Source organism: Xenorhabdus miraniensis, assembly GCF_002632615.1.
Genome location: NZ_NITZ01000002.1, coordinates 198196 through 243032, shown reverse-complemented (window position 1 = coordinate 243032; position 44837 = coordinate 198196). Strand labels below are relative to the sequence as shown.

At 48.3% G+C, this 44837-nt stretch carries 35 protein-coding genes (1 of these 35 running past the window's edge); 7 read left to right on the top strand and 28 right to left on the bottom strand.

The annotated features are described in order from the left end of the window. On the bottom strand, window positions 1-436 hold a 436-nt coding region (locus Xmir_RS02995; protein WP_244170840.1), incomplete at its 3' end, for a CHC2 zinc finger domain-containing protein. Between the two features lie 97 nt (window positions 437-533). Between Xmir_RS02995 and Xmir_RS02990 the strand changes: the two genes are divergently transcribed. Both Xmir_RS02990 and Xmir_RS02985 read left to right on the top strand, forming a co-directional pair. Then, window positions 534-932, top strand: a complete 399-nt coding sequence (locus Xmir_RS02990) for a helix-turn-helix domain-containing protein (protein WP_099112963.1) — start codon at window positions 534-536, stop codon at window positions 930-932. Between the two features lie 73 nt (window positions 933-1005). Beyond that, window positions 1006-1329, top strand: a complete 324-nt coding sequence (locus Xmir_RS02985; RefSeq protein WP_099112962.1) for a SymE family type I addiction module toxin — start codon at window positions 1006-1008, stop codon at window positions 1327-1329. Between the two features lie 98 nt (window positions 1330-1427). Here Xmir_RS02985 and Xmir_RS02980 read toward each other — a convergent pair whose 3' ends face one another. The 19 genes from Xmir_RS02980 to tssB form a co-directional block, all read right to left on the bottom strand. Next, window positions 1428-1808: an SMI1/KNR4 family protein gene (locus Xmir_RS02980; protein WP_086109710.1), complete on the bottom strand. Its 381-nt coding sequence runs from the start codon at window positions 1806-1808 to the stop codon at window positions 1428-1430. 21 nt (window positions 1809-1829) lie between these two features. Continuing rightward, complete coding sequence (locus Xmir_RS02975; RefSeq protein ID WP_099112961.1) at window positions 1830-6224, bottom strand: RHS repeat-associated core domain-containing protein; 4395 nt, start codon at window positions 6222-6224, stop codon at window positions 1830-1832. Window positions 6225-6236: 12 nt separating this feature from the next. Further along, entirely contained in the window at window positions 6237-6656 is a 420-nt protein-coding gene (locus Xmir_RS02970) for a DUF1795 domain-containing protein (RefSeq protein WP_099112960.1), read from the bottom strand. A 38-nt stretch (window positions 6657-6694) separates the two neighbouring features. Further along, window positions 6695-8779, bottom strand: coding sequence for a type VI secretion system Vgr family protein (locus Xmir_RS02965; protein ID WP_099112959.1), 2085 nt, complete (start codon window positions 8777-8779; stop codon window positions 6695-6697). Window positions 8780-8794: 15 nt separating this feature from the next. Beyond that, window positions 8795-10234: a VasL domain-containing protein gene (locus Xmir_RS02960; protein ID WP_099112958.1), complete on the bottom strand. Its 1440-nt coding sequence runs from the start codon at window positions 10232-10234 to the stop codon at window positions 8795-8797. Window positions 10235-10301: 67 nt separating this feature from the next. Beyond that, window positions 10302-13910, bottom strand: a complete 3609-nt coding sequence (tssM, locus tag Xmir_RS02955; protein ID WP_099112957.1) for a type VI secretion system membrane subunit TssM — start codon at window positions 13908-13910, stop codon at window positions 10302-10304. After that, window positions 13907-15352: a type VI secretion system protein TssA gene (gene tssA / locus Xmir_RS02950; RefSeq protein ID WP_099112956.1), complete on the bottom strand. Its 1446-nt coding sequence runs from the start codon at window positions 15350-15352 to the stop codon at window positions 13907-13909. Before tssA ends, tssM begins: the two co-directional genes overlap by 4 nt. Window positions 15353-15357: 5 nt before the next feature. After that, entirely contained in the window at window positions 15358-16026 is a 669-nt protein-coding gene (gene vasI, locus Xmir_RS02945) for a type VI secretion system-associated protein VasI (protein WP_099112955.1), read from the bottom strand. Continuing rightward, window positions 16023-16829: a Fis family transcriptional regulator gene (locus Xmir_RS02940; protein WP_099112954.1), complete on the bottom strand. Its 807-nt coding sequence runs from the start codon at window positions 16827-16829 to the stop codon at window positions 16023-16025. Before Xmir_RS02940 ends, vasI begins: the two co-directional genes overlap by 4 nt. Then, entirely contained in the window at window positions 16829-19567 is a 2739-nt protein-coding gene (tssH, locus tag Xmir_RS02935; RefSeq protein WP_099112953.1) for a type VI secretion system ATPase TssH, read from the bottom strand. The genes Xmir_RS02940 and tssH overlap by 1 nt, the downstream gene beginning before the upstream one ends. Window positions 19568-19576: 9 nt before the next feature. Then, window positions 19577-20344 carry a type IVB secretion system protein IcmH/DotU gene (gene icmH / locus Xmir_RS02930; RefSeq protein WP_047964019.1) on the bottom strand — a complete coding sequence of 256 codons (768 nt, stop codon included), beginning with the start codon at window positions 20342-20344 and terminating at the stop codon, window positions 19577-19579. Window positions 20345-20346: 2 nt separating this feature from the next. Next, window positions 20347-21699, bottom strand: coding sequence for a type VI secretion system baseplate subunit TssK (gene tssK / locus Xmir_RS02925; protein WP_099112952.1), 1353 nt, complete (start codon window positions 21697-21699; stop codon window positions 20347-20349). Between the two features lie 2 nt (window positions 21700-21701). Further along, window positions 21702-22256: a type VI secretion system lipoprotein TssJ gene (tssJ, locus tag Xmir_RS02920; protein WP_099112951.1), complete on the bottom strand. Its 555-nt coding sequence runs from the start codon at window positions 22254-22256 to the stop codon at window positions 21702-21704. Further along, window positions 22240-23535: a type VI secretion system-associated FHA domain protein TagH gene (tagH, locus tag Xmir_RS02915; protein WP_099112950.1), complete on the bottom strand. Its 1296-nt coding sequence runs from the start codon at window positions 23533-23535 to the stop codon at window positions 22240-22242. The genes tssJ and tagH overlap by 17 nt, the downstream gene beginning before the upstream one ends. A 5-nt stretch (window positions 23536-23540) precedes the next feature. Continuing rightward, entirely contained in the window at window positions 23541-24593 is a 1053-nt protein-coding gene (gene tssG / locus Xmir_RS02910) for a type VI secretion system baseplate subunit TssG (protein WP_099112949.1), read from the bottom strand. Then, on the bottom strand, window positions 24557-26389 hold the full coding sequence (gene tssF, locus Xmir_RS02905; RefSeq protein ID WP_099112948.1) for a type VI secretion system baseplate subunit TssF: 1833 nt from the start codon (window positions 26387-26389) through the stop codon (window positions 24557-24559). Before tssF ends, tssG begins: the two co-directional genes overlap by 37 nt. Then, window positions 26390-26830, bottom strand: a complete 441-nt coding sequence (tssE, locus tag Xmir_RS02900) for a type VI secretion system baseplate subunit TssE (protein ID WP_099112947.1) — start codon at window positions 26828-26830, stop codon at window positions 26390-26392. Window positions 26831-26832: 2 nt separating this feature from the next. Then, a complete protein-coding gene (gene tssC, locus Xmir_RS02895; protein ID WP_047964026.1) occupies window positions 26833-28311 on the bottom strand; it encodes a type VI secretion system contractile sheath large subunit in 1479 nt (492 codons plus the stop codon). Between the two features lie 20 nt (window positions 28312-28331). Then, entirely contained in the window at window positions 28332-28829 is a 498-nt protein-coding gene (gene tssB / locus Xmir_RS02890) for a type VI secretion system contractile sheath small subunit (protein ID WP_047964027.1), read from the bottom strand. 918 nt (window positions 28830-29747) lie between these two features. Here tssB and Xmir_RS02885 point away from each other — a divergent pair. The 3 genes from Xmir_RS02885 (at window position 29748) to Xmir_RS02875 (ending at window position 37140) form a co-directional block, all read left to right on the top strand. Further along, window positions 29748-30266 (top strand): Hcp family type VI secretion system effector, encoded by a 519-nt coding sequence (locus Xmir_RS02885; protein WP_092519770.1) that lies wholly within the window; start codon window positions 29748-29750, stop codon window positions 30264-30266. 621 nt (window positions 30267-30887) lie between these two features. Further along, window positions 30888-32579, top strand: a complete 1692-nt coding sequence (locus tag Xmir_RS02880) for a ShlB/FhaC/HecB family hemolysin secretion/activation protein (RefSeq protein ID WP_099112946.1) — start codon at window positions 30888-30890, stop codon at window positions 32577-32579. A 103-nt stretch (window positions 32580-32682) separates the two neighbouring features. Then, entirely contained in the window at window positions 32683-37140 is a 4458-nt protein-coding gene (locus tag Xmir_RS02875; protein WP_099112945.1) for a hemagglutinin repeat-containing protein, read from the top strand. Here Xmir_RS02875 and Xmir_RS24470 read toward each other — a convergent pair. Beyond that, entirely contained in the window at window positions 37118-37282 is a 165-nt protein-coding gene (locus Xmir_RS24470; RefSeq protein ID WP_167385928.1) for a hypothetical protein, read from the bottom strand. The genes Xmir_RS02875 and Xmir_RS24470 overlap by 23 nt on opposite strands. Window positions 37283-37376: 94 nt before the next feature. Between Xmir_RS24470 and yhjD the strand changes: the two genes are divergently transcribed. Continuing rightward, on the top strand, window positions 37377-38357 hold the full coding sequence (gene yhjD, locus Xmir_RS02870) for an inner membrane protein YhjD (protein ID WP_099112944.1): 981 nt from the start codon (window positions 37377-37379) through the stop codon (window positions 38355-38357). A 60-nt stretch (window positions 38358-38417) separates the two neighbouring features. After that, window positions 38418-38681, top strand: a complete 264-nt coding sequence (locus Xmir_RS02865; protein WP_099112943.1) for a 2-hydroxymuconate tautomerase family protein — start codon at window positions 38418-38420, stop codon at window positions 38679-38681. 370 nt (window positions 38682-39051) lie between these two features. Here the strand turns inward: Xmir_RS02865 and Xmir_RS02855 are convergent, their stop codons facing one another. From Xmir_RS02855 to dppD, 7 genes are all read right to left on the bottom strand, one after another. Beyond that, window positions 39052-39702: a hypothetical protein gene (locus tag Xmir_RS02855; protein WP_099112941.1), complete on the bottom strand. Its 651-nt coding sequence runs from the start codon at window positions 39700-39702 to the stop codon at window positions 39052-39054. Continuing rightward, a complete protein-coding gene (locus Xmir_RS02850) occupies window positions 39702-40181 on the bottom strand; it encodes an Hcp family type VI secretion system effector (protein WP_099112940.1) in 480 nt (159 codons plus the stop codon). Before Xmir_RS02850 ends, Xmir_RS02855 begins: the two co-directional genes overlap by 1 nt. A gap of 389 nt (window positions 40182-40570) precedes the next feature. Beyond that, window positions 40571-40816, bottom strand: coding sequence for a FitA-like ribbon-helix-helix domain-containing protein (locus Xmir_RS02845; protein WP_099112939.1), 246 nt, complete (start codon window positions 40814-40816; stop codon window positions 40571-40573). A gap of 113 nt (window positions 40817-40929) precedes the next feature. Then, a complete protein-coding gene (locus tag Xmir_RS02840) occupies window positions 40930-42369 on the bottom strand; it encodes a M16 family metallopeptidase (RefSeq protein ID WP_099112938.1) in 1440 nt (479 codons plus the stop codon). A gap of 106 nt (window positions 42370-42475) precedes the next feature. After that, entirely contained in the window at window positions 42476-43183 is a 708-nt protein-coding gene (locus tag Xmir_RS02835) for a HAMP domain-containing protein (RefSeq protein WP_099112937.1), read from the bottom strand. Between the two features lie 196 nt (window positions 43184-43379). Beyond that, on the bottom strand, window positions 43380-44456 hold the full coding sequence (gene dppF, locus Xmir_RS02830) for a dipeptide ABC transporter ATP-binding subunit DppF (protein ID WP_244170838.1): 1077 nt from the start codon (window positions 44454-44456) through the stop codon (window positions 43380-43382). Then, window positions 44453-44837: the final stretch of a dipeptide ABC transporter ATP-binding protein gene (dppD, locus tag Xmir_RS02825; protein ID WP_099112936.1), read on the bottom strand. 596 nt of this gene lie beyond the right edge of the window; 385 of the gene's 981 nt are visible here — the last part of the coding sequence; its start codon lies off the right edge, out of view — the gene reads right to left on this strand; the stop codon is at window positions 44453-44455. The genes dppF and dppD overlap by 4 nt, the downstream gene beginning before the upstream one ends.

Below are 44837 nucleotides of genomic sequence, written 5' to 3'. Positions count from 1 at the left end.
TAAGCCGCCGTTGGGTCAGATAGGCCTGCGCTTCCGGGGCATTGAGCAGCGTATGGTGATAGAACTCAACCCCCCGCGACAGCAGTGCCTGCTGCCCGGCGACATCGCTGATCAGTTCCGGCGATTCAATCAGCGGCTCCACCGCCGGATTGCTGCCCAGCATCGCCCGCAACCGCTCGCAGGCATGACGCAAGCTCAACCCTTCGGTTTTCATGACCCAGTCCAGCACCGATCCGCCGGCATCACAGCCAAAGCAGTGATAAAGATTTTTCGACGGGGTGATCACCATCGAGGGCGTTTTCTCCTGATGGAACGGGCACAGTACCAGCCGGTCTTTGCCGCGTTTAATCACCTGCCGCCCCTGCTGCTCAAGGACGGCGACTAAAGGAACTGCGGCTTTCAGGTGCTGCAACTCTGCGTCGGGAATGCGAGCCATGTCTTAATCCTTTAAAATGCGTCAAGGTCATTATTGACCTATATAATACAGGTCAATATAATACTTTCAAGCCCAGCAATCAAAAAGGACACTTATCATGATGAACAAACACATTAACTGGCTTTGTTCATTTATGACTGATTTTGGTAAACGCCTTGCCACACTGCGCAAGGCCAGACAGCTTACACAGATAGAACTGGCTAATCTGCTGGATATCCAGCCCCGCATGGTCGGGCGCTGGGAGCAGGGACAGGTGAAACCCCAGTTCGATTACATCATTAAACTGGCGCAGTTACTGGAAGTCAGTATTGACCATTTACTGCTGGGAGAAGAAGGCACAACCGCACCCGTTTTTGATATTAAAAATAAGCGGCTGAAAGAGCTGTGTAAGCAGGTTGACGGGTTAAAAACAGAAGATCAGGACGTAATTTGCCGCATTCTGGATATGGCAATCACGCAAGAGAAGATTAAGCAGGCAATTAATATTACACGCTAGGATTTAACGCATTCTGACCGTGTTGGAGCACGGCCAGAATGCTAACCACAAGCAACTAAAGAGGAGTTGAATGATGGCTAAGGCGCATTCTAAGCAAAACGCGGTGCAAAATAAAGCCGCCAAAACCGAACGTTATTACACCGTGGGATACGTCCCGCAAAATGGTAGGCCGAACCCCCGACCCGCGATAAATTTAACGGGTAGGTGGCTTAAACAGGCCGGATTTGAGATTGGTGGCACACTCACCGTCAAGATTATGGAGGGCTGCATTGTGCTCATTCCTGACAGCGACGACACCCGCAATATCAGGCAACAGTACCAGCGCCAGCAAGACCAGCTCAGTGAGATCAAGCTGCGAATGCGGGAGTTGCTTGGGGATTATAAGGTGGAATATTGAGTTACTTCTTGATACATATTCATCCACTAAGATTCATTTGATATAAACTATTCAGCCAAGATAGATTTAATTCATTATCTTGGCTGATGTCTAGATATTTATATTCCTAAATTATAAATATTATCGGCTTCCTTATCCCCATCTTCCTCCATATCGACGCTACCTAAAGCCCCCAAGTCTAGGCTATAAATAACATCACTTTCCTTACCTTTTTCTACATAAATAAAATAACCAAGATCACCATCTTGACCAATTAAAAAATAATTCCTCTCAACATCCTGAATAGTATATGTTTTATTCCTTTCAAGGACATAATCGAAATTATAAACATAGATATTCTCTTGTTCTTTCCCAGTTATCTCAATATAAGGCTTATCTTGAATTTCTTCGGACAAAAATTTCCTATAGTAATGGGGTAATTTAATATCCATTTCTTTTTCAATAAAATCTAATCTTTCTAAAACATCTTCTTTATTCATGGAATTTTCCTCTTGATAAACCTAAATATCAAAGAATGGATTGTTTTTATTAGCGCCCCTAAGCCCATCAAAATACTTATAAGCATCACCAAGAGACTTCCTTGCTTGAGCTTTCGGTACGCCAGCATCAATCATCTCTCTATAACTTATATTGAATTCTTCTTTTAGCGTTTTGTCCCATCCTCCAGATCCTGCTCGTCTTGTTCTTTGTGCCGCACTGATTTGAGCATGTGGCATTCCCGAAGATGAATGTAATAATGTGGCAGGCGCTGAATTCCTTTTATAACCTTTGATGCGTTTCTTAGCCCAATGATCCTGTATTGGATGGTGACTCTGTACAAGATCATCAGCTTTAGTATTACTGTGACCTGGTGCTCGATTTACGCCCGGAGACAAATTGCCATGTAAGTCTACATCCCCTGCTTTATATCCATTAGGGTTGTTACATGCTAATCCTAACGGATCTATCCAGCCAGTTGGATTTTGCACATAGGCATACAAGTTTTCTCCACCCATCAGCCCAATGGGATCAGGCGTCAGATACTGCCCCGCCACTGGCGAAAAATATCTGAACCGATTGTAGACCAGCCCGCTCTCCTCATCCAGCCACTGCCCGGCATATTTTAAGCCCGGATTCAGTTCGGCATTTTCCCCCGACACCCCCAGACGCAGCCCGTACAGGCTGTGTGGCGGCTGCCGCCAGACCCGGTGCCCGGCGGCATCAAACAGCGCCAGCGGCTCCCCCGTCGGGGCACAGACCGCATACTGCGTCTGGAGTTCGCCCGCAAGCAGTTCATGGCGGTTTTCCGGGTTCAGGGTGAAAAACTGCACCTGTTGCGCCAGCAATTGCCAGCCGTCAAACACCAGATGACGGAGGCTGTACAGCCGGTTGTGCCGGTATTCGCGGATTTCGGCCGGCACATCCCCGTCCCACAGGTAGGTGGTGCGCAGCCCCGCCCGTTCGCACACTTTCTCCGTGCGCCGCCCGACCGCATCGTAGCGATAGTCCCACTGCTGGCCGCCCGGGGTCTGCACCCCAATAAGTTGATTCTGGCTGTTCCAGCGGAACTTGGTGAGCTGGGCACGGTGGCCTTCCTGCCACAACTGCATCGCGGTCATCCGCCCGGCCTCATCATACTCGAACAGGTGCTGACCCAGTTGCCGTAACCGGTGGCCTTTCTGGTAAATACGTTCCCCGTCTATCTCGTTGAGGCCGTCAAAACGTCGGGCAGGATAGCCTGATACATCGTATTGATAATGCTCACGCAACCGTTCGCCGTCACTGACCGAGGTCACCTGTCCATTGCCGTTCACCACATAACGCAGCCACTGCCGCTCATCATTGGCCGCCACCAGATTGAGCGCTGCATCGTAGCGATACTCCCTGTCCAGTCCGGCCAGCGTGGGTTGCGGAATATCGGCTACTTCATGGGCCTGAAAGATTTCGGTATTACGCCCGGCACGTTGTGCCGTCAGCTGTCCCATCAGGGAATGTTCCTGCCGCAGGATAAAGCCTTTATCTGACTGGCGGTGCCATTCATGGCCATCGTCATCCCGTTCAATATTGAGCGAGTGTTCACCGTTGAGGCTGAACCGACGCAGTTCGCCCACCTTATTGGCTTCGGATTTTACCTGCCAGCATTGGCCCTCCAGTGTGTGCAGTGTTCTTGCCACGCTTGCGCTGTCCGGGTAATCACGTTGGATGTCGCCGTGTGCCTGCGTTTCTTTCACAATGCGGTCTTGATCATCGTATTCAAACGTAAGTGGCGTGTTTTCGGGGGCAATCACTTCCAGTAGCCGCCCCAGAATATCGTAACGGTAGGTGGTCGTACCTTCCGGTGTGTGCATCGCAGTCATACGGCTGGCAGCATCGTACTCAAAATGCGTGATATTGCCCAACGCATCCCGTTTTTCAATGCAGTTGCCATTACCATCATACGCATAGCGCCACTGCGTGCCGGCATAGTCGGTTTCGGTAACCACCCGTCCGTCCGCATCCAGCGTATAGCGGTAGCTTTCGCCCTGCGGGTTAATGACTGCCAGCAGTTGCAGGCTGTCGGGGTCATAACGATATTGCCAGCGATGGCCTTCCCCATCGATACGCGCGACTGGCAGGTCAAACGGCCCGTATTCGATATGCCATTGCACGCCACGCGCATCGGTCCACTCGGTCAGGTTACCGTGGCGGTCATGGCGAAAACGCTCCAGACTGTTGTTCGGGCGATCGCTTAAAGATACGCGATGATGGCGGTCATATTCCCACAGCCACAGCGCGCCGCCACCCGAGGCCAGCCGCTGCAAGCGGTCATGGCTGTCGTAGCCCAGCCGCAGGCTGCGGTTCTCTTCATCAAACAGTCTGGTCAGCCGTTTCTGGGGATCATATTCCCACGACCGTTTACACCCTTCGTTATCTTCAGCGGCGATAACCAGCCCAAATTCATTGCGCGTCAGCGTGGTTTTGCTGCCATCCGGGGCAATAAAGCACTCCGCATTGCCATTATCGTCATATTGCTGCCACCAGACCCGCCCCAGCGGATCGGTCATGCTGATAAGCCGGTCTAAATCATCGTAGTGATACTGCCATGCCGCACCGATGGCATCGGTGAATGTGGTTACCAGCCCGGTATCCGCCAGATAATCTAACGTCAGGGGTTGCCCTTCCGGTAAAATCTGGTGACGCAGGTTGCCCCATTCATCATACGCATAACGCGTGACATGACCGCACGGGGTTTCGACCTGCGTCACCTGTTGTTGGTCATTGTAATGCCAGCTTGTGGTGTGCCCTTGGGGCGTTGTTGAACGGGTGATCCCCGGTTCATAGGTGAGTTGCACCGGGTAGAACCCGCCACTGCCGACACTGTGGATACAACGGCCTTGTGCATCATAGGTATAATCAACCGCCGTCTGATCACCATCCGCCCAGCGGCTAATCAACCCCTGCTCGTTATAGTCATAGAACAGGTGAAATTGCTGGGTACTGTCCGCTTCTGCCAGTAAGCCATCGTCATGATAGGCATAGCGTACCATCACGTCATTCAGCCCATTGTCAGTGCGTCGGATCGCTTCCAGCAGCCCCTCTTCCCGGTAGAACAGCCTCAGTTCCGGGCCATCGCTGTGGGTCACTTTTTCCAGTTGATGTGTGTCGTTATAGTGAAAACACACGGCATTGCCATTACGGTCACGGTGTTCGGTGAGTAACCAGCGCTGTATCGTCTCCTCCGCGGTGGACACTAACCGGGTGAAGTATTTGCGTACCGGGTTATTCCGTTCTGTCAGCACAAAGCCGGATTTTTTCCGGCTTAAAGTAAAGTCGGGATGTTCCGGGTTAATGCTGTGGTTAACGCTTTGTGGCAGGGCAAAATGCAGGGAGGCGCCTTCGGTGGTCAGGATTTCTATCCTGTCCCCGGTGACAATGGCACATTCAGAGAAATTATCGAACCAGCTCTCGCCCAGCCATCCCCGCAACCCCGGCGACCAGCTACGGGTAAATAGCAGCGGTAGCGTCTGTCCCAGCTCAATATCAGTACGTTGATCAAACACTGCCCCGGTGGTGACGTCAATCGGATCACCGGTAAAGAATTTTTTCGTACTGGCCCAGTAACGTTTTAATCCTTTGGTTTCTTTAAAAGCGGCTTTGGCGCACTTGAGTGTTTTGCCCCGGGCAATCTCCCCGACTTTTTTCGCACCTTTAAATGCACCCCTGACAACCGCTTTCTGTCCTGCTTTGGTAAAGAGCTTTCCTATCCCTTTTGCCAGCCCGCGTGAGGGGGGAACGATAAATTCGACAGCAATCAGTAACGCCCGTTGCCAGCCGGAAAATTCTTCCTCAATTTCCAGATAGGTGCCTTGACCGGAGCCGATAAAAACCTTGCTCGCGCCGCTCTTGATGGTAGAGCCGCACACCAGCTTGTCATTCATCCGCGCGGCGGGTTCACCATTGATAAACACCGATTCGCTGCCCTGCGCGATCAGCGGCGGCGGATGTTTACTGCATGTGGCTAAATCGACTGTCGCCCGGGCAGCCGGCTTGCCCTCAATCAGGACATTCGGTGATCCTTTGCTTATTGCGCCATCCGGTGGCCCGAGGCTGTCCACCATGTTGGCCACCGCCGAACTGGCATCACTGATAACCCCTCCCAGTGCTGCTGTCCCCAACGTACCTAATGCCAATACCGCCGCTGTAGCTAACCCACCCGTGCCGACGATCACGGCTGAGGCCACAGCAAACACGGCGGCCCCGATCAATGCCCCGACAACAGCGCCGGCCAGTGCACCCAAAAAACTCGAATGCTGGATAATATCGCCCTCACGTGCCGCTGCCGGGCCGCGGGGCTGTGAGGGGGGCATGACTCTACCCACCGCATGGGTTGCTCCCACACGGGCAATCCGTGTTACGATTTCGTCACCCAGTCCCATGATGGCCTCCTGTCACACGGCCTGAAAACTGGTGATCACCGCCAGTAACGCGTTGCGTTGCCCTTCTTCAAAGGGTTGCGGCGACGTCAGATTAAAGGCCAGTAACTGGCTGCCCCGGATTTGCAATACCACTGTCTGGTGCATCTCTCCTTCCGGGCTTTGCCAATGATAATCCAGCCGCCACGCGCCTTCGCCACTGAGTGTCATTGGTAAACGTTGATGCTCCTGATAGCCCGGCAGGTGGGTCGCAAATTGCGCCAGCGTTTGCTCGTAATACACTGCTGCATCGGTTCCCAGCGGTACAGGTGTCCGGTTAATCACCAGATTGACGCCACTGTCATCCGGCAGGACAAAAACCTGCATGGTTTCATCGCGCCAGTTGGCAGGGAGAGTCAGGGTGCCTTCATTCATCTGGTAAGGTTGTGCGCTCATCGTGCTTCCTTTTTCATTTTTTAACAGGGTTAATGGGATCAGTTCAGGGTGATGACTTTCTGGCCGTTGATAATCACCGTTTCGCCCGTAATGTGGATGTTGCCATCCTTATCGATTGAAATACTGCCTTTGGTATTGCCGATATAAATACCGTCTTCGACGGACTGGATGGTGATGGCACCTTTCACACTGAGCACACTGGTTTTCTCCACCGTCACCTGCCGTGTCCCGATGCTGCTGACTTCCGTGCCAATGATTTCTTTGTGGCGATCTTTACGCACCGTAATGGCTTGATTGTTACCGACACTTTCGGTGTGGTCATGCACCACACGGGTTGACCGGTCATTGAGGACTTCCGTACTCATATCCTTCTGCGCATGTAAGGCCAGCTTCTCACTGCCTTTCGCATCCTCAAACAGCAGCTCGTTATACCCTTCCCCTTTGTGGGTTTTGGAGCGGAAGGCCATCTGGGTTTTACTGCCCGGCAGCCCGCCCGGCGGGATGTTGCTGGCGTGATAGGTACGCCCGGTGACGATCGGCTGATCCGGGTCGCCGTGAAGAAAATCCACCACCACTTCCTGACCGATGCGGGGGATGGCGAGCATGCCCCAGCCTTGACCGGCCCACGGCTGGGTGACGCGTATCCAGCAGGAACTTTGATCATCGCTCTTGCCGTAGCGATCCCACGGGAACTGAAGGCGGATGCGGCCGTACTGGTCACAGAAGATTTCTTCGCCCGCGGGTCCCACGACTTTGGCGATTTGCGGGCCGTCAATCACGGGTTTTGGCAGTGGCGCAGGGCGCCAGTGCTGATTATGGCGGATAAAGTGGAAGTGGCTGTGCAGGGTCGTGCCCGTGCCGCTATTGGCGGTTTCCAGCGCCTGCGGCTGGCTGCCGGTATGGCTCGCGCTCACCACTTGCCACGGCTGGTTCAGGTCTGCGCGCGGGTGGTTGCTCAGGGTGAATAATTTACCTGGCTGGATGGCAATGGCATTGCCGCTGCCTTGTCCGGTCATGGCATTGTTGCGCAGGGCTTCCAGACGGTAGCGGGTAAAATCCTTACCGTGCGCTTCATCTTTAAAACGCCCCGGGTAGTCGTAATGCTCGTAGTACATCTCTTGCAGGGTCTCTTCCTTCATCTGTGCGCGAAACTCTGCCGGCCAGGCCGGGTTTTTGAAGGTGTAGTCTTTGAGTTCGACCTGAGCCGGACGCACCTGCGCACTGCATGTCAGGCTGCCCACCGAAGGCTCGCCCAGTGTGCTGTCTTCGCCGGGCTGATAAGGGATGACGATGCCCGGCGGCACTGAGCCGGCATCATCGGCAAACACCAGCGTGTTACGTCCGTTACCACATTCAAAGAAGTAGAAGATCCCCTCTTCCGCGGTCAGCCGTTGCAGGAAAGCGAAGTCACTTTCCTGATATTGCACGCAGAATTCCCGCTCTGGGTGCGGATGGCGCAGGCTGAACACCACGTCGCGGATACCGTGCTCTTTCAGGATGGTGGTGACGATGGTGGCAATGTCCTGTTGCTGGAAGATGCGTGAGTTCTGGCGCAGGGTGGTACGCCACAGATCCGGGCGAATGCTCATTTGGTAGGTGGTCTGGTGCAACCCGGTATTACCTTGTTCAAAGCTGGCGACGATACCCGTGATACTGCGGCTTTCTACGCCATCCTGTGTGATCGTCAGGGTGGCGGAGCGGTCGAGTACGGCCGGAAAGTCGATAGCCGGATCGGCACTCGCCAGCCCGACTTCCAACTGGAACGGCTGGGAAAAGTGTTCACTCAGGGTAAAATCAGTGACGACAAAGGTCTGCGGCGGCAAGCCCCCCGCCGTCAGGGTAAATTGCAGTCCGCTGGGGGCGCTGCCCCCGCCGCCGCCCAACATTGCGCCGGCGTTTTGCAGGGCCTTGGTTGCTGCGTGCTGACCGCTGGCAGCCCGTGCCACCAAGCCCTGACCGCCGCCAGCCCCTTGAGCGGCGCTGACAAAGCCGCCGGGGCTTCCTGGAACGCCCCCTCCCGCACTGCCGCCACTTAAGCCCCCCAACATCCCCGCGGCCTGCTGTCCCTGCCGGACAAGTGCCTGCCCTTTTTGAAGTTTCGCAATGCGCTTTTTCATCGACATATTCTGTCTCCCTGATTAATGCCCGCCGTCAGTGGTGACGGCTTGCTCATGACGTTTGGTCTTTTTCTCGGTATTGTTTTTGATATTGTTTTCGGTACTGTTTTCGGTATCGTTTTCGGTATGGCTTACCTGTTGTTCTGTCGCCTGACGCAGCCGGTCATAGCGGCCGAGCAGGGCGTTAAAGCGTTCATCAATGCCTTTCAGCAACACCGGCGGCGCGCTGTCCCCTTTCGCCGCGTAGACACTCAACTGACGCAGCAGCTCTTCCAGCGGGATGTCACTGCCGTGGCTGCGCTGGATGTCATAGACAGCGGTTTTCAGGTAGGAAAGCGTGAAGCTGCCACGGGTACGCTCCTGCAACAGGATTTTGTCCGCCAGTTGCTGAAGCTGGTCGCGGGTAGTATTCCAGCTTCCTTTCAGGGGCACGCTGTCAATACGCGCAGCCATCTCCTGTTCCCACTGGCGGGTGATGAGCCGCTGGCTCGGCGACATTGGCCAGTGTTGTTCAGCCGTGCCTTTCAGGATGCGGGCGGCTTCCCACGTTGCCAGCGGTGGTGTTTCAGCTAACCGGTCCAACTGGTTCTGATAATGTTCCAGTTTGGGCTGGTACAGCCATGCCAGCCGGGCACCGGCGGGTTGGGCGGTGATGGCGTTGAATTGTTGTTGCAGCGGTTTGTAAAACAGCAGCCAGCTACCCACCAACACCAGCAACCCCAACAAAGCACCGAGGCCAAACCCTTGCCACGCACTTAAACCTTTCGGCGGGGGTTCAGGAAATTGCACCCGCACCCGCGGCGGGAGATCGGCCGCGGGTGGGCTGTCAGTGCGCGGTGGCGGCGGCGCTGTTTCCGGTTCCGCTTCCGATTGTTGGGACAGATAGACTAAAGGCGGCATCTGTACGGGTTGTGACGCCGGTTTGACGGCCTGCCGGGGTTTTTCCAGCTTTTTCGCCGCGTTCTGGAAGAACCACAACAGGTTCTCGACACGCGGCAGGCGTTTCAGGTCAGATTGCTGTAACCGGTCGATAATCAGCTGGAGTGCCCGTTCGGCACGGTAAATCATCCGCAGGTCACCGGCGGCAAAATCCATCTGGCGTAACACACTACCCGTACGGGTGTGGAACCACTCCAGTAAGTCAGTACGGACTTGCGGCTGAGGGGGCCACAGGGTGTCCCACTCACTGACGATAACCCCGGCCAGCAGTTCACAGCCTTCGGTGAAGCCCGCCAGTCCATTCAGCTGCATCCGTGCCAGGGTGTAATAAATCGCCGTCTGCAAATCGACGCCGTTGGTTTTGAATATCGTCAGGGACAGGGATTCCACCAGCGGCCAGTTGACTTCCGGTTGGGCCGGATGGCTGGTTTTGTTGATTTCATCGCGAATAACGGCGAATTCCGGCAGGTTCAGCGGACTGCCGCCCGCCCGGATGATGAGATTTTCAGGGTGTCCGCTCATATTCTCGCTTTTCTCCTTAAAAAAATCCCTGCCCGGAGGCAGGGGAGAGGTACAGAAGGTCTTCACCTCAATAGAGGGTGTCCGGCAGTTTGAACTGGCTGAATAGTCCGCCCGCAAAGGGGTTGTCCGATTCGTCTACGTAGATGCGGTAGGTCATTTCGCCCCCGTCCACATTGAAACGCACGTCAAAGAAGCCCGGCTGAACGTTGGTCAGTTTGCCGCTATTGATCAGTCTTAACTGTGCCCACGGACCTGTGAAGCTGATGGCGCGCGGTGCCTGATTGCTTCTGTCCGGCATCAGGGTCAGCTTGCTTTCTGTCCCTGCCCGCATGGAGTTCGGCCAGACCAGATGCGCCACATTACTGCGGCCGTGGGAGTAATCCACCAGCTGGCCGTCGAGGTTCAGCAAGGCACGCCGTTTGTTGCCGGTCAGACTGACCGGTTCGATGGCAAACTGGGTACCGAGGCCGTTTTGTGGGGTAAAGAAGGTGGTACGGATACGGTTCGCCGTTTCCAGCTGTTTCATCACATCCGGCCGGATCAGTATCTTGCCGTCAGTGCCCATGGTCAGGCCATTATCCACAAACGGTTTCAGGCTCTGCTGGTAGAAGGCATCCAATGTGCCGCCCGGGCGGAAGAAGCGCTCAAACTCACTCAATGGCACTTCTTCACGGGCGTCAGGGTTGAACGGATAGCGGCCCGCCAGATAGGTCTTGTACTGCTTGACCACGGAGTCGTTCCATTCCACTTCCAGCGAACGTATCGCTTCCATCATCACGACACGCCACGCCTGTTCAGCCAGCTCACCCACCCAACGGTTCAGCGGCTCCGGCAAGGTTTTCGCCATCTGCTGCACTTCAAAAATGGCATCACTGTTGTTCTTGTCCAGACGCATCTGAACCGCTTGCAGGGCTGCTTTACCCGGGACCGGCGAGTTCTGGATCGCCAGCAGGTAACGGTGCAATGCCGTCAGTTTCTGGTAGACACTTTGCAGCGTACTGCCCTTATCACCGCGTTCAACCAGCACCCCCGTTTCCGGGGCAAAGTCATGGCTGATACGGTTTAACAGCTGATAATCCGACTGCGCCAGTAAAGCCTCTTTTTCCTTTTGACTCAGCGAATGACCTATCACCGGCGGGTTGGTGTTATCACTCAGGATTTGCAGTGCCCGCTTGACAGGCTGCTCACCACTGATCACCTGTTCGATGGCACTGATGGCCTGTGGCAGATCATCAAAGTCACGTATTTCGAGGTTATTCATCGCCGCCCGCCAGGTGGCGGTGTACTCAGCCAAATACAGTTCATTGATCTCGTTCTGGATCCGCTCCTGATCTTTTTCACTGTACTGGTCATGATGCAGCGACAACCCGGCCTCATTGGATTTCTCCTGATTATTCTTCGTGATGTTCAACACCCAGCTATCCATCTCGGTCAGTTTCGTCAGTTCGTCCTTCTGCCGGACGAAATAATCCATCAGGCCGTGACGGGTCAGTAACTGCGGGATCACCAACCGTTTTTCGTTGCTGGCAATAAACACATCATCAAAGCTCGGGCCAATCTGGTCACGCAGGTTGATCGGCGCTGACAGGACATCCTGTGCCCTGATACGCAGGTTCTGGTAAACCCGCTGTTTGACGGAGAGGGCTTTCAGCTCCTGCTGGGCCTGCCGCATCGGCTGAACAAACGGGGCGAAGCGATCGATGGCGCCCTGTTCGCCTTTATCCCGCTTCTCTTTCCAGTCGGTAGTATCCAGGGCGTAGTCCAGATGCGTCAGCAACGCTTCCTGTACATCACGCCGGCCGTGGAACGCTTTACTCCAACGCTCACGCATGTACTGCTCTACCAGCCCATTATTACGTTTGCTTTTATCTTCCATCATGCGCATCACCCGCAGGATTTCGAGTTTTTCCTCACTGCCTGCCGGTGCGTTATTCAGATCATCCAGCAGCCCTTTCATCAGGGATGGCAGGAAACGCTGTTCCAGCAGTTCCACGTAAGTGCTTTCCACCCGTTGCCCAACGCTACTGCCCTGATACAACGCCATGTCAGTCAGGAAGGATTTGTTTTCACGGTGGTTGCCGTAAGCCAGAGTCGCGTCACGGATCGGATTCAGTTGTGACAACTGGAGGTTGCCGTAGCGGTCATCGCCTTGCGGCGGGGGAATGGACAGGAAGTTTTTCGCTTGTGTCAAGACTTCCTCACCCGCCCGGTAGTTTTTCTGGTAGAAATAATGCCAGCCGCCCCACATCGCCATAATGACCAGTGCGCTCACGGTAGAGAAGGTATACAACTGGCGGCGGTTACGGCTCAGCCAGATACGGTTTTCAGCCGCCAGATTCGGCTCTGCCAATAAAACATCTTCAAACAAGGAGTGGGTAAAGTACGGCAGGGTGTCGCCCGCCGGCCAGGTAGGGAATGCCTGCGACCCCAGATGATACTGAGCCGAAGCGGATTGGGTGAACAGGTCATCCATCTGTCCTACCTGATGCGCCGAGGTCAGATAAACCCCGCGCAGGGTCGGGCGGTGGTGTTCGTCGTTATACAAAATGTCATCCAGCATCTGGACGATATAGCTGTACAAGCCCTGAATCTGACGGGTGAAACTGAACAGGGCGCTGCGCTGGTTGGCATCCACATTGTTCAGCATCATGTCTGGCATGGCCGTGTTCAGGTTGTTCATCCACTGCTTCCAGAACTGTTCCAGCTCACTGCGCCACGCTTTTTCATCACGGTTATTCAGGCTGAATGTCACCCCGAGAATCTCGTCCCGTAGTTTGCGATCCAGTGACTGGTACATCGCTTCAAAGCCGTACAGCAGGTCAATTTTGGTCATGACCAGATAGAGCGGCAACTGGCTGTGGAAGGTCAGGCGAATGTCTTGTAAACGCTGGTGAATTTCCCGCACGTAACGTTCACGCTGCTCGCGGCTATCCGTCAGCAGGCGCAGGGTATCGACGGTCAGAATAATTCCGTTGAGTGGCTGGCGCTGACGGTTTTCGGTCAGCCAGTTCAGCAGCGATTCCCACAGGCGGCTGTTGATTTGTGGCTTGTCGCTGTTAAGCGGGACGGGCTGGTCAATCAACTGGCCTTTCGGATCGATGATGACCGCTTTTTCTCCCAACCAGCAGCGCAGCATCAGAGGAATGTCTCCATCCTGACGCAGATATTCCGGCGCCGCGATTTCGGATAGCTTATAGCCTTCCTTAATCAGTGAAGTTTTACCGCTCTTCTGGCTACCGATCACCATGTACCACGGACGTTCGTACAAGTAATTGTACGAATCCAGATGGCGTTGCAATTGGGATTTCCAGTGGTCGAGGTAGCGATCTTGATGTTCAATATCGACCCGAACCGGATCTACCACTTTCAGTTCAACGTCAAGATTGAGTTTTTCCAGTGTCCGCAAGCGACGCCACGCTTTCATGCCAATCCAGAACAGCACCATCATGATGATGATGGCGGTTGCCAGCCAGCGGGCCGCGAGGCTTTCCAGCGGATAGTCATTACGGATTTGCCAGTCAGGCCCCCACCACCAAACTGCTATCAGGAGCAGGCAGGGGATAAGCGCCAGAATCAGTGCCATCGTAGCCTTGAGACGTGGCAACGACTTAAACTTCGACAGCGCCGGTAAGGCCGATTTCAAAGGTGCCAAAGATGACAAAGAGGGCCATTTCATGGGTTAACGCTCCTGTTTGAAGCCGTATCCTTAGAGGAGGAAGGAAGTTTTTCAGCCAGTAAAGTCAGTAGGCCGGGTTCCCATTGAGTGAGTAACATGTGTTGTCCAGTGTGTAACAAGTTCCGGTAATGCTGTTGAGCCAGCGCCGTCATGCCTGCTTCTTCAAGCAATTGGGCATTGAGCAATTGGCCGTAGAATTGATCCCGTGGCTCGGTAAGCTGTTGCTGGTGTTCTTCCAACATTTTCAGGGCCGCTTCTAATCCCTGTTGCTGGAAACACTGCCAGATAGCTTCCTGATCAGCAGAAACGGAACCGTTGCCCGTTGCCGCTGGTTCAGGTGTGAGCCAGTTGAGGGTTTCTGGCGAAATAAACGGGCTCATGTCGGAAAAACTTAAGGTTTTCAACACAGGTAACCGTTCCAGAAAAACGTTCAGTTCGTCACGAATGGCCAGCGCGACGTTCACATAACCCAATTGTGCTGCGGCCTGTGCGGCAATGACATGCCCATCCAGCCAATAAGGTGCCAGCGTCAGGCTTTGCTCAATTTGCCGGAGCAATTTGTTGTCCGCCATCGGCAATCGCGCCAGATAATCGGCTGTGCGATCCGCAGAGGCCGGTGCCAACGGGGTTTTGCCTGTCGCATTCGCCATGGGTGCCGTGGTAATGGTGTGCCAAACAGCATGACGACGCAGGGAGTAACCAATGGGCGATTCGGGATGCCGTTCACACAGTAAGTCGGCTACCGTCATCAGGGTCTGCTTCCACGCTTTTTCGCTTGAGCTATTGACGTCCACTTCTGGCATCGGCGCAGCTTCGTAAGTCTGGGACGTGGGTTCCCCAGATTCCACCGTGGATGCCGATGTAGTCGCTACCGGAGCCGATTTGGGCGCGGTAGGTACGGTTTCCGGCTGACGGTTATAACGAATACGCAGTTGATCAACTTCTTTGGCAAGTTCCGGTTCATTGGCATGCCAGCATTGAGCCAAGTGTGCAAACGCACCTTGTGCATCATCCCGTTCACTTTTGCCCGCCTGTTCAATGAAACTGCCCTGCGCGGACTCAAAACGCTTGAGTACCTGCTGCGCCAACCGACGCTTTATCAGCGGCTTGGCTGGCCACGCCTTTTCCCAGTAGTTTTTGACATATTCGGTCAATAACTCGAGGGCGAGGATCAACTCAGCAGCATTGCCAGCATGTTGCAAAGTACGCAACAGATGCACCATCAACCGGAAATCCTTGCAATTTCCGCTCAGCAATTGCAATGCCTGCCGCTGGATCTCTTCAATATCCAACGAACTATGCGACAACGAGCCAAATTTGATCATTTCGCCGTCAATGTATTCCCATGAAGGTTCACCATCTCCCAGCGCCTTGCCAATCTGTTCATCGGACAAAGGCGCCAACAGGGAGCCGAACCAGTCAAATTGTGTTCTGATGTCCATGTCGATTACCAACGGCAAGCAGCACGCAATGGCTTCGCTGCTTGCTCCAACTGAGAAATGTTAAAGGTGATCTGGTGACCATTACTGCCCGTAATGGTCATCCGTTCGCTGTTCATCAGGCGCTTTATTTCCTCAATGCCCGGTAAGCCACGGCTGGATTCCCATAAGTAACCGTGTTCGCGTACAAACCATTCAGTTCGGTACTCGGTTTTATCGGTTGTCACCGTGACAACACCAGATTCCGCGGCTTTAGGCAGTGCCACCTGCAAACGGGTGATACTGTCAATACAGCTCAGCATTAATACGGGACGTGGAGGTGCTACCCCAATCGCGGGCGTGGTCAGGATAATCGGTGCTGCACCGTTCTCTCCCTGCTTCACAATGAAATCAGTGGAGTAATCGGTGCGTTTCATCTCCTGTTCCATCGCCTGCCGCCATAAAAACCCCATGTTTTCGATAGGAATTTGTACTGTTTTGAACTTGAGGTTATTCAACGCACTGTCATAACATGCCAGCCGAATAAGGGGGGACGGCTCAAAACGGCAGTTATACAGTTCATCTAAATTTTGTTCTTCCTTTACCGCGACGGCTTCCTTTGGTTCTACCACCGCCGCAAGCTTAGGGTTCCCTGCCAATGACGCGAGTAATGAACTGATAATTAAAACAATATTCATAATCTACACCCGTATTTAGCCAGTTTGTAAACCAACGTCCGCTGGGCAATGCCCAAGCTTTGCGCAATCAATCGGGTGTCGTTACCAAACTGACGCTGACGTTGAACCAACACGGCGCTTTCAAATTCTTCTATGGCCTTTGGCAGATTATCGATATGACTGTAATCCACGGAGATACTGCTGACTGCCGCTGGGTTTTTCGATTCACTCAGGGAAGCAAGCAGTTCATCCAATTGTTTTTCTTTCTGGCGTTGAACCTGAAATACCTGACGGATTTGGCGTAACTGTCCACGCAGTTGTTCGAGTTCCTGCAATTTTTTCAGGCGATGCTGCATAACATGGCAATAAATGCCGAACATGTTTTCATTGTTGGTGAAATGGTTGACATTTTCGGCAAATATGGCGATTACACCGCAAGCCTGCCCGTTGCAGTCAAACAGGGGAATGCCGTACAACCCACAGTTATGCGGTAACTCTGCAATAAACGTACGGAAGTAAGGATCATCAATACGTGCCCCGTGATTAAGGGAATCCCAGATTGTTGGGGTTCCCTTACGTAATACTTGTATCAACGGATTATTGACGTCATCGATAGCCACATGCAGCCGTCGTGAATTGGTCTGCTGAGGTTCCGGCAGGTTGTAGCTTTCCAGCCTGTTTTCAGTGATGTTAAGCAGGAAAACCAACAGGGCATCAAAACGCGAGCTATGGCTGACCTGCAAAACCTGCAAGAAATGGTCAACCAGTTGTTCTATAGTGTCATATTCCAATAACGCTAACGCGCTTTTCAGCCGCTGTTTCATTATTCTGCCTCCTCAACCTCTGCCTGAAACTCGTGCTCTGCTACGGTTAAGCGAATCGCGCTGATTTGTGCACCCGCAGCCATTTTCTGTAACAGCAGCAATGAAACCGGCGGTAACAATGCGCCATCAATGATGGACTCCAACATACGGGCGCCATTTTCTGCACGGGTAGCACGTTGCAGGATCTCTTCTGATACGTCATCACTGATAGTGACTTCGGCGTTGAAACGTTGAGTCAGCAGCGTATCCAGTCGGGCCAGTTTGCTCTGAATGATGGTTTTCAGTGTTTCATGGCCCAACGGCAGGTAAGGGATCACTTCCATACGTGCCAACAGTGCCGGCTTGAAGAATGCCGCTAATTCCGGATAAAGCAGGTCGTTGAGCTGATCAGGCTGCTCAGCATGGTCTACGATGGTTTGGTAGCCCAGATTAGAAGTCAGGAAGAACACGACGTTTTTACAGTCGATGATGCGCCCTTCTCCATCAGCCAGTTCCCCTTTGTCGAACGCCTGATAGAACAGGTTCAGTACATCCGGGTGCGCTTTTTCCACTTCATCCAGCAAGACAACGGAATACGGTTTCTGGCGGATAGCTTCAGTGAGCACGCCACCTTCTCCATAACCGACGTAACCCGGAGGTGAGCCAATCAGGCGGGAAACCGTATGTTTCTCCTGAAACTCAGACATGTTGATGGTGGTGAGGTATTGGCGACCGCCAAACATCAGTTCCGCAATTTGCAGGACAGTTTCGGTTTTACCGACCCCGCTTGGCCCCACCAGCAGGAATGCCCCCAGAGGACGACCGGGACGGCGCAAGTCCGCGCGGGCAGTCAGCAGATGTTTATGCAGGCATTGGATCGCCGTTTCCTGCCCTTTGATGCTTTGCCCCAAATGCGTCGGCAGTTCAGTGACGATGGACAGCTCGCTCTGTGACAGGCGATTTAGTGGAACGCCTGTCCACTCAGCAATGACTGACGCAATCTGGGTTTTGTCCACGTGTGGAGAAACCAGAGTCTGCTTCTGTTGTAACTCTGCCAGTTGTACGTTAAGCACCGCCAGTTTTTCGATCAGGGATTGTTCATCGGCAGTTTCTTCGACGGATTCAGCTTCTTCAACGGCCTTGTTTTGCTCGTTCGCCTCATTTTCTTCCGCGTTTTCAGCAATCTCTGCAACCGCTTTTTCAACGGCGGTTTCGGCCGTTTTTTCTGCATCAGCCGGTAAAGAATCATCAGCCAGCAATTGACTGCGCAGGTCGATGATCTGTTTCACCAATTCCTGTTGCTGTTGCCAATGGCTTTCCAGCTCAGCAAGTTGCCCCTGAATCTCTTTCTGCTGGTTTTGCAGCTCTTCCAATCGCTCCGCATGGACGTTCAGTCCCATACGTTGCTCTCTTTCCAGTACGTCAATTTCCATTTGCATCTGGTGCAATTCGGTCGTCAACGAAGAGATCTGACGTGGTGGTGAAGTCAGGTTGATAGCAACACGGGCACAGGCCGTATCCAGTACATCAATCGCTTTATCCGGCAGTTGACGGCCGGAAAGATAACGGTCACTCAATACCGCAGAGGCTTTCAGCGCTTCATCATCAATCAGAACACCATGTGCCTGCTCATAAATGGCACGCAGGCCACGCATGATGACCGTGGCTTCGTCCGCGGTCGGCTCAGAGACTTTCACCAGTTGGAAACGACGGGACAGGGCGGCGTCTTTTTCAAAATACTTTTTGTATTCACTCCATGTGGTCGCTGCGATGGTTTTCAGTTCACCACGTGCCAGTGCGGGTTTCAGCAGGTTGGAGATATCCAGACCACCCGCTTGGTTACCGGCACCAATCAGAGTGTGGGCTTCATCGATAAACAGGATGATGGGTTTTGACGATTGGCTAATTTCAGCCATGATGCCTTTGAAACGTTTTTCAAATTCACCTTTAACCGCCGCACCCGCCTGCAATGCCCCAAGATCCAGCGTCATCAATTCACTGTTGCGTAATTTATCCGGTACGCGATCGTTAATGATGCGCAATGCCAGACCTTCAATCAGGGCGCTTTTACCTACACCGGCTTCACCGACAACGATAGGGTTGTTTTTGCGACGACGGCAAAGAATGTCGATCATCAGATCGATTTCATTATCACGGCACAAAACCGGATCAAGTTTGCCCTGACGGGCTTGTTCGGTCATGTTTTGGGTAAAACGCGCCAGCAGGCTGTCGCTGTTTGCCGGATGGACACCCTGCCCCTCTTTATCACTGGCAGCAAAAGGTTGCTCGGCAGAGCCATTCGTCCATTCAGCAAAATTCTGGCGGAGCAATTCACGGTTGATACCCGCCAGCAAACGCGCCGTTTGTGGTGCCAGATAACGCAGTGGGCTAAACAGCAATGCAATCAGCATCACGCCACTGCGCAGTTCGCTGTGCTGCATCTCGGTGGAAGCCAGTAACCAACTATCCTGCAACCACTCCACCAGCATTGGGGAGAAATTGGGGTAAGTTTGCACAATCGATTGATGATGTGTCATCACCTGATCGAGTTGCTCTTTGACTAGATCTTTATCAATGTCTACTTTATTTAGAATCAGTCGCACATCGCTGAGCGGGGTATCAATCATTTGAAGCAGCAGTTGTGCAACTGTGATTTCAGGTTGTTGCTGACTGACACAAGATGCCGCCGCCGCTTCCAGTGCATGGCGGGTCATCGGGTTTAAACGATTTACAAGAGTGGGCAGATCAATCTGAATCATAGCGACTTCCTATCTTAATAAGTTACTTAGCTGCTTTAATATGTCTTGGGTCTGATCACCGAGGCGAATGGCATAGAAGCTGTAAATGGCAATCAGCAAACCTGCGCTGATACAGAACAGGTGTTTGATAGTCCATCGTCTGCTCAGGCGATAACGCGCATCACTCTCGTTGATATTGACGTACAGCGTGGTTGGTGGAGCGTCTCCGCGCAGTGAGTGAAGCTGTTGTTGCAAGCGGCGGAACAGGCGCTCAAAGTCATCGCTTTTCTGGGTGCTGACTTTGTAACGTCCGCGATATCCCAGACAGAGACAGAGGTAAATGAACTCCAGCAGATGCTGGTAACGCTGAGCCTCTCCCATCAAGCGTTCAAGCAACACGAAAACTTTCTCACCCCCCCAGGTTTCATTGTGGAAGTGCACCAGCAGTGATTGCTTCAACCAGCCATTCTGACTGTTCCAACCATGCCCCAACGCGGTTTCATCAATGAAGGTGCACAGTACGTAACGAAATGAAACAATCGCACCGGGTTCATACCCCTTCGTTTGCAGAAACTGCTCAATGGCTCGAATGTCAGTCACAACCTGTTGGTAAAGCTTGTCTGGCAGTGCCTGATCATTCATATCCTGCAAGCGTAAAACCATCCCCAACAACGGGGTGGCGGCATCGATCATTGGGTTGAGGCTTTCACCCCGCAACGGTAGCTGGTACTGATGCTGAAATGTTTTCAGCGTTTCAGACTTTTCCAGCGACAGACTGTCAACATTGATATCACTCATGATTATTCCTTACCGCCCCTGATAGCCCAGAGCTGCATATCTAAGTCAGGGAAATCCCCCGATACGTGGAATGCGATGGAATTTCCTTGCTGGATTTCTTTCCATGCCGGGCTCTTCTGATCCAGACGGAAGTAGGTATATCCAGAGTGATATGGCAACTGGCGAGGTGCTGCGGACAGTGCAATCAGTGGCACGCCCGGCAACTGAACGCTGACCAGATCGCGGATTTTTTCCATTGAAGTGACTTTGGTTTGCTGAACGAACTGACGACGCAATTGTTCCTGCGGCGTGCTGGCACTGATTGCCAGTACGAATTCAGCTTTGCGCAGCAGATCATTATCGTGGAGCGTTGCCACACGGATACCACCTTCGTTCTGTTTCAGGGCAATCGACGTTGCACGTGGTGTCAGAACAACGTTCAACGCATCACGGATTGCGTGCATTGCATCCTGGAAGGTGTCCGTCAGATTATTGTGGTCATATGCCAATACATTCCCCGGCAGGCGGCTTGCATCTGTGAAGGTTCTCAGCTCACCACAGGTCTGGAGCAGTTCGGTATATAAATGCAGCGGGTGCAGAACGGTTTGTTTTGCATAATGGTTGAACAACGGCTGAACACGGTTGAGCAATTGCAGCATCATAAATTCTGCTACATCCGCAACACCTTGCTGACCCGGCGAGCCGATACGTTTCGCCAGTGTTCTTGAGCGTTCTGTCAGCAGGCCATCGATTTCCACCATGAAACGCTTGAGTTTGTCAGCCACAAAAATTGACAAACACGTCGGGATAAATTCGTTATCCAGAACGATGTTGCCATCTTTTTGCTTTTCTTTGATGCGGCACAGTGGGATCGCGGTGTACGCACTCATATCCTCTGACCCCTGCATCAGGACGGGCGTCAATTGGGCAAGATTAAGAACGAAGGAGTCACCGCCCTTGGTATGCAGGTCACGGATATCCGTCGGCAGTTCCCGATAACGCACCGCGCTCTGAATTTCTGCATCCCGATCAGCAATTTCCCGGATGGTATCGCTGGACATGGGCAACGCCAGATAAATATCTTTGCTTTTCAGATCATTGATATTTTCAATATCCAGCGGTTTTGGCAGCAAATCCTGGCTGGGTGCCGAAAATAAGGTGCCATCAGGCATAATGCCACTGGCTTCGGTAATCCCAATACGCCCCAGTTTAAGCAGATCATCATTGATGCTCAGAGAGCTGAAACCATGCGCGTAAGGTGTCAACACTGAAACAAGGCTATGTGCCAAATAATCAATGTGTTTTTGTTGTTGCTGAAAATGTTGTGGCTTGATGAATAATCCTTCGTGCCAAATCACCCGGTTTTTACCTGGCATGATTACTCCTCCTCTTTTCTAAGTTCGACGTCGTTATTTCTGACATGCACCAAGATGTGGTAATGGCGACCGATATCTTTTACCCGGATGATCTTTTTCCATTCAGATTGGTTTGCATCTGCATAGTGAACGATGACACCGATGTAACGGTTCTTCTTTTCCAGTGTGATGGTTTCCAGAGGCTTGTATTGCCCCGGCAACAGGGTGTAATCCTGATGATCGATGTAGTTTTTCCCCAGTGACTTTTCGAGTTTGTCGCTTTCAAGCTGGTCGTAATCCGCCGCCAGAAAACGAGAGTCTTCACTGAGATAAACCAGATTCATTTCAACAGGAGCCGCTTCACCACTTTCATTGGGGTTGATGTCGGGTTCAGCCAGCAATGTAATGTTGGCAACAGAAGCCTGATCATCAGGTTTACCTACCGGCGTGGAAGGGTCCCAGATAACCTGACCAACTTTTTTTGTTGCGTTCCATGCACTGCTACAGCCGTTCAGCAACATCACTGACAGCAATAAAATCCCTACAGCCCATAGACGGCGACTAGCGGAATGTGTCATTGCTGGATTCCTCCAAGCCCTGACGCAATGCACGGTCATAAGCCTGCTCATACACCTCGCGGAATAACTTTTCGAACCCTTGTTGGCGGCTGGAAGCTAATTCGCGGTAATAATTGGTGTACATTTCCCACGCCCAGGATGCGTCTTTATTTTTGACTTCATTACTGCGGCGATAATGTGAGAAACGGCGGAGCAGTTGTTCCGGAGAGAAAGCTTCCAGCATGGTGTCCAGCGCGGCAGAAATGGCCACGCGGTTGGCCTGATAGTGCAGTTGCAGGTTTTGCAGGCTTTCCGCTACTGCCGCCGGCGCAGACAAGTGAACAGGGCTTTTCTGATCTGAAAACATCACCTGCATGGTCGTGTCATAATCCATGTTCAGGCGCAGCGGGTTATCTTCGATAGGACGAAGTTGTTTATCACGCAGCCCATGTTGTTCGCGTTGAAGCGCCAATAACCCTTCAATCGCAGCTTTCATGGTTTTGCCCATCTCTTGCAAAAAGTCATTCGCCTGCTGGCTATCGTGCAATGGCAGCCGGGCCTCCAGACCACGCATAAGAGGGGTAATAGCAACATGATCAACATCCATATCTTCGTACTGCCGATCGGAAGCGATATCCGGTAAATCAAGGAACTCCTGATCCATAACACTGCCTCGGTTATCAGAAATAGGGTTAGCAAATGGGGGGGATTGATAATGATCCGGTGGCAACAGTTGTTCCGTATCGTCGGCCTCAACTTCCGGTTTCAGCGTGGTCAGGCTTTCACTATCAAGCACCCGGAGCGGATCATCACTGAAACGGTGCATCACCGTCGGCGCAATGCTTTCATCATGGGCAAACACGGATTTTTGTATCGGCGCGCCTTCCATCATGGCATCCAGCGGGTTGCTGTAACTGGAAACCAACGATTCCGGTGATACGGTTGAAGGATCAACGCGATCTGATTCAGAAAAACTGATGTGGATCTTGATCGATAAATTGCCGACTTTGATTTGATCGCTTTGCTGCAAACGGATCAGACTTGACTGAGGCGTCAGGGTCGCATTGTTGATTTGCACCGGCTCAGCAAGCACTTGCAGGCAGAACGCCCCATCCTGCCACTTAATGGCGAATTGTGATGGACGAACATTTCCCTGCTGATCCTGCACAGACCAAAGGTGGCTTTCACTGCTACCGACCGTACCGCCCTGTGTCGAGAACTGGCAATTGGCGGCTTTACCACTTTCCAGCTGTTCACTATTAAGAACCCGCAATGAAAGGGTTGGTTGATGTTTTTCCATAGTCGTTATTCCATAACTGAAATTGTGACAAAGGGTTTCTTTTCCGGTTCGCCGAGAAAACTGGTCCACCCCAGATGGTTATTCTGCTTCGCTCCCAACACCATGCCGCTAACCTGATTCTCAGCCAGACCAAGGCGCAGCTCCCAGGCAAACTGACTGCGCATGACGAAGGAGATAAACATCACCAAAGGGAGATAGTTATTTCCATCAGGCAGGAATGACAAAAATCGATCACGTGTCAGGTTATTGATGCTGAGCAGGAATTTTCCGCTGTAATCCCCGACCCATGAACCGATGGTGAAGTTATGCCCCAATACAGACAGTTCGGTATCACCGATTTTCTGCCCTTTATTGGTTCCTCCCAGACGATTCTGCTGATCCATCGGGATGGTGACTTTTCTGAATTGCCAGCCGTGCAGCGTGACATCCTGCAAATCAAAACAGTGGGAAACGAGGCTGCATATCACTTCCGGTGAGCGCCCGGGGCTTGCCAGCAATCCGGCATACGCCAGCATTTTGCTGTGGTTAATGTTCAGCATCCGGCGGTTGACATCACTGCCTAAACCGACAAGGGAGAACATGCGCTGGGAAAAGCCATCTTCCCCGCTCTTCTTGAAGCAGATGTAATAGCGGTATTTCCGCCAGATCTGATGCAGGAGCGTAATTAAGCGATGGTTGAAAATATTGAGAAAATCCGTCAGGCGGTTTTCTCCCTGAGCATCCTCCCATGCCAGTGAATCCAGATAGTAGCCTGGCATCGGAGACTGGCTACCGTGCAATCCCATAAAGGAAACTTCCAATTCGAAGTATCCCTTCCTGGATTGTGCGAGTGAGATGACGTCACGAGTCGGAAATGCCAGACTGGCACTGGATCGGAAACGGACAGACTCCAAATCGGGGCGGTCTGTCTCTCCGGTTTTCTCCCACGCTACCGCAAGCTGGTTAAGCAGCTCAACCAACTGGTAAAAGTTGTACTGTGAGATGTCCAATGCCAGCGGTGTGGCAGAACCCTGCTCAATGATTACATCAACGAGTGTTGACCTATCTGTACCGGCCATTCATAACACTCCTGATTATCTAGATTGATTACCTTCAACATATGAAAAGCATTGACGCTGGCATACAGTGAGAAAAACCGTGACAGAATCGTACTGAACAGATAAAGCTCACCTTCTGAACTGAATGCCTGTTGCCGGATATAGAGCGTTGAGCGCAATCCACGCACAGGCTGACCACGGAACAGACGATCTGTCGGCTCTGTTTCAATCTTTTCAATGGCATCAAGACGTTTCTGTGATGAGCGCTTGGACTGTCGGTTGTGAATACTTGGAAAATCGTAAGTACGCAGTACCTGTTTCAGCGCGTCCCTATCCAGCAATGACATGTAGTTCAGCGACATATTTGACAGCAGTGACCAATGCAATCCGCCATCCAGCAGAGGATAGAGAGGCACTGACGGCCGCGTGATATTACGGAATGTTGCAAATGACGGGCTGCCGATTGAGGGATAATTAATATCGCCAACACGCAGTTCCAGCGGTAATTCACGGTTGGTACAGGTCAATCTGATAGAGACATTCTCTTTCAGCTTGAGTCTGAGCAGATCGGATTCATCACCCCGCACAAATGAGATGAAATGTTCCAACCCCCTGCGGAAAGGCGATTCTTTCACCCGAAGGCGGTAATAACGCATTGAGTGTTCGTCTTCGTTATCAATCTGGTGATTGAAACTCTCAAACGGGGTATAAACACGTTCGCCAATACGGGCACGGCTGCGTTCGCCATTTTCACCTGTCAGCCAGCTTTCTACGCCGTCAATGGAGAAAATGTCGTAGTTATCCGGAAAACTGTAACTGGCCTTCAATGGATATTCAGTCTGGCTGCCATTGAGTTCAATGGCTTCACTGTCCATAGGGAACAGGTTGATTGCCGGCGTACAGTGCAGACGAAAAGTGTCATGGCGGATCTTGGCTTCTGGGGGCAGTGCCTGAGAAAAATGTAAATTCAGTTTGAAATCTTTGGTTTTAAGATCCTCAGGCAGTTCCGGGAAACCTTTTACATCAAAAAACAGGAAGCTTTCCGCGAAACAGAAATATTCCTGCAAAATGCGATATCCCATGTAAGCATTTTTCGGGTAAGGCAACAGCGCATCTTCCCGCTCAAATCCTACGGGGACAAAATCAAAATCGGGCAGTGGGATCACGGTATCACCCACAACCAATTCCGCTTTTCTGAAGTAATAGCAGAGCCAGAAATAGAGCTGGGAAGTGGTATAGTCATCACCACTCAGATAAAAGCGCAGTTTGTCCAGCTCCAGTTCATGCAGGCTCAGTTCGGTCTTCGAGGCAAAATTCAGGCCGATGATCCCGTTCTCATTACTGTTATTGACGGAAATGTCGCGGATGGAAAGTGGAAATAACCACACATCACGGCAGAGCGTGAAGGTACAGCGACCGTGATCGTCTTTTTTAGCATCCGATTTTTCGTTCGAATAAATATCATCTTGAGTCGACAGCGTGTGGCTCATAATCTGAGTGCCACGCTTAACCTGTGTCGCTTTCGTCACAACGCTCTCATCAGGGGTATACTCAATGATGGTCATGCTGGGGGTTGGACGCAGATAGTTCGGCCAAAGCATATTGAGCAGGCCGTGGGTCAATTCAGGAAACTGATCATCAATCTTTGCCCGCAGGTTGCCTGTCAGGAATGCAAAACCTTCGAGCAAACGCTCAACGTCGGGGTCAGAACCTTGTTCTGACAGAAATGCAGCAAGATGAGGACGCTCAACTGCGGCTTCTTTCCCCAGTTGTCGCAAATAGTTCAACTCATCTCTGAAATATTTTTCAAATGACATTTATTGAGTTCGCTCCAGGCAGTAGCGTCGGTTGTTATCCAACTGGATGCTAAATTCCACAAGGTCGTTGATATCATCCAGAAAAATTTCAGCGCTGATATGAAAGCTCAGCAGCAACGGATCTGAATCATCATTGGTAGCGCTGACAGAAACCGCTGATATTCTGGGCTCATAATTTCTGATGCACTCTTCAATCGCCCATTCGATACTTTGCTTGAAATCCACCGATGTTGCGGTTGCGTCATTAAGATCAATAACACCCAGGTCAATGGCGCTTTGGCACGCACCGGGACGGGAATTCAGCACTTCATTCAAATGCTTCTTGATAGAATCAAGCAGTGCACGCATCCTTGACTGACGGGAAGAGCCGGAGCTCTTCCCTTGAATGCGCTCAAACAGACTGGCAGAGCTGCCTCTGTTCCAACTGTACAGCGCAGCCATGATTATTCCTTATCCAAACGTCCAACCAGAGACAGTTCGAAGCTTGCACCCATGTACTTGAAGTGTGGGCGAACCTGCATCGCAACCTGATACCAGCCTGGATCGCCTTCAACATCCAGTACCTTGATTTCGGCGGCACGCAGAGGACGACGGCTGCGAACATCAGTGGGTGGGTTTTCCTGATCAGCAATGTACTGTTTCAGCCACATGTTCAGTTCACGTTCCAGATCCTGACGCTCTTTCCAAGAGCCGATCTGTTCACGCTGCAATACTTTGATGTAGTGAGCCAGACGGTTGATGATGAACATGTACGGAAGCTGCGTGCCCAACTTGTAGTTGGTTTCCGCGATTTTCCCTTCACGGGTATTCGGGAAAACTTTTGGCTTCTGCACTGAGTTTGCAGAGAAGAATGCGGCGTTATCGCTACCCTTACGCATGGTCAGGGTGATGAAACCTTCTTCTGCCAGTTCAAATTCACGACGGTCAGTGATCAGAACTTCAGTTGGGATCTTCGCCTGAACCTGACCCATTGCTTCGTACAGGTGAACAGGCAGGTCGCTTACAGCACCACCGCTCTGTGGGCCAATGATGTTTGGACACCAACGGTATTTAGCGAAGCTGTCAGTCAGACAACTTGCCAGCAAGTACGCAGTGTTACCCCACAGGAAGTGCTCGTGGTCACGGCTGACATTTTCCTGATAGTTGAAGTTCTTGATTGGGTTTTCAACATTGGAATAAGGCAGGCGCAGTAAGAAACGAGGAGCCGTCAGACCTAAGTAACGTGAATCTTCAGATTCGCGCAGTGCACGCCATTTAGTATGTGAAGGGCCTTCAAAGACAGACTTCAGATCTTTGATGGCAGGCAGATCGGTAAAGCTGTTAACACCGAAGAACTCAGGTGAAACAGAAGACAGGAATGGCGCATGAGCCATCGCACCCACTGAACTGACGTACTGCATCAGTTTGATGTCAGGTGTAGTGTTGCCGAACGCATAGTTACCGATGACAGCAGCAACAGGTTCACCACCGAACTGGCCGTAGCCTGTGGAGTAAACGTGTTTGTAGAAACCAGACTGAATAATTTCAGGAGAGAATTCAAAATCTTCTAACAATTCATCTTTAGTGGCATGAATGATGTTGATTTTGATGTTTTCACGGAAATCAGTGCGATCCACCAGAATTTTCAGTGAACGCCAAGAAGATTCCAGTTCCTGGAATTGCTTGGCATGCATAATTTCATCCATCTGCTCGCTGAGCTTTTTGTCCAACTCAACGATCATTTTATCAACAAGCAGTTTATTGATAGGTTCTTCGTTAGAGCCAGTGTCCAAAATGCTGCCAATAAACGCGGCAACACCTTGTTTAGCAATGTAGTAGCCGTCATTTTCCGGTGTCATTCTCGCTTGGGACATAATCTCATCAAGCAAGGAGGTCGTTGCGCCAGAAGCAATAGCTGTACTGTTTTCTTCGTGCTGAGCCATTTAAAAATTCCTTTAACCAGTTATTTTTTATTGACGATTTCAAGTTCTTTCAGGAGTTGCTCACGAACGGATTCATCATCCAGCAGTGACTGCAAGCGAGAACGAAATGCTGGGATATTTCCCAATGGGCCTTTTAATGCAACTAATGCCTCACGAAGTTCGAGAAGTTTATTTAATTCAGGGACTTTCTTCGCGATATTATCTGGTGAAAAATCGCTCAAAGATTTTATATCTACATTAACTGATAGATCTTCTTCACTTTTTTCATCGAGGCGGTTAGGAACATTAAAAGTCAGGTTGATGTTCGCTTCATTCATTACGGCATTAAAGTTGTTCTTATTGATAGAAACTGTTTGCCGTTCTTCAATTGGCGTATCTTCGCTCTTTCCTTTCAAGTCACCAACAACCAGAAGATTCAGAGGTAATTCAACTTCTGCGGTTTGATCACCGGTATTAGGAACATATTTAATATTAATTCTTTCTTTCGGAGCTACGCTACCTGGACTATTCTTACTCATATTTGAATCCCTTTGGCTAATACAACCATGAACTGTCTAACAACTCATTATTGGTGAGAGAATGATTCCAATGTTTACCTATGTAACAAATACAGAAGATCTCCCTAAAAAAATAGGCAAAAGAAGATAACTATATTTGCAGGTACGAATAGTTTTATATCAACATATAGTTAAATAATCAGATATATCCTATCCAATCGTGGAAATAACATCGATATTAAAAATCGTCAAGTTCGAGTTTGACATTTTATTTTTTTGATGTAAAGCCAAAACACAAATTGATAAAAGCCTCTATTCAAGCTTTTAATCCATTAATATCAATACATAGCCAGTTATAAACAATTTTTTCTCCTACAATAGAGAAAAGTTTGGTTTTACTCTCTACGGGAGTATGCAGACCTATTACCTGTTAATTGCATAAAAAGAAATATTTTTCATTTCCATCTGAATAAAATATAACCTTCAAGTCGTATTTCATAATTACCGTCAATATCATTTTTTATTCTATTTTTATTAATTATCCATCAATACAACCCAATTTATTTTCATTTTTTTGATCTAGTTAACACTTTCCACATGATCATGAAAAACATTTAAACCAAAAATAAAATATCATTATATATCAATTAATTAAAACCACCATAAAATCAAAGAACATTTTATAACCAGCTTAAATGGCTTACTGTTTATAAAAACTCAGCCATAAATTTTACAACGGCAATGATTATAAAATTTTTATTTGTCATTGAATTAGAGTACGAATTGCATTTTTCAAATAACTTTGCATTAGACAATATCAGCTTTATTATTCGCCCCGAGTGTTTGGCAAACGATAATTTCATTTGATTCATAAATGGAATAATCACGCAAGGAACGAACACTTACACTAATATTGGTAATTTTTTATAGGATATTCATATGCCAACTCCATGTTATATTTCCATCAATGGTAAAACTCAGGGCAATATTACCGCTGGCGCATTCACTGCTGAATCCGTAGGTAATATCTTTGTTCAAGGTCACGAAGACGAAATGCTGGTTCAAGAATTTGACCACATCGTTACTGTTCCAACTGATCCACAGTCTGGACAGCCTTCTGGCCAGCGTGCGCACAAGCCATTCCGCTTTACCGTTGCATTGAATAAAGCAGTTCCTCTGCTTTACAACGCATTAGCTTCTGGCGAAATGCTGACTACTGTAGAGCTGAAATGGTACCGTACATCTATCGAAGGTAAACAAGAGCATTTCTTCACTACTAAACTGGTAGATGCAACTATCGTTGATATCGACTGCAAAATGCCACACTGCCAGGACCCAGCAAAATCTGAGTTCACTCAGTTGGTTCGTGTTTCTCTTTCTTATCGTAAGATCGAGTGGGAACACACTACTGCTGGTACTTCTGGTGCTGACGACTGGCGCGCGCCAATTGTTGCTTAATATCTTCTTCATGAAGTATTAAGTAATAACCTTTCAGCCAATGAATATTATTCATTGGCTGATTCAATCAGATATTTCTTAATTTACCTGCCAATTTAATTTAATTCCTTTTTTTCTCTCTTATATTTGTTTTTCTGATTTTTTCCCGCTGTCAGATTTTTATGTAGTAATTATTTTCACAATGAATAAAGAAAAATGAATTCATAATTACATTTGTCATTAATGAACAATAAATCATCTAATGATAAATAAATACCTTGCCTCATGTTTTTCACCCTTCCTCCTAAAAACCCTTTCATCAATATGACATAAGCAAAACTTTCAAATAAACGGCACAAAGTGAAACGGTAAAAACACAAAGTGAAACGGGAATTTTAATTAAAACCAAATTGAATTTGATTTATATCCTTAATAATTAGAAGGAAAATAACCAATACGAGTTATTATAAGTCACTAAAAGAAATTTATAACTACAAATAATAGTTCAGAACAAAAAGCAACTATTAATCAGTACAAAATAAAATATTTTCTATGCTCTAATGATTAATTAATAAACCAGGAAGGTTAATCCTAACCCAACACGATACTTTTTCCATCAACTATTGTCATTTGGGTACTCCCATGATTAAAAGGACGACAATTTTCATCTTATTAGGTACTGCACTTCAGGTAAACGCATCACCTGATATGGTGTCCTCTATTCTCCCTACAGACGAAACGAGAAGAACCTTACAGGACAGCTCAAGGGAAATAGATCAATTAATTGAAGAACGCCGCCATCAGGGGCTAATCAATCGTACTGATAGTGTGTCACCACAAAAAGTTTCCCCTGTACTGGTGGATGCCCCACCGTGCCTGACTATCAACGGCGTTTATCTTCAGGGCATTACGCTACTTTCGCTGAGTGACTTGAATTCGCTCAGCGCACTTCCCGAGAGTTGTATCACCAGCAATGATATTAATAGGCTATCAGCAGAAATAACTAACCTTTATGTTGCCAAAGGCTATATTACAGCGCGGGTGCAATTTATTCCCCCCAACCAAAATGGCGAACTGGGGATCAATGTGGTTGAAGGTTTTGTTGAAGCGGTAGAAGGCAGTGATCGCTGGATCAATAGCCAGACGCTCTTCCCGAACCTGACAAACAAGCCACTGAACCTGAACCAACTTGATCAGGGCTTGGATCAGGCGAATCGTCTGCGCTCAAACAAAACAACTCTCGATATTCTGCCCGGCACAGTCAATGGTGGCTCCATCGTTAAACTGCACAACCAGCATTCCACCCCGTGGAGAATAACCACCACAACCGATAATTACGGGCAAAAAAGCACCGGGAAATGGATTACGCGGCTTAATGCCAGTGTAGACAGCCCACTGGGATTATCTGACTTTGCCAGCCTCAGTGGCAGCAGCACGATTGATAAACCCAATCACCAGTACAACCGCGCCTATACCCTGTTTTATTCGATCCCTTACGGCGCCGTTACTGTCAGCGGATTCAACAGCTATTCCCAATATACCGGCCATCCACACTTTCAGAAGGCATCGGTCAAAATACACGGAAATTCAAAGCAAACAGGAATGCGTACCGAATGGGTGTTCCATCGCAATCAATATCAGATTGATACCCTACACGCCCAATTGGCTTATAAGAATTACAGCAACTATATCGGGAACTCCAAACTTGCCATCAGTAGCCAGACATTGAGCATATTTGAACTAGGAATTAACCAATTACAGATCATTCCCGCGGGGTTGATCTCCCTTGATATGAGTATTGAACAGGGAATACCGTGGTTTGGTGCCAAGACTGGTATAACCAGTCTGAATAACCGATTTACCAAAGGGAAGTTATCAGCAAATTTGCAGCGGCGTTTCAAGCTCTTTGATAAACCATACCATTTTAATAGCCAATTTTACGCCCAGTACAGCCCAAGTGGGCTGCCGGGTGTTGAGTGGGTTAATGTGACCGACCGCAATACCGTACGAGGATTCAGCAAAAATGTGTCATCAGGCGATAACGGCTGGTATCTGAGGAATACGCTTTCCCACTCAATACCTATCTCTAACGGTTCACTGTCACTGCGTACGGGCGTGGATATCGGACAGACCAAAGGCCATCGCAGTCAGAATAGCGGGCAAAGCAACCAGAATAGCTGGCAAAGCAGTGCCGGATTAAGTGCGGGTCTGACACTACGCTATCAGCAACTGTTTGCCGATATAGAGGTAAGCCGAGGTAAATTGCTCTCCCATCAAAATAGGAACACGGATGAACCTATGCAACTGTTAACCCGCTTTTCTTACACTTTTTAGTTTATTACACCATTTGACGTTTTTTTAACGCAGACCGTTTTGGGGATTATCCATCCCCAGAGCGCTGCACATGGCAATAAAGAAAGTAAACCAAGGTAATTATATGAAAAGTAAAATATTCAAACTCTCTTCCACAGGAAAACTCGCCGCATCTATGGCAATTATCCTGGCAACTTGTTCGGTCAGTTTTGCGAACGGTATTACTCCGGGAGGTGATGCTGCATATCGCCCGGATGTTACCCAGGCTGACACGGGTGCGACAGTAATAAATATTGTCGCGCCTTCTGAATCAGGGTTATCACATAACCAATATCAGGATTTCAACGTTAATCAAATGGGGGCGGTATTAAATAACTCATTGGTTGATGGACAATCACAATTGGCAGGTGAATTATCAGCCAACAGCAACCTGAACGGGCAGGCTGCCAGCGTGATATTAAATGAGGTGATTAGCCGTAACCCCTCTTTCTTACTCGGGGAGCAAGAAATATTTGGTATGGCCGCCGACTATATACTGGCAAACCCTAACGGCATTACCTGTAATGGCTGTGGTTTTATCAATACAAATCAGGCATCACTGGTTGTTGGTAATCCACTGGTCGAAAATAGCGCGTTGCAGGGTTTCAGTACCTTGGATAACCAGATGGCCCTGAAGATCGGAAACAATGGCCTATCCCACAATGACGTGCTGAATTTGATTGCGCCTAAAATTAACAGTAATGGCCAGGTCATTGTCTCAAAAGCAATCAATATCACGACGGGGAATAACCAAGTTTCAGCCGATGGCCGCGTTTTGGCTTCACAACAGGAGAATATCGCTGCACTCGACAGCTACTATCTTGGCAGTATGCAGGCCGGACGTATTCGTATTCTGAATACCGCGGAAGGCAGTGGTGTTAATCTGCAAGGCAAAATGACCGCCAATGAAGGTATTGATATTGAATCCTACGGCGATGTGAAACTGGAAGCGGCAACCTTGAAAGGGGGGGATATTACTTTACAGGCTGATAACTTGCTGTCTCGGGGATTCCTGAATAAATCCGTTTCAGATACCCCCGGCAGTAATAAGTCCCAAGGTTATTTCAGTAGCGCTTATACCCAAAAAAAACAAATCAGTGAATCTGTTGCCCGTACTCAGTTGGAAGGCAAAAACATTACGCTGAATGCCAAACAACACAATCGTGTAGTAGCCACTGATATTGATGGGGATAATGTCACACTGACCGGCGCCGATCTTAAATTGGATGGGCAAGAACTCCACCAACTTGACAGAAGTACGAATAATCAACGGGAAGTATTCTGGCGATATGATGTCACCTATGAAACTGAAAAACATCAGCATGAAGGCAACACCATTAATGCTCGTCAAAACGTTCATCTGAAAGCCAATGAAGGTAATGCCGAAGTACTTGGCAGTAAAATCAATGCGGGCAATAAACTGACCGTATCTGCCGCAAAGGATGTGAAACTGGCAGGGCTGGTGGAATCAGAGGTGACCACAGAGAAGGGTTATAAAAAGAACCATTCTCTGTCACTGCAAACCGGTCACTGGAACAAGGTCAATACGGCTCAGAGAAGCGTCGGCAATGAATTGAAGGCAGGTGGTGATATAGGCATCGAAGCAGGCGGCAATGCCAACATTACGGGGACTCATATTCATTCCGGTAATAATCTGATTGTTTCTGCGGGACAGCAAGCCAATATTACCGTCCAATCCCTGGTTGATGACCAAGTCCTTGAGAAGGATAAAACCTATTGGGGCGGCATTGCTGGTGGCAGCAAGAAAGATAATCGTGATAAATCAGAAACTCACCATATTTCCGAAGTTACGGCGGGTGGGCATTTACTGCTGACTGGCATGAATGGTGTCACGATTACAGGCAGTAAAGTCAAAGCCGAGAAAGGGGCCTATGTTGAAGCCAATGATGGTCAATTAACGATCGACAATGCGGTCAGCCACACTTATAAAGAGGTGGATGAAAGAAAAGGAACGATCTTCAACATCACCAAAAATACCAATCAAGAACAGAATAAACAGCAGAAATCCTCCAGCAGTCATTTGGTTTCTGATACGGATCTGAAATTACTCAGCAATAAAGATATCAATGTGATTGGCAGTCTGGTGAAAAGCGCGAGTGAACTGCAACTGAACACATCGGGCAATATCAATATCCTGAATTATGGTGAGAAAAATCAGTATCAACAGGAGAAAACCAATCTTGACTGGCAGTATTACGCTAAGGAGGCAAAAGATAAGCAATACCGTGCAGGGGTAGGTTTCGTACATGTCCTTGATAAACAGCAAAACGAAAATATAACGCAACGACCATCAGAATTGAGCGGTGGTAATCTCACCGTAAATGCCGGCAAAAATGTCACCGTCACGGGTGCCAATTTAGTGACAACAAAAGGTGATGCAAAAATCACCGGAAACAACGTTTCTCTGCTGGCGGGTGAAGAGAGCGCTTCAACCTCAACGTCACAAGAAAAAGTCGATAGCAGCGTGTTTTTCACCGGTGGCATGGACAAATTCGGCAGCGGTGTTGAAGGTGCCTATAACAAAAATGGTCAGTCCCAGAATCGGACAACGGCAACAGTGACTAAAACGCAGGTCACCGGCAACCTTGACCTGAATGCAATGGGTGAATTGAAGCAACAGGGCACTGACCATCAAGTACAGGGCACTTATCAGGCTAATGCTGGCAGCATTAAAAATGTCGCGACGGCCAATACTGAATCCGGCTCTACCAGTCAATTACAGGTGGGAGGTGAAATCAGTGCTACAGCCGATTACAGTGCAACAACCCGCCCAATCGAAAAAACAGCCAAAGCCGCCTCAGACAAGAAGCTGGACACGGCCATTTCAAAAACAGGTTTGCCTAACGTAGGTATTGAACTGGAGATGAATGGCAACAGCCGTTACACCAATAACCAGAAATCCGATGCAGTGGTCACTTCCGTTAAAGCTGGCGATATCAAAGTGACAACAAATGGCGACGTTTACGATCAGGGCACGCAATATCAAGCCAATAAAGGCGGCGTATCACTGACCGCTGGCAGCCATACCAGTGAAGCGGCTGTAAACAGCCAGAACAGCCAATCTTCTGATACCACTGGCAATGCACGTCTCCGTGTTTACACCACCACAGGTGCAGATATTTCCGTCAACGGTAAAGGCAATGGCAGCTATAAGGAAACATCCAACAGCAATTCCAACGCAGTCACTGGCAGCATTAATGCCCAAAACGGTATTAATGTTCAGGTAACCAGAGATGCGCGTTACCAAGGCACATCAATGAATGCGGGCAAAGGTGCAACCAACGTTGGTGCTGGCGGAAATATCCAGTTCAATCAAGCCACCAACCGTAGCGAGCAAAAAAACAGCGGTTATAATGGGGAAATTTCCCTGACAGTAGGAACCAACCCGGATGGCAAGAATTTCGATGCCAGCCTCGGTGGCGGTTATAACACCAGCAATCAGAACAAAACCACGGCTCAGACCAGTGCTATTACTGGTGGACAAGGTGTAAACCTGAATGCGGGCAATAACGTGGCATTACAAGGCGCAAATGTATCCGGCAAACAGGTAGACTTAACTGCACAACGCGGGAAAATCGATCTGACTTCCGCTCAGGATACAGAGAATGCCCATGGCTGGAATGTCAGTGCTAAAGCTAAAGGAGGGTTCTCTTCCAAGGCCCGCAACAACGAAGGTGGTAACAGCGCAGCAAACAACACTGCCGGCGATAATTCTGCAACAGGCAATACCGCAGCCGCTGACCGTATCATCGACAATAAATATAACATTGGCGGTGAATTGAAATTCGGGGTCAACCGTCTGGATCAAACAACGCACCGTAACACCCAAATTTCTGGTGGCAATGTTACGTTGACCAGTGCAGGCGATACCTCACTCAAAGGCGCGAATGTGACAGCAGATCAAGTCACCGGTAAAGTCGGCGGTAATTTCAATGTTGAAAGCCTCAAAGACAGTACCCACAGATTGGATGCAGGACTGGATGCTGGCTTGGGTTATAGCAAAACGGTCAAAGGTGATAACCCGTCTAAACAGGCTGTTCCTACCGCAGCAGAAGGTTCATCAGGAAATACTGCTACAACTGAGACTGCCGCTGCCGATAACGCCAATGGTAAGGCTCCGAGTTTGAAAGACCAATTGACAGCCACGTTCAAAGGCTTTAATGGCAAACTCAAAGGCAATTACGATACGCTCGATCGCGAAACAGTCGGTAAACAAACAACGCTGAACGGTGCTCAAGGCGTTAACCTGGATATTTCTGGAACAACGTATTTAGTCGGCAGTAAAATTGACAGTACACAGGGGCCTGTCACTGTGAATACCCAGCAGATTAATCAGCAATCTGTAACGGGATACGATAAGAGCAGAAATTTGGGCGCTAACGTACCAGATTCTATCATCGGTCTGGCTACCACTGCACAAAAAGATATTTTCTCTGGCAAAGTGCCTTTTGTGAAAAATGAAAGCCACAACTCTGAACTTCCAACCGTCCGCAGCGAAGTTAAAGGTCGTCAATTAGATTGATCATCATGATCCACGATTGATCTTCAATACGGTAGCCAATCATTGGGCTACCGTATTTTTTCGCTTCCCTTCCCTTGTTGCCTTTTCCATTTTGCCTGTTACTCTTTTTTCCCATACCTATATAAAGAATGGATTTTAGCATCCCGTGTTTCAACCGCTATATATTTCAAGAAATATTGGTTTTATAAAATATATAACGAGTAATGATAGTCACAACCAAGATTTAAGAGGATTTAATGCCAACTTACCATAAAAACAGGGAACAATCCGGTATAGGGAAAATCTCCACACCATTAGCGAAAGGGCTACATAGCAGTAAAAAAGCGTTTTCCGTGACGATCCGCATTGGCAACGCTATCCGCCGTATTCCTTTTATTGCCCACTTGATCCGGGCGGCACAACGCTTCAACGATCGCATGGGTAGCCAGTTTGGTGCTGCGATTACCTACTTTTCCTTTCTCTCCCTGATTCCGATCCTGATGCTCTCTTTTGCCGTTGCAGGTTTTGTGCTGGCATCCAACCCGGACTTGCTGGCACGTTTGATCAATGGCATCGCCAATAGCATCAGTGATCCCACCCTCGCCAACACGTTAAAAAACAGTGTAGACACTGCGGTCAACCAAAGAACAACTGTCGGACTGACTGGTCTGGCAATCGCCCTCTATTCGGGTGTGAACTGGGTGGGAAATTTACGCGAAGCGATCCTCGCTCAATCCCGTGATATTTGGGAACGCAATCATGAAGATAAAGAGAAAATTTACTTTCAATACATTCGCGATTTTTTCTCTTTATTCGGCCTTCTTTTTGCGTTGGTGATGACGCTATCGCTGACTTCCATTTCAGGCTCCGCCCAAGCCACCATCGTCCATGCCCTCGGATTGGAAGGCATAGAATGGCTCCGCCCTGCATGGACATCAATTGGCATGACTATTTCCATTTCTGCCAATTATTTGTTATTCCTATGGATACTGTGGATCCTGCCGCGCCATCGGCCTGAAAGAAAAGCGTTGTTCAAAGGTACGTTAATGGCAGCCATTGGATTTGAGGTCATCAAATATATTATGACCATGATGCTGCCGCGCCTTGCCAGCTCTCCTTCTGGCGCTGCTTTCGGTTCCGTCATTGGTTTAATGGCATTCTTCTATTTCTTCGCCCGGCTGACGTTGTTTTGTGCCGCCTGGATTGCGACCGCAGAAGAGAAGAAACCAGAGCAATAGCCACATATCAAAAGTCAGACTGTTTTTTTGCTGTACCTACATTCCCGTATCAACGCGGGAATGCTTCATCAGAAGCATTTCATAACAAACCAAAAAAGGAGTCATTTTATGCCATTTGTGAACATCAAAATTACCCGCGAAGGCGCAACCGCTGAGCAGAAACAACAACTGATTGAAGGTGCAACCCAACTGCTGGTGGATGTACTTGGGAAAAACCCAGCCACGACTTTTGTGATCATTGATGAAGTGGAAACAGATAACTGGGGAATTGGGGGTAAGAACGTCACAGAGCTGAGGGCGGCAGCGAAAGCAGGGAAGAAGTAATAGATTGAATTAAAAGGATAAGAAAGAAAATCAGCCGGTCAGTTTGATTAGCTGATTTTTTTGTTACGGGATAGAGCTATGTTTAAAATATAAGTCATGATAGTTTTGTATTAGTAAGGACAAGTAAAGTTACATAAGTTCTACTGAAAGAAAGTGTATTTTTCCTTAATTTTTTCAGTTAGATAATATAATAAAGCTGAAAAAACCAACCCACCTATTGAAATAAACACATAGAGATATTTATTTTCAAAGTTTGTTAGCAATCCAAAATAAACAAGTGATATCAATGAAAGTGAACTAATACTTATAATAAAACTTTGCAATAAATATATCGCCAACTTTACCAAAAAATTAGAAAATTTTATAATTTTCATTTGTCTAATTCACTCACAAAATCATCAAAAATAGCATTGAATAGTTCGTTGTTTTTATTATAGTTTTCTAGCGCCCTAACGTATGGGTCCATCTTATTTTCCACAAGAAAATAAAGCAGATCCAAATTTCCTTCTCTCCTCAGTTTCATATATAACTCAGGGTTTCTTTCTGACAATTCTCTGGATGTATAGATTGCTCTAGAAACTGACGAACCTATACTAATCACACTAAGGACAGTAGTTGAACCAACGAATTTAGTCAACCATCTTGAACCAAAAATAGCCCCTAAGTGGCTACCAAAAATGACTTGTTTCCCAACCATACCCCCAAAAATACGCCCAACCTTTGTTTCAACCAATCGTCGTTTTTGTTCATCACTAAGTTTACTGAAATATTCTTCAAAAATGATCTGAATTACTCTTTCAATACTCTCCATTGAAAGCGTATTTTCTTTTACCATATTGGCAAAACGATACTTATCATTTTCATTTTCATGTCTATGTTCCGTATCTAAAAAATCATATCCTAAATAAAACATATCTACAGGAATATCTAATAACCCTGCTGCAAACCCGGTGAAGAATCCACTGTCATTATCAGTGATTGCCGAAACCATACCTTCGGCAATATCTTTAGCTCCATCCATCAGTAGACCCTTTCGTTCCAAAAACTATATGAACCTGTTGAGCAGGCTACATTATTCCAAGTAATATCTGTGTATTCTATTGAAATAATTTCTTGTGGTACCATATGATTGCTATTCAGAGAATGAGGATAATCAGATTTTAGACTAGCAATATGAGCTCCCCCTAACCTAATTTTATAAAAAAGCTCCAACCCTCCATTCTCATTAGTACGCCAAAAATTAAATAAACACTCTAATTTTTCATTGTCATTAATACTTTTCGCTAACAACGGAGATGATTTATCTATGGGTTTATTTATTATGACGGGATGATGAGAAACATTTTGATTCCTTAGCATAATATGCTGAAAACTATAAACAAATATTTCATCCGCATGCCCTTGTTGAGCTTTGTTACCTATTGAGGTTTTCTCTCCACAACCAGCAGAAATTATGCCTTGACTTTCACCATTTATTGTTAAATAAATCAAACTGGACATACCACCCCCGATATCTATTATTTTACATTGTAACTCTCAAAAAAACACATCTCACATACATCATTTTTAATACAAATAAAAACAACGTAGAACCAATTTATTTTAAAATTCCATCAAAATAAAATAGTTAATAAAACAAACGTGATAAAAATCACACATAAAAAACAGTGCAAACCCATTGTTACTTAGCTTTGACATCCCATCAATTACTTATTAAAAATAAAAACTTTAAGATTTAGCTCAAACTACCCAGCAACACCTCCACTAAAACGTGAATTTTGACAATCTCACTTATCATTTTATGTATTTCTTCTGGTTATTTAAAATAAGTGAAAAATTCATATAAATATAATAAGTGAAATTTTTTACCCCGTTTTTCAAATAATTATTTAAAACTTAATTAACGGTATTAAGTCACGCATTTTATTAATAATAGAGATATCTTCATCTGTTAATTTGTCTTGGCGGCCAATGTCAGCCAGCATCGAACCCAGTTTGACCCTGCTATCAGACTTTACAGATTCTTCAAGAATGGCACGCACTTCTGCTTCGGTACTGCGACCATGTAAAGCAGCACGTACCCGCAAGGCACGGTGTACTTCATCTGGAATATTCCTGACAGTCATCATTACCATTTTCAATACTCCCTATAATGAATTAAACCACCAAGAACAAATAACAAACAATCTGATTTTATAACGTCCAAGCTTCACATGACTGCTTCAAAAGAACCTAATAGAGTCGCCTCTTAAGGCTTCTCCGGCAATGGCCCCGGTCTCATAATCTGGTTAAAGCTATTTTTGAGTTGATTAACATCAACTGGTTCTTCGCCTTTTGGTTGCACCAGAATAAAAGAGATTTCTTGAGACAACATCTCTTTCAGTTTTTTATTCAGGAGCTGTGGTGTCAGTGACGATAAAAATACCTGTCTCAATCTCTGGAATTGTTCAGGGGCGATATCTATCACATTGTTTTGTTGTGATAACAGGCGTTGGTTAATCAAGATGTCAGTATCAGTACGCGCATACATCGCAAACAGTTGCTGGAGCTGAGCTTTCTTCTGGGCATAAAGTTCATCAAATTGCCCCTCCGGCAGCCCATTTTCACGCAATGATGACAACTGAGAAGCCAGATAAAGCGTGGATTCCATCAGCTTGTCTGAGGAGGCATCCAGATTTAATGAACAATTCGCACGCTGGTAAATCACCCGGCAATCCAGCCCCAATTTCATGTCATCCTGCTTTTCCTGAAGCCCCAATTGCAGATAACGGTAAAGCGCCTCACGGGCCAGATCATTCAGCCAATACTGAATCAGCGTCTGCGAATCGTTAATAGGCAGCCAATTCAGGTTCCAGGTTAAAGATAGGCGGTCTTGTTTGATTTTATCACTCACTACGCCAATCGTTGCCGCTTTCAGTGGCAATAATGTAGGGACAGGAACCGGTGTCTGTCGCTTTCCTTCCAATGGCGAAAATGTCTGGTTAATCCGTTCTGACAATAACCGCCTGTCAACATTTCCCGCAATGTACAGCGTCATCGCATCCGGCGTGTACCACTGATGATAGAAGTTTTCGACTTTTTTCACATCGACAGGCTTGGAGATCGGCAACCCGGGATCATGGTCTATCAGCGTCGAGCCTTGCAACCGCATACGCCATACCGGATCCTGGACATCAGGTGGAAAAGTTGTAACAGGATATTCCTCTTCTTTCGTGGCCTGTGCCAATGTTTCCGGTATAAATACAGCACCACCAGCAATATCAGAAAGCCATATCAGCGCATCTTGCAGTAACTCAGGGCGGTTATTCGGCAAGCTTAAGCTATAAAGGGTGAAATCGTATGAAACAATGGCAGGAGGGAAAGGGTTTTTGGTGTCAATCGCGTTATGCCAGAGGTTTTCAAGTTTTTGCGATGATAAATCTTTACTGCTGGATAAAACAACCTTCGGGATAAGGTAGGTATAACCCTGTTGATGGTTTTTTTCGACCAGTGAACCCGTTTTTACCAATAACCGTAACTGTATTCTGTCATTAGGCCGCTGTGGTGTTTGCAGGATTTGCCAGCTAAACCCATTTTCAAGTTTGCCTTGTTGCCAAGCCGGATCGGGCTGCAAGGTTTCTGCCTGAACCAAGCAAGTCGTCGCCAGAATTGTGCCACCAATAAGATATCCGATTTTGTTGCCCTGCATTATCACTTACCCCTACCTGTTTAGTTTTATCCTTCAAAACCTGAGACAATCAGAAATATCTAGATATTATCACCAAGGATTAGACCATTATTCATCTTGTAAGGTTTCATTTTGATGGTGTTTTCTGCTTATTAACCTGACGATTATAGCCTTTTACCAGTAACCCCAACTCATCATCCTGATGGCTTTTAGGGCAAGAGATAGGCTCTGGTGGCTGTTCTTCATTCAGTTCCCGCGCAATATCGCGTAGGGGATGGATGATAATGCGGTTCACACACCAGCTTATCGACACGGTAAGAATAAGTGCGAGCAATAAATAGGTTGTCAACATTAATGCAAGTGTATTTAAAGCAAAACGGTATACTCGGTTAGCATCGACTTGCAAAATGAGGCGTCCCTGAGGTTCTGCGGTTTTTGGCGAAACTCCATAAACATATAGCGGGATATTGACCTCAACAGGAATACCAAAAACCTGCTTTGCCAACTCAGGTATAGGACGATGAGTTGCAAAATCCAAACTCATCACCCGAACGTTATTAGGTAATACCACATCGGCCCGACCCAGAATGCCTGAGGTCTTTAGCCCAATCAGCAATGCCTTTGCTTTATTGAGATCTGAACTCAGTAGCGCTTCCGCCAAAGGAGTCTGGATTTGCACAGCCGCGTTATTAAGCTGGCTGATGTAATCCTCTTTCCGCTGCTGCAATAGATGAGATAGCTGGATAGTGATGAAAATGGCAATAGTCACCAAAGTGACTCCTGTCACTGCGGCCATTTGTTTAATAGTTAACGAACGTTTGACACGCAACTTCATCTTATCCAAACCGATAATTGTGAAAAGACTGGCTAGTACACCTTAATAATGTGACTGAGTATACTTGATTTTACTTGCGGTCGTCTTATTTTGATGAATTCAAAGTAGAAAAATGACCGGGGCATAACGATTGCACTCTTTCACGTACTGACATAACGTACTGCTACGTTTACCTGTTATACCACGGTCAGGTCAATTAGGTGGATGGTTTTTCATCCTGTTCGACCGCGAAACACGCGATCAGTTGTTCGCCATATTGCTTCAACTTAGGCTGGAATTGGTGACATGAGCTAAATGCACGACGGCAACGGGCCGCAAACGCACACCCCGGAGGTGGGTTCATCGGGCTTGGTAATTCTCCTGTCAGCTTAATACGCTCACGACGCAATTCAGGGTTCAGGCGAGGAGTTGCAGACAACAACGCCTGTGTATAAGGATGGCGCGGATTATTGAAAATCATATGCTTGCTGCCTTTTTCAACACAGCGCCCCAAATACATGACCATCACTTCATCTGCAATATGCTCAACGACCGAAAGATCGTGGGATATAAAAACGTAAGATAATCCCAAATCCTGCTGCAAGTCCATCATCAAGTTTAAAACCTGCGCCCTCACCGAAACATCCAGCGCAGAAACAGGTTCATCCGCAATCACAACATCAGGGTTTAACATCAGCCCACGAGCAATAGCAATACGTTGACGCTGACCACCCGAAAACATGTGTGGATAACGCGAATAATGTTCGTACTTTAATCCCACTTTCTCCATCATTTGCAAGACTTTTTCCTTGCGTTCAGATGCCGTAAGCGAAGTATTAATCAGCAGCGGCTCTTCCAGAATCTGCCCAACTTTTTTACGGGGATTCAAAGAGGAATAAGGGTTTTGGAATACGATTTGGATTTTCTGGCGACGCAGTTTCTCCGCTTCTTTATTTGGCACTAAGAGATCCTGTCCCAGATAATAAAGCTCCCCATCGGTCGGTTTTTCAATCATGGTCAGTAAGCGACCCAGCGTGGATTTTCCACATCCTGATTCCCCGACAACGGCCAGCGTTTTGCCTTTCTCCAGCTCAAATGAAACACCATCCAATGCCTTAACCATACGTTCAGGCGAGAATAAGCCCGTTTTCACCGGATAATATTTCTTCAGCTCAGTGGCTTTCAGCAAAGGCACTGTCACTGTTTCCCGTACATGATTTGCTTGTACATGGTTTCCATCTACGAGGTTTTCATCTACGAAGGTTTCATTTATATAGTTTTGTTGAGCTCTCATACTGTCGGCCTCCCCCCATCATCCAACGGCATATGACATTTAACCTGACGGCTCCCCACTGATTTCAGTGGAGGCTCCTCCTTACGGCAATGTTCATTGGCATAAGGACAACGAGGATTGAGCAGACACCCTGTCGGGCGATCATATTTTCCGGGAACAACACCGGGCAACGATGCTAAACGGGTTTTGTCTACCGCAAATTCTGGCAATGCACGCAATAATGCCTGTGTATAAGGATGGCGTGGTGCGCGGAAAATTTCTGTTGCTTTGCCAATTTCAACTACCTGCCCGGCATACATCACAATGATATGGTGGGCGGCTTCTGCAACTAACGCCAAATCATGTGTGATCAAGAGTAATGCCATGTTTTCCTGTTGCTGC

Bases quoted from the DNA above. Each gene is read 5' to 3' on its own strand.
- dppF (WP_244170838.1), bottom strand. From the start codon at position 44,456: ATGAGAGCTCAACAAAACTATATAAATGAAACCTTCGTAGATGAAAAC.
- Xmir_RS02840 (WP_099112938.1), bottom strand. From the start codon at position 42,369: ATGCAGGGCAACAAAATCGGATATCTTATTGGTGGCACAATTCTGGCG.
- tagH (WP_099112950.1), bottom strand. From the start codon at position 23,535: ATGGAAAAACATCAACCAACCCTTTCATTGCGGGTTCTTAATAGTGAA.
- tssC (WP_047964026.1), bottom strand. From the start codon at position 28,311: ATGGCTCAGCACGAAGAAAACAGTACAGCTATTGCTTCTGGCGCAACG.
- Xmir_RS02835 (WP_099112937.1), bottom strand. From the start codon at position 43,183: ATGAAGTTGCGTGTCAAACGTTCGTTAACTATTAAACAAATGGCCGCA.
- Xmir_RS02975 (WP_099112961.1), bottom strand. From the start codon at position 6,224: ATGGGACTGGGTGACGAAATCGTAACACGGATTGCCCGTGTGGGAGCA.
- tssJ (WP_099112951.1), bottom strand. From the start codon at position 22,256: ATGACACATTCCGCTAGTCGCCGTCTATGGGCTGTAGGGATTTTATTG.
- tssM (WP_099112957.1), bottom strand. From the start codon at position 13,910: ATGAAATGGCCCTCTTTGTCATCTTTGGCACCTTTGAAATCGGCCTTA.
- Xmir_RS02875 (WP_099112945.1), top strand. From the start codon at position 32,683: ATGAAAAGTAAAATATTCAAACTCTCTTCCACAGGAAAACTCGCCGCA.
- tssG (WP_099112949.1), bottom strand. From the start codon at position 24,593: ATGGCCGGTACAGATAGGTCAACACTCGTTGATGTAATCATTGAGCAG.
- tssH (WP_099112953.1), bottom strand. From the start codon at position 19,567: ATGATTCAGATTGATCTGCCCACTCTTGTAAATCGTTTAAACCCGATG.
- vasI (WP_099112955.1), bottom strand. From the start codon at position 16,026: ATGAATATTGTTTTAATTATCAGTTCATTACTCGCGTCATTGGCAGGG.
- icmH (WP_047964019.1), bottom strand. From the start codon at position 20,344: ATGAGTGATATCAATGTTGACAGTCTGTCGCTGGAAAAGTCTGAAACG.
- tssF (WP_099112948.1), bottom strand. From the start codon at position 26,389: ATGTCATTTGAAAAATATTTCAGAGATGAGTTGAACTATTTGCGACAA.
- Xmir_RS02855 (WP_099112941.1), bottom strand. From the start codon at position 39,702: ATGGATGGAGCTAAAGATATTGCCGAAGGTATGGTTTCGGCAATCACT.
- Xmir_RS02980 (WP_086109710.1), bottom strand. From the start codon at position 1,808: ATGAATAAAGAAGATGTTTTAGAAAGATTAGATTTTATTGAAAAAGAA.
- Xmir_RS02965 (WP_099112959.1), bottom strand. From the start codon at position 8,779: ATGTCGATGAAAAAGCGCATTGCGAAACTTCAAAAAGGGCAGGCACTT.
- tssA (WP_099112956.1), bottom strand. From the start codon at position 15,352: ATGGACATCAGAACACAATTTGACTGGTTCGGCTCCCTGTTGGCGCCT.
- Xmir_RS02970 (WP_099112960.1), bottom strand. From the start codon at position 6,656: ATGAGCGCACAACCTTACCAGATGAATGAAGGCACCCTGACTCTCCCT.
- tssE (WP_099112947.1), bottom strand. From the start codon at position 26,830: ATGGCTGCGCTGTACAGTTGGAACAGAGGCAGCTCTGCCAGTCTGTTT.
- yhjD (WP_099112944.1), top strand. From the start codon at position 37,377: ATGCCAACTTACCATAAAAACAGGGAACAATCCGGTATAGGGAAAATC.
- Xmir_RS02850 (WP_099112940.1), bottom strand. From the start codon at position 40,181: ATGTCCAGTTTGATTTATTTAACAATAAATGGTGAAAGTCAAGGCATA.
- tssB (WP_047964027.1), bottom strand. From the start codon at position 28,829: ATGAGTAAGAATAGTCCAGGTAGCGTAGCTCCGAAAGAAAGAATTAAT.
- Xmir_RS24470 (WP_167385928.1), bottom strand. From the start codon at position 37,282: ATGCTAAAATCCATTCTTTATATAGGTATGGGAAAAAAGAGTAACAGG.
- tssK (WP_099112952.1), bottom strand. From the start codon at position 21,699: ATGCCAGGTAAAAACCGGGTGATTTGGCACGAAGGATTATTCATCAAG.
- Xmir_RS02960 (WP_099112958.1), bottom strand. From the start codon at position 10,234: ATGAGCGGACACCCTGAAAATCTCATCATCCGGGCGGGCGGCAGTCCG.
- Xmir_RS02845 (WP_099112939.1), bottom strand. From the start codon at position 40,816: ATGGTAATGATGACTGTCAGGAATATTCCAGATGAAGTACACCGTGCC.
- Xmir_RS02865 (WP_099112943.1), top strand. From the start codon at position 38,418: ATGCTTCATCAGAAGCATTTCATAACAAACCAAAAAAGGAGTCATTTT.
- Xmir_RS02885 (WP_092519770.1), top strand. From the start codon at position 29,748: ATGCCAACTCCATGTTATATTTCCATCAATGGTAAAACTCAGGGCAAT.
- Xmir_RS02940 (WP_099112954.1), bottom strand. From the start codon at position 16,829: ATGAAACAGCGGCTGAAAAGCGCGTTAGCGTTATTGGAATATGACACT.
- Xmir_RS02880 (WP_099112946.1), top strand. From the start codon at position 30,888: ATGATTAAAAGGACGACAATTTTCATCTTATTAGGTACTGCACTTCAG.
- Xmir_RS02985 (WP_099112962.1), top strand. From the start codon at position 1,006: ATGGCTAAGGCGCATTCTAAGCAAAACGCGGTGCAAAATAAAGCCGCC.
- Xmir_RS02990 (WP_099112963.1), top strand. From the start codon at position 534: ATGATGAACAAACACATTAACTGGCTTTGTTCATTTATGACTGATTTT.